The following is a 57,349-nucleotide window of genomic DNA, read 5'->3' as shown; positions in this document are numbered from 1 at the left end:
TGCCGAAGAAGGGACATTTAATGGAGTCATTGTTGTTTCTCGTGAACGAACCTCGCCTTTGCGGTGAGGTAAAGCCAATAAAATCATTGCCCTGGAAAATAAACCTGGCTGTTTTTTACGCCGTACCGCGCGCCAGATATGTAATTGAGAATCATTCAAACACGAAGAAATGTAGTAGTAAACGTTATGTAAGATAAAAAATCAGCGAAATGAATAATCAATCATTTAGCGGCGATCTGACGAGAGGGTAAGCGTTTATTTTCTTGTTTTTATTGATAATAAATTTTTTACCTGGTCATTGACGCGGAGGTGATAAAGCGTGAAGTCAGACGCGGTAATGGGGTATTGACTACTACATTCATCCACCGCATGATCAAAAGAGAATGAGATTTATTTATGTTTGAGTGCGGAACGCGCGGGCCCGACGCCACGCCGTTGCGGCGCGGGAGCGAGTTATGCCACAGCGGGTGTTGCCTGCAGAGCAGGGAATCGTCCTTGATTCCCTGTCGGCCGGATATGGCCAGACGTTAATTATCGACAATATTCATCTCACCATTCCTCACGGGAAAATGACCGTTCTGGCCGGCGCCAACGGTTCGGGTAAATCGACGCTGCTGTCGACTATCGCCCGGATGCTCAAGCCGCTGGGGGGCTGCGTACGTCTGGACGGCGAGGTGATTCACCAGATGCCGACCCGGGAGGTTTCCCGTCGGCTGGGCATTCTGCCGCAATCGCCGCTGACCCCGGAGGGGCTGACGGTTTTTGAACTGGTTTCGCGCGGGCGCTATCCGTGGCAGGGGCTGATGCGGCAATGGTCGCAAGCCGATGAACGGGCGGTGGAAGAGGCGCTACGGCTCACCGGCACCGCAGAATTCGCTCATTTACCGGTGGATAGCCTCTCCGGCGGCCAGCGCCAGCGCTGCTGGATCGCAATGGCCCTCGCTCAGCAAACGGCGACGATTCTGCTGGATGAACCCACTACCTGGCTCGATCTGCGCTATCAGGTCGATATCCTCGAACTGCTGCAAACTTTAACCCGCGAACACGGCCGCACCGTGGTGACCGTCCTGCACGACCTGAACTTTGCGGTGAACTATGCCGACCTGCTGGTATTTCTCAAAAAAGGGCAGATCGCCGGGGTGATTAATGAACAGGAAATCTGCACGCCGGAGCTGATCAAAAACGTCTTTGACGTGGACGTTCAGATGTCGCTCAACCCGCAGACCGGCAAGCCCTTTTTTATGCCGTTCCGCGCTCGTGAGGAGAAAGCTTTATGAGCGCCTCAGCGCTGCTGCTGCAGCGCCGACAATCCCGGCCCCGGCTGGCGCTGGTATTGCTGAGCCTGCTGCTGCTGGGCGGCTCGCTGGTGCATCTCGGGCTCGGCGCGCGCTGGATTGCCCCGCAAACGGTGTTGCAGGCGCTGTTCCATTACGATCCGCGCAATTTTGACCACCGAATTATCGTTGATTTACGTCTGGTACGTCTCGCGGCGGCGCTGCTCACCGGCGCGGCGCTCGGCGTGGCGGGCCTGCTGCTGCAAACCGTGATCCGCAATCCGCTGGGTGAGCCGCATATTCTCGGTCTTAACGCCGGCGCTTCGCTGGCGGTGGTGGCGACATCGGCGCTGGGGATCAGCCTCGGCGGCGTCGCGTTAGCCAGGCCGCTGACCGCCGCCTGCGGCGCGGCGCTGCTGTTTGGCGGCGTGATGCTGTTGTCGTCGTCCGGTCGCGGTGGCGTCACGCCGCTGCGCATTACCCTGTGCGGGGTGGCGCTGTCGGCCTTTGCCTCGGCGGTGACGGCGGCGATTCTGATCCTCGATGAACAAACGCTACTGGCGATGCGTACCTGGCTGGCGGGCGATCTTGCCGGGCTGAACTGGCAAACGCTGCGCGCTGCGCTACTTCCGGCGCTGGCGGGGCTGACGATCGCGCTGATCATTGCCCCGCGTCTGAACGTGCTGGCGCTGGGCGATAAGGTCGCGCTGGGGTTGGGGGTGAAAATCGTTCAGACCCGCCTGCTGGGGCTGGCCGCCATTGCGCTTTTGTGCGGCTCCGCGGTGGCGGTGGCCGGGCCGATCGGCTTTGTCGGGCTGGTGGTCCCCCACGCGGTGCGCCGGCTGATTAGCGAAGATATTCGCCTGGCGCTGCCGCTGGCCGCTCCGGTTGGCGCCCTGGTGCTGCTGCTGGCGGATATCGCCGCCCGCACGCTGGCGGCCCCCCAGGAGTTGGCGACCGGCGCAATGACCGCGCTGGTGGGGGCGCCGGTGTTTATTGTTATCGCCGCGAGGTTTTTTAAATGAAAAATGCCGTCCGTCGCGCCGGCTTTCGGCCGCTGACCTGCGGCCGCTGGCACATTCTGCTGCGGCCCGCGGCATTAAACATCGCCGCTGTTGCGCTGCTCGTCATCCTGCTGCTGGCGCTGTTTGGCCTGACCCGCGGCAGTTTCCCGATGCCCTCCGGTACCCTGTTCCATGCGCTGCTGGGTGGGGGAAACGTGGGCGAACAGCAGCGATTTATTCTGTTTGATATCCGCCTGCCGAGGCTGTTTATGGCGCTGCTGTGCGGGGCGATGCTCGGTCTGGCCGGCGCGGCGATGCAGAGCATTACCCGCAACGGTCTGGCGGATCCCGGGCTTATCGGGGTGAAGGAGGGGGCCAGCATTGTCGTCCTGGCGCTGGTGCTGTTCTTCCCGGCGGTGGGCCTGGTCTGGCGGCCGCTGGCGGGAATGCTCGGCGGCGTGCTGGTGGCGCTGCTGGTTCTGGCGCTGGCCCGCGATTGTTCGCGCCCGCGCTTTATTCTCATTGGCATCGGCGTGTCGTGGACGCTGGCGGCGGCGGTCGGTATTTTTATGACCACCGCCGACGTGCGCGATGTACAAACGGCGATGATCTGGCTGGCGGGGAGTTTGCACGCGGCGACCTGGCCGCTGTTGGTCGTTGCCTTCTGCTGGGCGCTGCCCGGGGCGATGATCCTTTTTTTGACCGCCAGGGCCGCCGATGTGGCGCTGCTCGGCGACCGCACGGCCATCGGCCTCGGCGTACGTCTGCAGCAGCTCACCCTGTTGCGCTTTTTCGCGCCGGTGCTGCTCACCTCCGCCAGCGTCTCCTGCGTCGGTAGCCTTGGCTTTGTTGGCCTGATGGCGCCGCATATGGCGCGTTTTCTGCTGCGCGGCGGCCAGGTGGCGCTGCTCTGCGGCAGCGCGTTAATTGGCGCGCTGCTGGTGTTAGTCACCGATACCATTGGCCGACTGGCGTTCGCGCCGCTGCAGATCCCCGCAGGGATCGTCATCGCTCTGGTCGGTTGCCCGTTTTTTATCGTTCTGCTCTGGCGTCGTCGTGACGCCCTGTAAATCAAAAAGGATCGCTATGCGTTGGTTCGTTTCTCTGCTGGTGCTGCTGGCGGGCGTCGCCTCGGCCGCCGATACGCAAACCTTTACCGACGACTTAGGTCGCACGGTCACCGTTCCACGACATCCGCAGCGCATTGTGTCGATGCACGATCTGGATATCACCATCCCGCTGATTGAGCTTGGCGTCCCGCCGGTGGCCAGCCATGGCCGGACGCGTCCGGACGGCAGCCACTTTTTACGCGCCAGCGCTCAGCTGACCGGCGTTGATTTTGATAACAGCGCGATTCGGTTTATCGGCACGGCGGATATCGATCTCGAGGCGGTAGCCGCGGCGAAACCGGACCTGATTATTACCGAGCCCAGCCGCCACGTTTCGGTGGAGCAGCTGGAGAAGATTGCGCCGACGGTCAGCATCGACCACCTGCAGGGCAGCGCGCCGCGCATCTATAGCAAGCTGGCGCAGCTCACCGGCACCCAGCCGCGGTTATTGATTCTCGAACGCCGCTATCAGGCGCAGATTGCCCAGCTGAAGTCGATTGTGGACACGCAAAAAATCGTGGTTTCGGTGATTCAGGCCAACAACGGCAAGGTTACCGTGCATCACTCTTATCATACGCTGGGCCGCGTGCTGCGCGATGCCGGATTTCGCTTTCCGCCGCTGATCGACAACATCCCCGATGGCCAGCGTATTGACGTCAGCGCCGAGCAGCTACCGGCGCTGGACGCCGATTTCGTATTTGCCACCTGGCGTTCCGATACCGGCGGCAGGCCGCAGGATGAGCTGCAGGCGATGGAGAGCGTGATGCCCGGCTGGTGCGACTTTATGCGCGCCTGCCGCACCGGGCGCTATATTCTGCTGCCGCGCGAGGAGGTTATCTCTAACTCCTACGCCGCGCTGTCGCTGATGGTCGCCCAGGTGCAGTCGCACATTGCCGGTCGTCCTTTGCCCGAGGGATTGCAATGAAAACGGTGGTTAAAAGAGAGAAGGGACGGGTGGACCTGTTCGGTGAGCGTTTTCGCGCTCGCGCGCATCAACTGTCGCCGCGTTTGCTGGCGGTGGTGAGCTATATCAACGAAAACCGGGAAGCGGTGCTGGAGCGCACGGCTATGGAAATCGCCGCCGCGACGAATACCTCGGACGCCACGGTGGTGCGCGCCATCCAGGCGCTCGGCTTCGCTGGCCTGCGGGAGCTGAAGCAGACCATGGAGCGCTGGTTCGGCCCGTCGGCGACCTCGTCGGAAAAAATGATCTCCACGGTGAGCGCCTTGTCCAGCGACGTCAATTCGAGCATCGATTTCGTGCTGGACGGGCATCAGCGGGCCTGCGAAGTGCTGTCGCGCCCCGCCAACCGTGCGGCGGTGGCGCAGGCGGTGGCGCTGCTCACCGACGCCCGCCAGGTGGGGATTTTCGGGATCGGCGCCTCGGGCATTCTGGCGGAATATACCGCCCGGCTGCTGAGCCGCATCGGTCTGCCTTCGTACGTGATGAACCGCACCGGGTTTAGCCTCGCCGAGCAGCTGATCGGCCTGCAGCGCGGCGACGTGCTGATTATGATGGGGCAAAAGTCGCCGCACCGGGAGGGGATGACGACCCTGCGCGAGGCCCGGCGACTGGGAATACCGACGATTTTGCTGACCCAGGCGGTGGATTCCCGCTTTAGCCAGGAGGCGCAGGTGGTGATTGAGGTGCCGCGCGGCGGCGATAACGGTCGGGTGCCGCTGCACGGTACGGTGCTGGTATGCCTGGAGATGATTGTGCTGTCGGTCGCCTCCACCGCGCCGCAAAAAACGGTGAAATCGATGAAGCGGATCAATGAATTGCATCGGGCTATTGGTAAATCCGGCGGTAAACGAAGCTAAACGACAGATAATTTACCGTCGGGAAGGTTTCCGGTTGCATGCTATGCTGACTGTGTGTATTTTTATGCAAAATTAATGCATAAAACGGAGTTGTCATGGTTAAGAACTGGATGAAAGCATGTTGCCTGGTGGCAGCAATGATCGGCACCGCTCAGGCGGCTCAGCAAACGTATGTGGTGGGCTCCGGCGGCACCTATCGCCCGTTTGAATTTGAGAACAGCCAAAAACAGCTGGAAGGTTTTGATATCGATGTTATTAAAGCGATCGCCAAAGCGGAAGGCTTTGATATCAAACTGGTCAATACGCCGTGGGAAGGGATCTTCGCCACCCTCAGTACCGGCGATCGCGACATTATTATTTCCGGGATCACCATCACCGATAAGCGTAAGCAAATGGTGGATTTCTCCGCCCCTTATTTCCCGGCTGAGCAGTCCATCGTCGTGCCGGCGGATTCGAAAGTCACCTCCCTTGAGGCGCTGAAAAATGAGAAAGTCGGCGTGGTGAACTCCAGCACCGGCGATATTGTGGTTTCCGAGGTGCTGGGTAAGAACAGCACGTCAATCAAGCGTTTTGATAATACCCCGCTGATGCTGCAGGAGCTGTTTGAAGACGGCGTAAGCGCCGCGGTCGGCGACGTCGGCGTGGTGAAATATTACATTAAGCAGCACCCCGAGAAGCAGTTCAAGCTGGTGCCGGATGCCAAATTTGAGCGCCAGTATTTCGGCATCGCGGTGGCCAAAGGCAACAGCGAGCTGCAGGCGAAAATAAACGCCGGTTTACAGAAGATCGTCGCTGACGGCACTTACGCCAAAATCTATAAAACCTGGTTCGACGAGAACGTTCCGACACTGCCAGCGCAGCAATAATTCGATTTTTGTTTTCATCACGGCTATCGACACTGGCGATAGCCGTATTTTTTAGGGAAGGGCTATGACGGGATTCCGTTGGGAGATCATTGAGGAGTACGGTCCGCTGTTTATGGACGGTGCCCTGATGACCATTAAATGTACCATTATTTGCGTGATCCTCGGCACCCTGTGGGGGCTGACTCTCGGGCTGGGGCGCATGGCGAAAGCCGAACATGGGGTATGGAAGTACGTTCTGCGTTACCTGGTGCAGTTTCCGGTGCGCTTTTACGTCAGCGCGTTTCGCGGCACGCCGCTGTTCGTGCAAATTATGGTGGTGCACTTTGCGCTGGTGCCGCTGTTTATCAATCCCCGCGACGGTTTGCTGGTGACCAGCGGCATGATGAGCGCCGATTTTGCCCGCGAGCTGCGCTCAAACTATGGCGCGTTTCTCTCCTGTATCGTGGCGATTACGCTGAACGCCGGGGCTTACGTGTCGGAGATCTTCCGCGCCGGGATCCAGTCGATCGATAAGGGGCAAATGGAAGCTTCCCGCGCGCTGGGAATGCCGTGGTGGAAAACCATGCGTCAGGTGATTCTGCCGCAGGCGTTTCGCCGCATACTCCCGCCGCTGGGCAACAACGCCATCGCCATCGTCAAGGACTCCTCGCTGGCGTCGGCTATTGGTCTGGCGGACCTGGCCTACGCCGCGCGCACCGTTTCCGGCGCTTACGCCACCTACTGGGAACCCTACCTGACCATCTCTCTGGTGTACTGGGTTATTACTTTCCTGCTGGCGCAGCTGGTTAACCGTCTGGAAAAGAGGTTTGGCAAAAGTGATTCACATTAACAATCTGCACAAGCGCTTCGGCGACAGCCACGTTCTGCGCGGCATCAGCTGCGATATTAAGCCACAGGAAGTGGTCTGTATCATTGGGCCGTCCGGTTCCGGGAAAAGCACCTTCCTGCGCTGCATGAACGCGCTGGAAACCGTTAGCGAAGGCGAAGTCGAGGTGAACGGCTATGCCGCTCACGATCGCGCGACCGACCTGAATAAGATGCGGGAAAGCGTTGGTATGGTTTTTCAGCGCTTCAATCTGTTCCCGCACAAAACGGTGCTGGAAAACCTGATTATGGCCCCGATGAGCCTGCGCGGCATGGCGCGTGCGGAGGCAACGCATCTGGCGGAAGAGCTGTTGGCGAAAGTCGGACTGAGCGATAAGCGCGACGCCTGGCCCTCCAGCCTTTCCGGCGGCCAGCAGCAGCGCGTGGCCATCGCGCGCGCGCTGGCGATGAAGCCATCGATTATGCTGTTTGATGAGCCCACTTCGGCGCTCGATCCTGAGCTGGTGGGCGACGTGCTGGAGGTGATGAAAAATCTCGCCAGCGAAGGGATGACCATGGTGATCGTAACCCACGAGATGGGCTTTGCCCGTGAAGTGGCCGACCGGGTTATCTTTATCGACCAGGGCATCATTCAGGAAGAGGGTAAACCGGCGCAGATCTTTGGCGCGCCGACTAACCCGCGCACTGCCGCGTTTTTGAGTAAAGTGCTGTAACGACTCCCGGCCCCGGCGCGCGACGGCGCTGCCGGGGAGAAGACCTTGCGCGGGCGATGAGGGCGCTTTCGTTCTGTCAAACCGTGACTGCCCTTAAGCGTTACTGCGCCGCCTCGCGAATATCATCCCTCTCTTCTTCGCGCTCACGTTCGTCCGCCAGTAGCGCTTTTTCGTTTTTGCCCAGGCACTGAATCAGCAGGAACAGCGCGCCGCTGACAAACAGCGTGATAAGCAGGCCGTCATAGCCCGAGACGCTAATCAACAAGCCGCTGACCACCGGGCCGGCCACGCTGCCCGCAGACCAAAAGAAGCCCAGCAGGGCGTTGATCATAATCAGCTTCTGCCCGGAGAAGGTTTTCCCGGCGCGGACCAGCGATAGGGTATAGAGTGCCCCCGCCGCGGCGCCGAGAATCAGGCAGCCGACAATCAGCTGGATGTACGATGCCAGCAGGAACGGCAGGGCCAGCAGGGCGAAGCAGAAGACCATTGCGCAGGTCAGATGTACGCGGCGGATGCCGAAGCGGTCGGCAATCCAGCCCAGCGGCGCCTGAAATACGGCATCGCCGGTAAGTACTACCGTAACCAGCAATACCGCCGTCACTTCATTCAGCCCTTTATCCATACCGTAAAGCGGCAGCAGCGCCAGTATGCTGGCATCAAAAAAGGCAAAGCAGAAAACGCCGGAAGCCAGCACCGGTAAAAAAGCGCCGAGGCTGCGCCAGCTGGCCCGTTCCGCCAGCCGTTCGCGGCTGCCGGTTGGCAGGTGGCGCAGCATCAGCAGGCAGGCGAGGGTCACCACGCCGACCAGCAGCAGCGTCCAGGATTGCCAGGCCTCTCCGGCGGAGATCAGCAGCGGCCCCGCCAGCTGACAGCCGGTAAAGGCGGAGGCATAAATGCCGGTCAGGGTGGCCCGATTTTTCCCCGCCGCGCCGCCGGTGATCCAGCTTTCGCCAATGACGATAATTACCCCTGACGCCAGGCCGGTCACCAGACGCGGCAGCAGGAGATGAAGCATATCAAACGACAGGCAGGAGGCGATCGTTGCCGCCGCCAGCGCCACCAGGCTGACGGAGAGCAGAAGCCCCATCTCGAAACGCCGGCACAGCGCGGGTGAGAGGAAGGAGGAGATCATCATCCCCGCTGGCGGAAGCGCGGCCAGCAGGCCGACGTAAACGGTATCAATCTGCTGCTGCGCCAGCTCCAGACTGATTAAGGGCACCGTGTATCCGGTGATAAACCCCACTAATGAAGCCGCCATGATCATCGCCAGCGTGGGGGCAAGACGATTCTGCTCTGGGTTGAACATTTTATTTTCGGTTAAGGAGGTCTGTAGAGTGAATTATTCGGCAAAACGCCAGTATAGCTGCATAATAATTAATCGCACGCCTTATGTCACCGTTGATATGACTACAAAAAAACGCAGTGCAGGCCGGATGCCGCGCAGGGGCGCGTTGGCGCTGGGTTTGGCGGAAGTTGTCAGCGAGCGGGCGAAAGGATATAACCAATAGGCTAGCGGGTTACCCGTAGCCCTAAAAAATCGCATAAAACACTCGTTCAGCGCTGAAGCTGTGCAGGAAAGGAGTATGTCATGGCTGTGTCCCCTTCACTGATCGCCGAGGCCATTCGCTGGCGACGTGATTTTCATGCTTGCCCTGAGCTGGGGTATCAGGAACAGGAAACGTCGCGCCGGGTGGCTGAACTGCTCGCTTCATTTGGCCTTCAGGTGCATCGCGGGCTGGCGGGTACGGGCGTGGTCGCGACGCTGGAGAACGGCCCCGGTCCGGTAATTGGCCTGCGGGCCGATATGGATGCGCTGCCGATAACCGAGCTGAGCGACGTCGGCTATAAATCGCGAAACCCTGGCGTGATGCACGCCTGCGGCCACGACGGCCATAGCGCGATGCTGCTGGCGACGGCGGCGCATCTGGCACAAACCCGCCGCTTTCGCGGCACCGTGCACTTTGTTTTTCAGCCTGCTGAAGAGAACCTGGGCGGCGCGCGTAAAATGGTGGAAGAGGGGCTGTTTGCGCGCTTCCCGATGGATGCCATTTACGCGCTGCACAACTGGCCGGGTATGCCGCTGGGCCAGGTGGCGATCGGCAGCGGAGCGATGATGGCCTCTCTCGATGCGTTTGAAATCACCCTGACCGGCAAGAGCTGCCATGCGGCGATGCCGGAGCGCGGGGCGGACCCGATTGTCGCCGCGGCGCAGCTGATTATGGCGCTGCAAACCATTCCGTCGCGCCGCCTGTCGCCGCAGGAATCCACGGTGGTAAGCATTACCCAGATTTCCGGCGGGGAGGCGATTAACGTGCTGCCGGATAAAGTCGTGCTGCGCGGCACCTTTCGCTGCCTGAACAACCAGGTGCGCGAGCGGGTCAGGGGGCTGATCGAGAGCTATGTCGCCGCCCAGCCGCAGGTATCAGACGTGGAAGGCAAAATCGCCTGGTATCCCGGCTATCCGGTGACCACCAACCATCCTGCTGAAGCGCAGAAAGTTCGTGAGGTGGCGAGTGCGCTTCTGGGCGAGTCGGCGGTGATCTGGAACGGTAATCCGTCCATGGCATCGGAAGATTTTGCCTGCATGCTGGAGGCCTGCCCGGGTGCTTATTTCTGGATCGGCACCGATGGCGAGACGGCGTCAAAGCCGCTGCATAATGCCGGCTATGATTTTAACGATGAACTGATTCCGCACGGCGTGGCGCTGTGGACGACGCTGGTGGAGACGCTGCTGGCGTAAGAGACCGATCCCGGAGGCGATGCTGCGCATCTGTGCGAGCTACCGGCCCGCAGACGGCACTGAACCCGTAGCCCGGGCAAGGCGCGTTGCGCGCCGCCCCCGGGATCAAAACTTGATATGGAGGGAGAAGCGCGTCTCTCCCTCCGGTGTTTTACACGTTCACGGCCGCTTTCAGGCGGGCTTTCATCTCGCTGTAGCTGTTCCATGCATACTGCTCGGCCCAGCGCTGATCCGCAATAGCCTCTACCTTCACCGCACAATATTTGGTTTCCGGCGTTTTCGAGATCGGATCGAGATTATCCTGCGTCAGCTCGTTACAGGCACCCACCCACCACTGGTAGGTCATATACACCGCGCCCTGGTTAATGCGATCGCTAATGTCGGCGCGGGTAATCACCTTACCGCGTCGCGAGCTCACCCACACCAGCTGCTGATCGGCGATGCCGAGGCGCTGCGCGTCGGCGCGATTGATTTGCACCCGGCCCGGCTCATCGGCAAGCGACTGCAGGGCCGCGCAGTTACCGGTCATCGAACGGCACGAGTAGTGGCCCACTTCGCGCACGGTACAGAGCACCAGCGGGTAGGCTTCATCCGGGGTTTCGGCCGGCGCTCGCCACGGGGCGGCAAACAGCTGGCCTTTGCCGGTCGGCGTGTCGAAGAGATTATCTTTATACAGCCACGGCGTCCCGGGGTGATCCAGCGTCGGACACGGCCACTGAACGTGGTTCATATCGCCCATTTTTTCATAAGTGACGCCGTAGAACAGGGGGCAAAGCTCGCGCATTTCGTCCCAGATTTGCTGGTTATTGTCGTAATGCATCGGGTAGCCCATTTCGCTGGCCAGCAGGCAAATGATTTCCCAGTCGCGCTTAACGTTGCCGGTGGCGATAACCGCCTGCTCGAAGCGCTGGAAACCGCGATCGGCGCAGGTGAAGACGCCGCCGTGTTCGCCCCAGGAGGTGGCGGGCAGCAGCACATCGGCGATCTCTGCGGTTTTGGTCATAAAGATATCCTGCACCACCACGAAATCGAGCGCCTCAATCCCTTTGCGCACCAGGCCCAAATCGGCTTCCGTTTGCAGCGGATCTTCCCCCATGATGTAGTAGGCTTTGATTTCGCCGGCCAGCGCTTTGTGCGGCACTTCGGTGATTCGGGTGCCGACCTGGTCGTCCATGACCGCCGGGTTAACGCCCCATGCTTTAGCAAACTTATCGCGAACGCTGGCGTCGGTGACGTCCTGGTATCCGGGGAACATATTTGGCAATACGCCCATATCGCAGGCGCCCTGAACGTTGTTTTGCCCGCGCACCGGGCCTACGCCGACGTTGGCGCGTCCGAGGTTACCGGTTAACAGCGCGAGGCTGGCCAGCCCTCTGACGACGTCCACCGCCTGGCCGAACTGGGTGACGCCCATGCCCCACATAATGGTCGCGGAGGGGGCGGCGGCAAACATGCGCATCGCCTGGCGAATTTCAGCGGCCGGCACGCCGACTATCTCCTCAACGGCTTCAGGTGAATAGTCTTTTACCGTTTCGCGATAGGCGTCGAGCCCCTCGGTAAAACGGTCGACGTAATCGTGGTTATAGAGATCCTCTTCCAGCAGGACGTGGGCGAAGGCGTTGACCAGCGCCATGTTGCTGCCGTTGTTGAGCTGCAGATGGCGATCGGCGATGCGGGCGGTTTCGATACGGCGCGGGTCGCAGACGATGATTTTCGCGCCGTTTTCCCGGGCTTTAATCACCCGGCGGGCGACGATAGGGTGGGAGTCGGCGCAGTTATAGCCGAAGACCAGCAGGCATTTTGAGTTTTCGATATCGCTGATCGAGTTGCTCATCGCGCCGTTACCCAGCGCCAGCTGAAGTCCGGCTACCGACGGGCCGTGGCAGACGCGGGCGCAGCAGTCGACGTTATTGGTGTGGAGCACGCCGCGGGCGAACTTCTGCATCACATAGTTGGTTTCATTGCCGGTACCGCGGGATGAACCGGTCGTCATAATGGCGCGCGGGCCATGCTTCTCCTTTATTTCACGCAGTTTTTTCGCCGTATAGCGGATAGCTTCATCCCAGCTTACCGGGGTGAATTTGCCGCCTTTTTGATAGCGAATCATCGGCTGCTGCAGACGCGGCGTCAGCAGCTGGGTATCGTTGAGAAAATCCCAGCCGTAATAGCCTTTAAGGCACAGCTGATTTTGGTTGGTGACGCCATCAGCGGCTTCGGCTCGGATAATTTTATTGTTTTCGACGACCAGCTTAAGTTTGCAACCGGCCCCGCAATAAGGGCAAACGCTCGTGATTTTTTTCATCAGTAACAGACCTGTTAACAGTGAATAAACAACAACGGACAGACCGGGCCCGGCCCGCCGGTGTCAGGGCGCCATAAGCCAGCGTACCGGCAAATGACGCAAGCGTTATGCACAGCGCGTGCCAAAAATTAATTCATTGAATATAAAGATAATATTTGTTCGGAAAAGAGATGGCGGCAGTGATGTCGACACTAATGACGATGACATGACGCCCGGGCGGGCGTCATGGCGGGAAAATCAGGCCAGCTTCTGCCGCAGCCGCGCGAGGGTGTCGGCGGGTAAACCGACTTCTTCGGCGGCGGCGCAAATCGCCTGCCAGCTTCCGGCGTCCAGCGGAATGCCCTCCGCCAGGCGCTGCTGGCGGTTAGCCTCTTCCCACTCGCCCGGGGCCAGAATCGGCGCGTCAGGCTCGTGCGGCGACTGTTTACACCAGTCGATAAACGCTTCGGTCTCGCGCTGCATATCCGGCGCATCGAACGCTTCCGGGCTGAGAATAATGGTGGTCATGCAGTTGAAGATAGCGTCCACGCTGCCCTGCAGCGTCTCCTGATGCGAAGTTTTACCGCCGGATACCGCGCCGCCGATAATTTCGCACAGCGTCGCCAGCGCGTAGCCTTTGTGTTCGGCAAAGGTCAGCAGCGCCCCCAGCGGCGACGTCTGCATCACCGCCGGGTCGGTCGTGGGGACGCCGCGAGCGTCGATCAGCGACCCTGCGGGGACCGGCACGCCTTTATGCCAGGCAACGCGGGTTTTACCAAAAGCGATGGCGCTGGTGGCGTAATCCAGCAGCAGCGGCGGATGGCCGGCGCGCGGAAAAACCACGCACAGCGGGTTCGTGCCGAAGCGGCTATCTTTGCCGCGGAACGGGGCGACCATCACGTTGCCAACCACGTTTACGAAATGGATAGAGATCATTCCGGCGGCGGCGCACTGTTCCGCCCAGTAGCCGATGCGGCCAATATGATGCGCATTGCGCAGCGCCACGGCGGCCATACCGTGCTGTTTCGCCTTCTCAATACCGATCTGCATGGCTTCATGGGCCACGACCTGGCCGAAGCCGCCGTTGCCGTCCAGCGTGACAACCGCACCCGCGTCCTTCATCACGCTGGCGTGGCGGTTGAGCTGCAGATAGCCCTGCGCGTGGGATCGTACGTAGCTCGGGATCATGCCTACGCCGTGGGAGTCATGTCCGGCCAGGTTGGCGGCAACCAGATGGTCGGCGATAAGCGACGCTTCGGTGGGGGAGCTTCCCATATGGGCGAAAAGGGTTTTAACAAAATGATGCAGATCCGTGGCCTGGAAGCGATGTCCTGTTTGCACTGATTCTCTCCTGTGAGTGGGTTGCGGATTATTGTTTTAGTGTGTTTGCCGTTCCATGCTGCGCTGAGCAACGGCGAAGATCAAGGTTTGCGCGCGGCTGTCGTTACGCTGGGCGATCATCTCCAGAGAACAGGGGAGAAATAAAAAATAGGGGGGAGATATTTTTCTCTGCAGTCGGGGATATTTATCCCGCCGGCTTTGGCGCTCCGTAGAATTAATGATAACGATAATAATTATCATCAGCTCTGGACAGCCAGAGGCAAATGATTGCACTCTGTATTAAGGATGCCAACCGATGGGAAAATGAAGCGCATGCGTAAAAGTAAAATTATTGTTTTAATTTTGATAGTGTTTTGTATTCTTATTTTTGCAATTGTTGTCGCCTGGTTTTTACTGTCCAAAGACAATTATGCCGTACCGGAAAATGCGGCGACAGAAAATGCGGTGCTGCAGGTGGCGGGTTTAACCGCCAACGAACCTCGCGATCCGCAGGCGCTGAAATCGCTCTATGCAAAACGGGTGATCGTCCGTCAGGTTAATCTGGATAGCGGCCAGTTTGTTGCGCCGGGAGAGGATACCGCTGGGCAAAAAGGCTGCGGTGAACCGGCAGTAGCGCAGAACCCGACGCCTATTCGCCAGCGCTGCCCGCGGGCAGTGGTTTATCTTATTCGCAATAATGATAATGAAATTCAGCAGGTTATACTGCCCTTTTACGGTAAAGGGGCAAAATCGATGATGTATGGCCTGATCGCGCTGGCTACCGATGGTCGCACGGTAAAAGACCTGCTGTATTATCAGCAAAATGAGACGCCGCTGCTGGGCGCGCGCGTGACAGATCCCGAATGGCGTCGCCAATGGCCGGGCAAAAAAATACGCGATAATAACGGCCAGCCGGCGCTGAAGGTCGTACAAAATACTCCTGGCCAGCACGATGATTACACCGTGGATGGTATCAGCGGCGCGACGTTAACCTCCGTCGGCGTCGAGAAGAGTATTAATTATTGGGTGGGTGAGCAGGGCTACGGCAATTTTCTCCGGCAGCTACAGCATAACCCTGAGATATTACGCCGTTAATATCGAACAAGCCAAAATATGCCTCATAACCGGCGCGAAGATCGCGCCGGTTTTTTTATGCGCTCACGACAGCTATTTCGCGCAAGCCAGGCGTCGCTCACGCGCTAATAACGGATAGTTATTAATAATTATTTCTTTGCAACATTTTACATAAATTGTCACAGGTTGACATTTTCATGATCCAGGTCATGTACATTGCGAGTAAAAATGACAACGATAATCATTATCATTAACTCACAAGGGATTTGTCATGACCGGCCCTCGTTCCTTCCTGCTGCTGATGCTGTTGAGCCTGTTGTTTGGCAGCGCGTGCGCGATGGCGCAGACCCAGTATGCGCCTTATATCGAAGATATCGAGCAACGTCTTGATAAAACGTCAGAACTTTATCAGCAGCAAAAAAATACCGACGCGCGGCGCGAAGTGCAAATGGCCTACTTTGAAGTGTTTGAAAACCTTGAAGGGCCAATTCGGATCAATATCTCGGCGCGTAAGAGCTACGAGATGGAGAGCACTTTCGGTGAGATCCGTCGCATGATCGGTGAGGGCAAACCGATCGGCGAGGTGCAGGCACGTATCGACGGGCTGAAGCAGGCGCTGCGTGAAGTTGAGCCGGTGCTGGACGGCGGGCATCGGCTGGTGGCGGAAGAGCAGCATACCGCGCTTACGCGCGATGACATTGCGCAGCACTGGCAGGAGAGCTTCCGCACCCTTGACGACAGGCTGGCGCAGGCGGTAACGGAGTATCAGGCCGGCAACTACGCGCAGGCCAGCCAGCAGGTGCAGCTGGCGCAGTATCAGGGATTTAAAAACTCCGGGATGGAAACCTCGGTGCGGCAAAATCGCTCGGCGAAGGAAGCGGCCGCCATTAACCAACAGTTTAGCGCGCTGCTGACTCTGACCGCCCAGCCTGACCGCCTGAACGAGGTGTCGTATCAGGTCACCACGCTATTACAGGATCTGGAAGATATTCTGCCGGGTCTGCCAACCACCCGCGACGATCGGCCGATGGGCGCTCCCTCTGGCGCCGATAACGCCGCGCTGGCTGATGAAACGACCGCCCGCGCGGACTGGGCAAGCGTCGCCCAGGGAATTAACCAGAGCATCAACGCCGCGCTAACGCGCTATCAAAATGGGGAGGGGCAGGAGGCGATCCTCGACGTACAGGACACCTATTTCGACCGCTTTGAAGCCACCGGGATGGAGAACAAAATCGGTTCTCGCGATGCGGCCTTTAAAACTTCTCTGGAGGCCCATTTTACCCGTATGGTCAGCCTGATGAAGGCCGGACAGCCGCAGGAGAGGCTGGCCGCGGAAGCCGCCGCCCTTGAGGCGGATCTGCAAAAAGCGGTCACCATGCTTGGCGAAGGCGAAGAGACCCAGTGGAGCCTGCTGCTCTATAGCATGATGATCATCGTGCGCGAAGGGCTGGAAGCGCTGCTGATTGTGGCGGCTATCGTCGCGTATCTGGTTAAAAACAACCATCACGACAAACTACCGCTGATCCGCCAGTCGGTGATGGTGGCGCTGGTCGCCAGCGTGGCGACGGCGTTTATCTTCCAGCTGCTGTTTACTCAATCCGGCGCCAGCCGCGAGCTGCTGGAGGGGATCACTATGCTGATTGCGGTAGTGATGCTGTTCCTTATGAGCTACTGGCTACTGTCCAAAGTTGAAGCCCGCCACTGGAAGGCCTGGCTTGAGGGCAAACTCTCCCATTCGCTGTCGCGCGGTTCGCTGGTGGGACTGTGGTTAACCAGCTTCCTTGCGGTCTACCGCGAGGGGGCCGAAACGGTGCTGTTTTATTACGCCCTGATTGGCGATGCCCAGGGGCTGCCGGGCCATCTTGCCATCGGCGCCGGGTTTGTTATCGGCTGTGTCGTTCTGCTGATCGCCTGGCTCGTCATGCGCTACTCGGTGGTCCGGCTACCGCTCAAACCCTTCTTCCTGTTCACCGGCGGTTTTATGTACCTGATGGCGTTTGTCTTCGCTGGAAAAGGGGTACTGGAACTGGTGGAGGGCAAACTATTTCAGCCAACGCTGATCGCCGGAATACCGGAAATCAGCTGGCTGGGAATTTACCCCTATGTGGAAACGCTATTGCCGCAGGGCATATTGCTGCTCGCGGCGCTGGCGGCGCTATGGATCATGCGCCGTCGTCAGGCACCCGCTGAAACCATAAAAACGCATTGCTAACCATTTTAAGACGAGAGGATGAGTCAGATGACCATGAAGAAGACCCTGATGATCAGCGCCACCCTGGCCAGTATCTTCACCGCGCCCGCGGCGCTGGCCTTTAAAGAGTATCCGGCCGGCGAGCCGGTCACCATGAATGAAATGGAGATCGCCGCGGTTTACCTGCAGCCTATTGATATGGAGCCGCGCGGTATGGGGCTGCCGGCAGCGAAGTCGGATATCCATCTGGAAGCGGATATTCACGCGGTAGAAGGCGGTAAAAATGGTTTTGGCGCAGGTGAATGGATCCCTTATCTGACGATCTCCTACACCCTGGTCAATAGCGATACCGGCGAAAAACAGGAAGGCACCTTTATGCCGATGGTGGCGAGCGACGGCCCGCACTACGGCGCGAACATCAAAATGATGGGCGTGGGTAACTATAAAGTCACCTACCACATTGACCCGCCGTCGAAAGCCGGGATGCACCGCCATACCGATAGCGAAACCGGCGTCGGCCGCTGGTGGAAGCCGTTTGATGTGAGCTATGAGTTTAAATATGTCGGTCTGAACTAAGCGTCTCCGGAGGCTCAGATTGTTGACAAAGCGCGCTCTGCTGCAAATCTCCGTTTCGCATCCGCGATCCTGTGGTAACGCATAACTTGCTGATATTACTTTTTTGTAAGCAGAGTGAGGCGTTAGCCGCCAGAAATGCGACGCCATCGTTAAAGCAGGGTTGTCATCAGTCTCAGCATCCTCAGATGCGAGTGTTTTCACGCAGGATGGCCGGGCGGTCATCCTGCGGCGTGTTATTCATCCGCCGTACTGAGTTAAAGTCATGAGCTATTTTTTCGTCACGACGCTACAGGCCTTTTTCTGCATTGCGCTGCTTTCCGCCGTACTCTGGGGGCGCGGCGCGCCTCCCGTCCTGCGTCCGCTGGTCTGGACGCTGCTTACTGCGCTGGGCTGCGGACTACTGGCCGGGCTGTATATTCGCCCGAGCCAGACGCTGGAGCTTCTGCTGGTCGGCGCTGAAATCCTCGTATCGCTGCTGTTTTTACTGAGCTTCAGCTGGTCTTCGCCGCGCGTTCGCTATCTGTGGCAATGGCTCCTCACTTTCGGCGCAGCCCGGCACTGGGCGCTGGACCCGAACCTGGGCGGATTGACCTCCACGCACGTTCTGAACACCGATCTGCTGCTGAATATCACCGCGCTGGCTGCGGCGTTCGCGCTGCTGTGCCTTGCCTGCGCGCTCTGCGCCATGCTGCTGCGCAGAATGCGCGGCTTCTACTGGCCGCTGGCCCTGCTGCTGTTGGTCCTGCTGTGGCTACCGCTCGGCGGTAACCTGCTGCTGCTGTTGATGAAGCTACAGGTGCTACCGCTGCTGAAACCGCTGCTGAGCTTTGTCGCCAGGGTGACCAACAACGCGGCGATGTATAACTGGGCCGCCGCCGCGATACTGCTGCTGCTGTGTCTGTGCTGGATCCCGGCGCTACGCGGCTATTATCGGGCGGTTAAAGCCGCGGAGGGCCCCATCTTCCGCCGCCTTGCGCTGGCCGAACGCCGTAAAGCCAGCCGTTTGTGGTTGACCACCGTTTGCTGCGCGCTGGCGATTATCGGCGGCCAGCTATGGTGGAATCTGGTGGCTTCGCAGCCGCCGCGCTTGTCCGAGGCGCAGGCGGTTACGCTGGCCGCCGACGGCCAGGTGCATATTCCGGTCGAGCAGGTTCGAGATGGCAAACTGCATCGCTTCGTCTGGGTGGCGGACGACGGCAAAGCGATTCGCTTTTTTATCATTAACCGCTATCCCGATAAGCTGCGCTTTGGCGTGGTGTTTGACGCCTGCCTGCTGTGCGGCGATCAGGGCTACGTTATGGAAGGCAATCAGGTGATTTGTGTCGCCTGCGGTGTGCACATTTTTATCCCCTCGATTGGCAAGCCCGGCGGCTGTAACCCGGTACCGATCGACGGCTGGCGCAACGATGACAAACAGCTGACGATACCCGGCGCGGCGCTGGCCGGCGGAGGTAACTATTTCTCTACCGTCCTGACGATTAACGTCACCGACCCGGTGGATGGCTCCACCCTGACCAACACCCGCGCCGACTACAAATACAGCTATGGCGGTAAAACCTGGTTCTTCTCCTCTGAAGCCAACTATGACCGTTTCCGCAATGCGCCAGAGCAGTTTGTGCCCGACGCGGTGAAGGAGGAGTAACCATGCTGTGGCGAATGATCTACCAGTCGTGGGGGCGCAACCTGCGGCGCAAAGCGCTGGCGGTATTGACCGTGTTTCTGGCGACCAGTCTGATCTCGGCGCTGCTGGCGGTCTCTATCGATATCGGCGACAAAATGTCCCGCGAGCTGAAATCCTACGGCGCCAATATTTTAATTGAGCCCGCCGGGCAGGCGGCGCTGCCCGCTCTGTTCAGCGAGCAAAGCAACCCGCTGGCCAGCGACGACTTTCTTGATGAATCCGAGCTGCCGAACATCAAAGATATTTTCTGGCGCAATAACATCGTTGGCTTTGCCCCGATGCTCGGCGGCGAGGTAAACGTGGCAGGACAGGATATTCGCGTGCTGGGCACTTTTTTTAGCCAGCCGGTCAGTATCCCGGATGAAGAGGGGTACGAGACCGGACAGCGGACGGTCAGCCCCTTCTGGCAGGTGACCGGCGCATGGCCGCAGGAGCCGGTCGGCGAGACGCCGCAAACGCTGGTCGGTCACGCGCTGGCGCGAAACTACGGCTGGCAGCCCGGCGATCGCCTGGTCCTCAACGTTGCGGATAGGGTGCTGAACGTCCAGGTGAGCGGTATTTTGTCCAGCGGCGGCGATGAGGATAACCAACTGGTGATGCCGCTTAGCGTCGTGCAGCAGCTGCTCGGTCTACCGGGAAAAGTGCAGGCGATCCGCGTCTCGGCGCTGACGGTACCGGAGAACGAGCTGTCGCGCCGTGCCCGTGAGGATCTCGAGGCGCTGAATGCCGAAGAGTACGATCTCTGGTACTGCACCGCCTACGTATCGTCCATCGCCCACCAGCTGGAAGAGGCCATTTCCGGCGCCGAGGTGCGTCCGGTCTGGCAGGTTGCTGCTTCGGAAGGTGTGGTTATCGACAAAATTCAGCTGCTGATGGGGGTGGTGACTCTGGCCGCGCTGGCTGCGGCGGCGATGGGCATCGCCTCGTTGATGACCAGTACGATTATGGAGCGCGCCAAAGAGATTGGTCTCATGAAAGCGCTGGGCGCCCGCCAGTGGCAAATATTGCTGCTGTTTTACCTTGAAGCGGCGCTGGGCGGCCTGGTCGGCGGCGCATTGGGCTGTATCGCCGGTTGGGGGCTGGCAAAGGCTATTGGCCTGATGCTGTTTGCTACGCCGCTGAATTTTGCCTGGGTGGTGGTGCCCTGCGTGCTGGTGATAGCGGTGCTGATTGCTTTAATCGGTACCTGGTTCCCGGCCCGCCGGATCGCTCGTCTTTACCCTGTGGAGGTGCTATATGGCCGCTAAGCGCGACATGCTGTGGCTGCTGGTGTGGCGAGCGCTGCGGCTGAGAATGCAGCGGGTCAGCGTGGTGTTTGCCGCGCTGGCGGTAGGGGCGACCATCGTGACCGCACTCTCCGCCGTGTGGTTCGATATCAATAGCAAAATGAGCGAAGAGCTGCGCACCTTCGGCGCCAATTTTTATATTGGTCCGGGCCACGGCGCCAGCATGCCGCAGCCGGAGCTTCAGGCCATTCTTGATGGCGCGCCGGCGGGCCTGATTCACGGCGCCAGTCCGTGGCTGTACGGTACGGCGCGTACTGAGCTGGAGAAAGTAGTGATGGTCGGGGTGTGGTTTGAGTCGCTGCAAAAGCTGGTGCCTTACTGGCAGGTCAACGGCAGCTGGATCGGCGTCAGCTTTGACGATCGCAACGCGATGATTGGCGTCAAACTGGCGCAGCGCCTGGCACTGAATGTTGGCGATAGCGTGACGCTGGTAGACCATAGCCGGCGTAAGACGCTGCTGATTAAAGGCATCGTAGAGGCGGGGGACGCGACCGACAATATGCTGATCGTCAGCCTCGATGTGGCGCAGTCCTGGCTGCAAAAGCCCGGCGCGATCAGTCACGGGCTGCTTAGCGTCAGCAATGACCTGGGCCAGGTGGAGCGCTATGCCAGCCAGCTGCAGCATCAGTACCCGAACCTTGAGATTCGTCCGGTGCGCAAAGTGTCGGCTTCCGAGGGGCAGGTGCTGGATAAAATTAAGGGGCTGATGGGGCTGGTGTCGATGGTGATCCTCGCGCTGTCGTCCCTGTGCGTTAACACCACCCTGATGGCGATTGTCGGTGAGCGGGCGAAAGAGTTTGCGCTGCAAAAAGCGCTGGGCGCCAGCAACGGCGATATTACCCGCCAGATGCTGCTGGAGACCAGCATTATTACCCTCGCGGCGGTAGTCTGCGGCTGGGTGGTGGGCTATCTGCTGGCGCAGCTGCTGGGATTAACGGTGTTTAACGCCAGCATCTCGCTGCGTCTGCCGGTGCTGCCGCTGACCCTGATTCTGTCTTTACTGGTCGCCCTGCTGGCGGCCATTGTTCCGGTGCGGCGCGCGGTGAGCGTCGAACCGGCGAAAGTGCTGAAAGGAGAGTAACGCCATGACCGTCACGTCTTTGCGTCAAATGGCGATTGAAACGCGTCATTTATATAAGCGGTTCGGGGAAGTTACGGCGCTGGAGGATATTAATTTGCGCATCGCACGCGGCGAGTTTGTTGCCATCATGGGCGCCTCCGGTTCCGGCAAAACGACCCTGATGAACATTCTTACCTGTCTGGATACCGCCAGTGAAGGACAGGTGATCCTGGATGGCACCGACGCCGCGGCGTTGGATGAAGAGGGGCGCCGTCGCTTTCGCGCGCAGAAAATTGGCCTCGTCTTCCAGCAGTTCCATCTCATCCCGTTTCTGACGGCGCTGGAAAACATCATGCTGGCGCAGCATTACCACAGCGTGGTGGATGAGAGCGCCGCCAGAGCGGTGCTGGCTCAGGTGGGACTTGAGCATCGCGTGACCCATTTACCGAGCCAGCTGTCGGGCGGGGAACAGCAGCGCGTCTGCATTGCCCGGGCGCTGGTTAACGAGCCGCCAGTTATTTTTGCCGATGAGCCGACCGGTAACCTTGACGAAGAGAACGAGCAGCGGGTGCTGGATCTGCTGACCGATTTACACCGCCAGGGGCGAACCATTGTGATGGTGACCCACAACCCGGCGCTGGGTCAATTCGCTGACCGCATCGTGCGTTTGCAGCACGGAAAGTATCTCGGCGAGGAGGTGAATCATCATGCGCATGCCTGAAGTGATGCTGTTTCTGACGCTGGCGCTGCTTAGCGGCTGCAAAGAAGAGAAGCTGGCTCGCGGCGAAACGGCACCTGCGCTGGCGGCATTCGATCTCCAGGAGTCGCCGGTCAGCCTCGATCGTTGGCGAGGGAAGGCGGTCTATCTTAATTTCTGGTCCGCAGGCTGCGGCGGCTGTCTGGCAGAGATGGATACCTTACAGGCGCTCAGCCAGCGCTGGCCGGATAAGCTGGTGGTGGTGGGGGTGAATACCGATCCGGATACCGTGGATATCGCGCCGCTGCTGGCGAAGCATGGGATTAGCTATCCGGTGCTGCGCGATCGGCTGAAAATAACTCAGGAGCGTTATCAGGTTATCGGTACGCCAACATCAATATTAATTGATGGCGACGGTAGAGTGCTGGACTGGCATCAGGGGATGCGTAAGCCCGATGAACTACGAACGGTTTTGCGCCAGCTGGCGCAACGGTAAATTCCCCAGCTCGTGCTGCGCTTAGCTGGGCTACAGGTTCTCGGGCCGGTAGCCCGGACAGGTGCGTCAGCACCGCCTCCGGGACAGGTGTGAAGCCAAATGCACCGGCTTAGCGTTCACCCGGCCCGCGCTGCGCTTAGCCAGGCTACGGATTCACACCGTCAGCGGTCCCGTAGCCCGGACAAGGCGTCAGCCGCGACCCGGGAGTTTTCGCTTATACATACTGACTCCGTAGCGTCGGCTATTAGCCGCTGCCATTCATGATATGGAAGTCAGCGATTTACCGCGCCCTGCGCCAACAAGTTTTATTCGTTTATTTAAAAATGCCTTATTCGGCAGGTTTAAAAACAGGAAAACTTAATCTTTTCTTAATATTTCATCACCTCAACGTTTTAGGCTTTTGCCAAATCTCAATCATCATCATTTAAATTACGTCAGCGTCACAAAAGCCGTAAAAAAACATTCCCAGGCGTTGCAAGGTTCTTACGTCACGCTATATGTTAAATTTACATTTAATAAATGATGCTTAAAGGTTGATTTTATGTATATGAAAATTAGTGGCTTAGTGATTTCACTGACGGCCATATTCTCCGGTCAGGCCTTTGCTGCGCTCCCTCAGGGCTATCCGGCGGATTATCAAAAGGTCGTGGATGCGGGGATTAAAGAAGGCAAGGTGGTGATTTACTCAACCACGGATACTAAGGCCGCAGGTCCGTTAATTAAAGGTTTTGAAGCGCAATATCCCGGCATTAAAGTTGAATATAACGATATGAACAGTACCGAATTGTACAACCGTTATATCAGCGAGCAGGCAGCGGGCGGCGGAAGCGGCGATGTGGTCTGGAGTTCTTCTATGGATACGGCGCTGAAGCTTGCCACCGATTATGCGGAGCAGTATGCCTCCCCGGAACAAGATAAGCTGCCGAAATGGGCGGTCTGGCAGCAAAAAGCCTACGGCACCACCTATGAACCGGTGGTCTTTATCTATAATAAGCGCCTGATCCCGCAAGGGGATGTTCCTGATTCGCACACCGCGCTGGCGAAGCTGATCGCCAGTCAGGCTGATAAGTTCAAGGGCAAGGTCACTACCTACGATATTGAAAAATCGGGCCTGGGTTTTATGCTGGCGGTTCAGGACAGTAAAGCCGATGCTCACTACTTTGACGACCTGGCGGGAATGGCGAAAGGCGGGCTGACCGTGCAATCGTCCACCGGGACGATGATGGAGCGCGTCTCCTCCGGGGAAAACCTGATTGGCTACAACATCCTCGGTTCATACGCGGAGGCGCGGGCGAAAAACGACCCTTCGCTGGGTATCTCGTACCCGAAAGATTATGTGCTGGTGCTCTCGCGGGTCTCGTTTATTACCGCAGAAGCCGAGCATCTGAATGCGGCGAAGCTGTGGTTTGATTACGTGCTCTCGGAAAAGGGGCAAAGCATCCTGGCGAACCAGGCCGATATTCCCTCCCTGCGCAATGATATCGAAGGTAAAAATGATATCGACGGTATGACCAAAATGCTCGGCAGCGCGTTGAAGCCCATTCCGGTCGATGAAACGCTGCTGGCGTATCTTGAGCCGAAACAACGCCTGGAATTTATCAAACAGTGGCGCACCGCCGCGGCGAAATAACCCTCCGGCGCTGCGCATCTTTTCAGGATGCGCAGCCCACATGATACCCGCCAGGTTTAAAGGGATCGCTTATGAATATCTTACGCCGAAAGTGGCAGGGGTTGCCGCGCGGAATTGTTGTCCTGATAACGGCGCTGGCCATTTATGTCCCGCTGCTATTTATCGTGGTGTAGAGCTTTCTCTCGGCACCCTTTTTTGCCCGCTCGAAGGCATTTAGCCTTGAGGCCTTCGAATTTATCTTTACCGATCCGGATTTTTATCTGGCGCTAAAATCCGGCTTTATTCTCGCCTTCGGCCTGGTGGCGATCGCCATTCCTCTCGGCGGGATCCTCGCCTTTTTAATGGTGCGCACCGATTTACCCGGCAGACGGATTATTGAGCCGCTGATTCTGGTGCCGATTTTCGTATCGCCGATGGTGCTGGCCTTTGGTTACGTGGTGGCGGCGGGACCGGTAGGCTTCTTTTCGCAGTGGGCCGAGCAGCTGATCGGTTTTGTGCCCTGGAATATCTATTCGATGTTCAGCATCGTGGCGATCGCCGGATTGACGCACGTTCCACACGCCTATCTCTATATCTCTTCCGCGCTGCGCAGCGTCGGTTCGGATGTGGAAGAAGCGGCGCGAACGGTTGGCGCATCGCCGCTGCAGGTCATGACCTCGGTGAGCCTGCCGATGGTACGGCCGTCCATACTCTATGCCTGCGTACTGCTGTTTTTTCTCGGCCTGGAAGTCTTCGGCCTGATGCTGGTGCTGGGGGACCCGGAAGGCAATATGGTGCTGGCCACCTATCTTTATAAACTGACCAACAAGCTCGGCACGCCTTCCTATCATCTGATGGCAGCGGTGGCGGTGGTGCTGATCTGCATCACCATTCCGCTGGTGATGCTCCAGCGCCGCCTGATGCGTACCGCCAACCGCTTTGTCACCATGAAGGGGAAAGCATCGCAGGCCCGGGCGCTGCCGCTGGGGAAATGGCGCTGGGTCGCCGGTATCGTCGTGGTGGTCTGGTTGACGGTTACCATCGGCGTACCGCTGATCGGCGTTGCGCTGCGGGCCTTTATTTCGAACTGGGGGGTTGGCGTTCCGCTGTGGGATGAACTCTCGCTGGCGACGTTCCGCAACATCTGGCAGCAGCCGAATTTGCTGCGCGCCATCGTTAACTCTATGGCGATTGGGGTCATCGGCGGCGCGCTGGCGGTGGTCTGCTATCTGTTCGTAGGCATCGCGATGCACCGCAAACCGGATAACGTCACGCGCTTTCTCGACTACAGCGTGCTGGTGCCGCGTGCGGTGCCGGGGCTGCTGGCCGGGCTGGCGTTTTTGTGGGTGTTTCTGTTTCTGCCGATGTGGCTGGATCAGTCGCTGAAAAACGGCTGGCTCTCGGCGCTGCCGGTGGCTGAGTGGCTGCGCGACCATCTGATTGTTCAGCTGCGCGCGCTGCGTAATACCATTTTTAGCGTCTGGCTGGCCTATACCGTGGTCTGGATGGCCTACGGCCTGCGGCTCATCTCCTCGACGCTGCTGCAGGTGGCGCCTGAGCTGGAGGAGGCGGCGCGCAGTACCGGCGCATCGCGCGGGCAGATCACCCGCCACGTCACGGTGCCGCTGTCGCGCTATGGCCTGATTGGCTCCTGGCTACTGATGTTTCTTATCTTCGAGCGCGAATATTCGACCGGGGTTTATCTGCTCTCTCCGGGAACGGAAACTATCGGTTCGATGCTGGTGTCGCTGTGGGCGGCAGGGGCTATCGATATCGTCGCCGCGCTCTCGTTTATTAATATCCTGCTGGTGGTCGTGGGTCTGGGCATCGCCCTGCGCTTTGGAGTGAAATTACATGATTGAATTATCGGTAGAAAACCTGCATCTGACCTACGGCGATAACCCGGTACTGAAGGGCGTATCTATGGAGCTGAGGCGGGGGGAGGTCGTCTCGCTGCTCGGCCCATCGGGGAGCGGAAAAACCACGCTGCTGCGGGCGGTCGCCGGGCTGGAGAAGCCCACCAGCGGCACGATCGCTATCGGTAAAACCCGCGTTTATGACGGCAACCCGCGTAGTGAAATTCCGGCGGAGGAGCGTAACCTGGGTCTGGTGTTCCAGTCCTACGCCCTGTGGCCGCATAAAACGGTATTTGAGAACGTGGCTTACCCCCTCAGGCTACGTAAGGTCGCTGCCGCGGAGATCAAACAGCGGGTGCAGAGCGTGCTCGATCAGCTGGGCCTGGGGCATCTTGGCAATCGCCATCCGCATCAGCTCTCCGGAGGACAGCAGCAGCGCGTGGCCATCGGCCGGGCGCTGGTATATAACCCGCCGGTCATTCTGCTGGATGAACCCCTGTCGAACCTCGACGCTAAGCTGCGGGAAGAGGCGCGGGTCTTTTTGCGCGAGCTGATCGTCAAGCTGGGTCTGTCGGCGCTGATGGTGACCCACGATCAGAATGAGGCGATGGCGATTTCCGATCGCATTTTGCTGCTCAATAACGGCGTCATTGAGCAGCAGGGAACGCCGCAGGAGATGTACGGCAGCCCGAGAACGCTGTTTGCCGCCGAGTTTATGGGCAGCAATAATCGGCTGCACGGCACCGTCACCGATCTGGATAACGGTCGGGCGCGCATTGAGGGCGCCAGCTGGGCACTGTGGGGAATGGCCGGGGAAGGGGTCAGCGTGGGGGCGGAAGCAACGGCGGTCATTCGTGTTGAACGCCTGCGCATAGCCTCCTCGCCTGAAGAGAACATGCTGGAATTAGCGCTGCTGACCAGTATGTATCTCGGCGACCGCTGGGAGTATCTGTTTCGCACCGAAGGCGATGATTTCGCTATTCGCGCCTACGGTAGCGCACTGCGCGATGCCGAACGTTGCCATCTTACCTTGCCCGTCAACGATCTGTGGATCTTCCCGAAAGGCTGAAAAAAATCCCCGGCGCTGAGGCCGGGGCAAACCATGTCAGAGCTTATTTATTATTAACTGAATACCATACCGCCATCGATCAGCAGCGACTGACCGGTCATGTAGTTGGAGTCCGGACCGGCCAGATAAGAGACGCAGGCCGCGACGTCTTCCGGTTCGGAAAGACGACCGAGGGTAATGCGTTTCGCAAATTCCTGGGTTCCGTAGCCCAGCGGTTTGCCCGCCGCTTCGGAAACCTGACGGTCAATTTCCGCCCACATGGGGGTTTTGACGATCCCCGGGCAGTAGCCGTTAACGGTAATTCCCAGATGCGCCAGATCGCGGGCGGCGGTTTGCGTCAGGCCGCGCACGGCAAACTTGCTTGAACTGTAGACCGCCAGTTCCGGGTTACCCACGTGGCCCGCCTGGGAGCAGGCGTTGATGATCTTGCCGCCGTGGCCCTCTTTTTTAAACGCATCTACCGCGGCCTGAATGCCCCAGATAACGCCCTTAACGTTGATATTGTAGACTTTATCGATGACGTCCTCGCGAATCTCTTCGATAGGCGTAGAGGGCGCGACCCCGGCGTTGTTAACGATCACGTCAAAACCGCCAAGGCCCTTACGCGCCTGCTCAACGGCGGCAAAAACCTGATCGCGTTTCGAGACATCGACCTTCACCGCCAGCGCCTGGCCGCCGTGCTGGTTAATTTCGTCAGCAACCGCCTGTGCGGTGGCATCGTTATAATCGGCGATGGCCACGGCAAAGCCATCTTGAACCAGGCGAAGGGCGATAGCTTTACCGATACCCTGGCCTGCGCCGGTCACGAGTGCGACTTTTTTCATTGCTGGATTCCTTCTGTAGTGACTCAAAGTAGTTGACTGAGATGAAGCTGGCCCATCAGCAGCGGGTTGTCGCTGTAATCGACGGGGATGGCGACCACGGCGGGGCCATCGACGTCCATCGCCGCCCGCAGCGTCGGCTCAAGGGCGGCGGCGCTCTCGACCGCGAACCCTCTGGCGCCGAAGGCTTCGGCATAGGCTTTAAAATCCACCGGTCCGAACTCAACGCCGGATAGCCGCTGATATTTTTTCTCTTCCTGAATTGCCACCATGTTGTAGCCGTTATCGACCCAGATGATATGCAGGACGTTAGCTTTTAGCCTTACGGCGGTCTCCAGCTCCATACTGGATTGCAGGAAACCGCCGTCGCCGGAAACCGAAACCACTTTGCGCTGCGGGTTCACCAGCCAGGCGCCAATCGCCCACGGCAGCGCCACCCCCATGGTCTGTTGACCGTTGGAAATCATGACCTGACGAGCGCGGAAGCTGTAGAGATAGCGGGCGATCCAGATATGAAAGCTCCCCATATCGACGGTCAGCGTTACGTCGCTGTTGACGATATCCTGCATGGCGCGAACGATGCGCAGCGGATGAAGCGCAAACTGGTTTAGCTGCGCGCCGCGGCGATCGAGCAGTTCCCGCTGGTGCTGGCGGTCAACAAGAATCTCCGCGGCCTGCGGCGACAGAACCAGCTGGTGGTCAATACGCCCGGAGAGTTTGTGCAGCGTGGCAGCGATATCGCCGACCAACTCGATATCCGGGGTATAGTTGCGCTCTTCATAAGCGGGCAGTACGTCGATATGCACCAGCGCGGCGTTACCGTTATTCCACATCGCCGGTTCATACTCCACCGGGCTATAGCCAATGCAGATGACCAGGTCGGCGAGATGCAATAGCCGATCCCCGGCCTGGTTATTGAACAGCCCAACCCGTCCGGCAAAGCGCGTAAAGTGGTCCTGATTTACCGCGCCGGCGGCCTGATAGGTACTGGTGACCGGGATATGGCTTTTTTTCAGCAATTCGCGGAGCGCCGCGCTGTTTTCCGTCTGGCTGGCCATCAGACCGAGCAGGAATACCGGATTTTTTGCCCCGGCAATCATCTTCGCCACTCGCTCAATGGCGTCGTCCGGGGCCGCGCCGGTCTGCGGGGCTTCGCTGGCGGGCAGCACCCTGGCGTGGACTGGCTCATCGACGACGTCCTGCGGCAGACTGACGAAGGCGCTTCCCGGCCGTCCCTGCTCGGCGGCGCGAAATGCGTTAGACACGACCTCCGCCAGCGCATCGGATGCGGTGACTTCCACCGAGTATTTGGTTACCGGGCTGAACATCGCCACCGTATCCATACTCTGGTGCACTTGTTTGGCCTTGTCGGCGCGTTTTACCGCACCGCCCAGCGCCACCACCGGATCGCCTTCGCTGTTAGCGGTGGCCATACCGGTAATCAGATTGGAGCAGCCGGGGCCGGAAGTGACCAGCGCGACGCCCGCTTTCCCTGTGATGCGGCCAACCGCAGCGGCCATAAAGGCGGCGTTGGCCTCGTGGCGTACCGGGATAATGCGAATTGAGGAGTCCAGTAGCGAATCAAATACCTTATCGATTTTTGCCCCCGGAATGCCGAAGACCTGGCGAACGCCCTGGGCCTCCAGCTGGCTGACGATCAGGTCGGCGCCATGCGCCCACTGGCGAGGTTGATGTTGATTATCCACGAGAATCTCCTTAGTTTTCGACTGAGCGAATGGCGGCATCTAGATTGTCCGGGTGCAGATCCGCCTGCAGGAAGGCGCTATCGGCAGGAAGGTCAATCATCAATTTGTGGATTTCGCCAAAGGTCAGCACGCCGTGGTCGAGCTGATAATCGAGCAGGTGACCGCCGCCCTGACGGTCATCGGTGATGAAATGTTCGTGGTAGCCGGCAACGTTAATGCCCTGCATATGCTGCGGGGTACGGAAGCCGACCAGTACCCCTTCGCGCTGGTTGAAGCGGAACACCGGCTGGTCGTCGAGCACGTCGGTCATCGCCCGGTAGGGCGGGGTCTGGCGCGGTACGGTGCGGGTATGCGCATGACGAAAATGACCGTTAATGCGCAGGGCGCAGAAGAGATTATCGGAGGGTATTTGCTGGTCGATAATGTCGTGCAGCTGCTGGCGACTCACCGGTTTATCGAACGTTTTACGATACTGCGGCTGAAACCAGGTCATCACCGCAAACGGCGTGCGCTGTTCCATTCGGGCTTTACGGGCGCTGCCGTCGGCGCGCAGCTGGTATACCTCGCTGCTAAACGCGATCAGTTCGCCGTCCAGTTCATTAAAGGTCCCCAGGCCAAAATCGCCGTGGGTGAGTAAATCAGCGATGGTGGTATTGCCTTCATAAACGCCGCTCAACAGCGCGCTCATCAGAGAGGTCTGGTAGATGACGCTATCGGGATGTTGCGCGGAAAACCCTCGTAGAGTTTCACACAGGCTCTCTTCACAAGAGCATTCAGCAGAATGGTTCATTACCCGCTTCCTCGTTCAACGAATATCAGAAAGGTTAAATAAATGTTGACGCGATTCAGCTCACAGTTCCAATATAGAATCTATGCTTGTTTGAGACGTTTTCGATATGGAACTTCGTTATCTGCGCTACTTTGTCGCCGTCGCCGAGGCGCGACATTTCACTAAAGCGGCAAAAGAACTTGGTATCTCACAGCCGCCTTTAAGCCAACAAATTCAACGGCTTGAACGGGAAATTGGCACACCGCTTTTCCGCCGTTTAACGCGCGGCGTTGAGCTAACGGAAGCGGGGGAGTCGTTCTATGAGGATGCCTGCCAGATCCTCGCCCTGAGCGATGCGGCGCTCGAAAAGACGAAAGGGATCGCCCGCGGACTGAACGGTCGGCTGGCGCTGGGCATTACCAGTTCTGATGCCTTCCATCCGCAGATCTTTAGCCTGCTGCAGCAGTTCCAACAACGTTACCCGGCGGTAACGCTGCATCAAATCGAGGGCAATATGGCGACGCTGATGGGGGCGCTTGGCGAAGCGGAGCTGGATATTGCTTTTGTACGCCTGCCTTGTGAAAGCAGTAAAGCCTTCAATCTGCGGATTATCGATCAGGAGCCGATGGTGATCGCGCTGGCGCGTTCGCATCCGCTGTCGTCATGCGACGAACTCGCGCTCGAGCAGCTTACCGACGTGGCGCCGATTCTTTTTCCGCGCGAAGTGGCCCCTGGCCTGTATGAGCTGGTGTTCAACAGCTATCTGCGCGCCGGTATTGACGTGCAGCGAGCCTATCAGTCATCGCAAATATCGTCGTCGCTCAGCATGGTGGAAGCCGGATTCGGCTTTGCGCTGGTGCCGCAGTCGATGACCTGCATCACGCTACCTGGCGTCAGCTACCACCCTTTGGCGGGCGCGCCGCTAAAAACCGATATTGCTATCGCCTGGCGACGCTACGAGCGTTCGCGCACGGTGAAGCATTTCCTGGCCATGTTTTAACCGGCGAGGTGACTTATTCAGCAGCTATTGACGTTTTATACTGTGTTTTAAGAAAGATAAACATTGGCGGCGGTCGGGCCACGCAGTCCGTTGACTCGACAAAATTCGACGCGGATGCCGGGGCTGATTGTGGTTGGCTCGCCGGGCGATAGTGCGGAAATATGAACCTGTACGTCTTTGCGACCATCGGAGGGGATAATCAGGCCTTTGCCTGTTTTATTATCAAATGTTTTGACAATACCTGTCATTTTTTGGAACAAATAAATACCTTTTAAATATGAAAACCGGCACGACTATACAGTAAGTGAGTGGGAAGTCTATGCAAATCGAAATAAAACCCGCGCTTGCGGGCTTTTACTTTGCCAAAAAAAACGCCATCAGCGCTGGCTGATTATTGTGCAATCATGCGCAATAATCGGCTTCTGACAAGGGATAATTAAGCAGCGGTTTTTGCAGAGGACTGGAAAAATTTATGGCAGTAGGGGCAGATGAGTTGAGCACCTTTTTGTACTCGGCTGAAGCTGTGTTCTGAGTCCTGAGAGCAGTTAGGGCAGGAACATTTTACGAGATAATTACGGCGAGTTTTAGCGTCTTTGCGTTCTGACATATGATATTTCCTGAGTTAAGGGCTTACGACCATACAGCATTGCGCCGCAAATAGCTCTAACTCATTCTGCATAGCGCGTAAATGAGGGAACTCAGGAACCCTATCGCTGGCACCAGTATGAGAAAAATCGTTTCGTGGCCGCAGGCGGTTAAAGAGTAAGTTTTCCCCCATATTTTTGTGATTAACATCACCATTTAAAATCAATGTATTATTTATCAATAAGTTAATGGTAGATGATTTTTTCGCGCAGAGAACAATTTTCTCCATTATTCGCGGATTAGAGGGAAAATAGGTAAGATTTTCTTCCGCGCCTAATATACATTTTAATGGTGGTCGAAGAACGCAAATCACGATGTTGATGATTATATGACCGTTTATTTTTTTGGCTATTAAACGGAGTTTTGGCGGAAGTCTTACGTGCCAACTTCGCTGACCACGTAAATAAAAAATCACGATATTTTATGACTAATAATAGTTTGAGTATATCCTATGAAAACCAGAACTAAAGATATTGCTACCCTGGCCGTTCATGCTGGAAGCCAATCCGATCCGGTAACCAACGCTATATTTACCCCGATTGTCACAGCCAGCTCTTTTATCCAGCCTAACCTTTATGAAGGCGGCGATTTTTGTTATTCCCGGGTTTCCAATCCAACGCGTAAAGCTTATGAATCCGCACTTGCCGAGCTGGAGGGGGGGATATATGCCACCGCTACCGCATCGGGAATGGCGGCCACCAATATCGTGATGGAACTATTGCCCAAAGACGCACACATTATTGCGATGAAGGGCGTCTACGGCGGAACCTGGCGGCTGTTTGAGAAATTAAAAACGCACACCACCGGCGCCACAATTTCCTATATCGATCTGAACGATGAGCAGAGCCTGATGGCGAATATTCAGGGAAACACCGCCTTAATCTGGATTGAAACGCCGACCAATCCATTACTTGAACTGGTCGATATCGCGAAAGTGTGTCGTATTGCTAAAGAACACGCCATTACCACCTGCGTTGATAATACCTTTGCCAGCGCCTGGAACCATAAACCGCTTGAAATGGGGGCGGACATGGTCATGCTCTCCACCAGTAAATATGTTGGCGGACATTCTGATTTAATAGGCGGCGCGGTTATTACCAATAATGAAGCGCTCGCCTCGAGGCTCGATTTTATTAAAACAACGATCGGCTCTATTGCCTCGCCCTTTGATGCCTACCTTGCCCTGCGCGGTATGAAAACGCTGGATTTGCGCATGGAGCGTCAGTGCAGTAATGCCCTGCGCGTGGCGGAATATCTGGAAAACCATCCGGCGATTGCCAGCGTCTATTATCCGGGGCTGCCGTCGCACCCTCAGCATCAGCTATGCAAGAAGCAAATGCGTTCGGGCGGCGCGGTAGTGACCGCGACCCTGAAGGGAGACATGCAGAGCCTGAAACGCTTTATCGGCGGTCTGCACTATTTTGTGCTGGCGGAATCGCTGGGCGGGGTAGAGAGCATGATTAACCATTCGGCCTCAATGTCCCACGGTTCGATGTCAAAAGAGGAGCGGGAAGCGATCGGCGTTTATGACACGACTCTGCGCTTCTCCGTCGGCATTGAACATATCGATAACTTACTCCAGGACCTGGATATTGCCTTCGCCGCTATGGACCTCAAACAGGATAACCATCATGCATGATTATGGCATCTGGACGATAATTACTCCGCTGGTCACCATTATTCTGGCGATTCTGACCCGCCAGGTGATCCTCTCTCTGCTTACCGGTATTTTTGTCGGCTATGCGGTGATTCACCACAGCATTATCCAGGGCGTTGGCGGCACGCTGAACGGAATTATTGAAACCTTTGCCTCCGCCGGTAATGCGCGAACGATTATTTTTATGGTGATGATCGGCGGCATTATGCGGCTGATTGTGGTCACCGGCGGCGTGCGAAAGCTGGTGCAGTTTCTTTCGGAGAAAAATGATTTCGTCACCAATAAAAAGTCGGTCCAGCTACTGGCGATGGTGGTGACATCGTTAATCTTTATCGAGAGTTCGATAAACCAGCTGATTGCCGGCGCATCAACGAAAAACCTTGCCCGGCGCTATAAAGTCTCGCCGGAAAAGATGTCCTATATTATCCAGACTTCCTGCGTGTCCGTTTGCTCGTCGGTGATGATCAACGGCTGGGGAGCGGCGATGATGGGGGTTATCGGCGTCCAGATTGCGCAAGGCTACCTGACCGGCGAGCCATTTGAAGTGCTGGCAAGCTCGATGGTCTGGAATACGATGGCCTGGTTTTCATTAGCCTCAGTGCTTTTTTATATCCTCTCCGGCTGTAGCTGGGGGCCGATGAAAAAGGCGGAGGTTAAGTTTGAAACGGTCCAGACGGAAATAGAACAAGAGCATGGCGAAGAGGAAGCGGACCCGGTGATTGACCATCCGGCCTGCAACTCATTGCTCAACTTCTTTATTCCAATCCTTTCCACCGTACTTATGGTGCCGGTAGTGCTATATATCACCGGCGAGGGACAATTCTCCAAAGGCAGCGGCTCCATGTCGGTCTACTCCGGCGTTATGTTTGGCACCGTCGTCTCTTTTATCTGGTTTCGCCTGCGCGGTATTCTGAACGTAGAAAACTTTTTTAAAGAGCTGTATATCGGCTACGCCAGTATGGTGAAAATCAGCTCAATCATGATTCTGGCCTTCCTGATGGGGCATATTTCGGCGGAACTGAATACCGGACAGTATATTGCTTCGATAACCTCCGGCGTTATTCCATCCGGCTTTTCGATCGGCTTTATCTTCCTGATTGCCGCGGTGATGTCGCTGGCCACCGGTACCTCCTGGGGAACCTTCGCCATCATGATTCCAATTGGCGTCCAGCTCGGCGTGTCCTTAGGCATCGATCCGCACTTTATGATCGGCGCGGCGATTTCCGGCTCAATCTTTGGTGATATGACTTCGCCTATCTCCAGTGATGCCATCGTGGCATCGATGGCGACCAACTGTGACCATATTGAACATATTCGCACCCAGCTGCCTTATGCGCTGGTGACGGGCGGGCTGGCGCTCATTGTTTATTTAATTGTCGGCTTCACTCTTTAACTCAATATTCTCAAAGGATTTGCTATGACTAAGGCTATCGCGACAGAAAATGCGCCGCAGGCAATTGGCCCCTATATCCAGGGCGTGCGCAGCGGAAATTTTATTTTTACATCTGGTCAGCTACCCATCGATCCGCAAACGGGCACTATTCCCGAGTGCGCCGAAGGCCAGACCCGACAGAGCCTCGAGAATATTCAGGCAATCATTGAGGCCGGCGGCCTGACGGTCGCCAATATTTGTAAGATGACTATCTTCGTCAAGGATCTGAACGAGTTCGCTGCCATTAATGATGCCTACGCGGCGTTCTTCACCCAGCGTAACGCTTCTTTCCCGGCGCGCTCTTGCGTAGAGGTCGCCCGGCTGCCAAAGGACGTTAAAGTAGAAATTGAAGCTATCGCCTGGCAGGGATAACTCACGCGAAAGACGGCTTAACGGCGGCTTATTAGCCGCCGTTTTTATATCAAGGAGAGGGCTATGTCGGTAAAACATTATCTCAACAGCTTAGCGCGCGTCGCGCTGGTTGGTGGCGTCACTCCCGTTCAGCATCTGCAGCGGCTGTCGGAATATTTGCAGCGCGATATCTCTATAAAACGTGACGATATTTCGCATCCTGGCATGGGCGGTAATAAGCTCAGAAAGTTAGAGTTTCTGGCGGCAGATGCCATCAATAAAGGCCAGCGATACGCTGGTGACCGCCGGCGGTAGCCGCGCATTTGGGTCTGAAGTGCGCAGCGCTGCTGGAGAATCCCATTCAAACCGTGGAGCCTAACTATCTCTGCAACGGCAACCATCTGCTGTTTAGCCTGATGGGCTGCGAGTCAGAAAGGGTTGCAGAACTTTACGATTCGGATGCGCAGCTGCAGCAGTTCAGCGAGCGGCTTTCGGCAGAAGGGGCGAAACCCTATATTGTTCCCGTCGGCGGCTCAAACGCGCTGGGGTCGCTGGGCTACGTTGAGTGCGCGCTGGAGATAGCGGATCAGTGCGAGCAGATGTGTGCAGTCCGTGGTGGTGTCCTCCGACAGCGCGGAGACGCATGCCGAATACCGCAGGGATGGAGGCGGTGGCGTTGCTGGCGCAGCTGGAGGGGATCGTGCTTGATCCGGTCTATACCGGCAAGGCGATGGCGGGCCTGAACGATGGCGTGAAAACGACGCGTTTCACCGGCAGCGGGCCGGTGATGTTTGTCCATACCGGCGGCGCGCCGGCGCTCTTTGCTTACTATCCTCGCGTCTGAACAACGACGTTAACCAAAAATCGAACCACGCCCGCGCGTGCATGCCGGCGTGGTTTTTTTACATGCTGCGGCGGAGGGGCAGTAGACGCTTTACCGCCGGACAACGCCCGGCATCCATTCGTCCAGCGCCGCGTCAAACCTAATAACGCTTGTGCGCCATGATTTCGATAATTTGTCGGTCGGTATGCTGCATGGCCCGACCGGCGATGGCGCAAAGATTACGAATGGAGTTTTCCACATCGCGATCGACGATACCGTCGTTGCCGGAAACAACCGAATTATCCAGCGCCAGCAGAACCGCTTTCCAGGCGGAAGAGATGCTGGTGGACACTTTCATTGCGCAACTACCGGAAGCGCCATCGCATATGATGCCGCTGACGTCGCCAATCATGTTATTAACCGCCATGGCGATGGTGTCAAAGCTGCCGTTCATCAGCCAGATAATCCCCGCCGCGGCACCCATTCCGGCGGTGGTGGTGGCGCAGAGGGCCGATAGCCGCGGAAGTTTACAGTGAATATAAATAGCGACCAGATGTGATAGCGCCAGCGCGCGGGCCAGCTGCTGCTGGCTGGCGTGAAGACGCTCTGCGGCCACGACCACCGGCATGGTGGCGGTGATGCCCTGGTTGCCGGAGCCGGAGTTGGTCATCGCCGGCAGCGATGCACCGCCCATGCGGGCATCCGACGCGGCGCTGGTGCGGTAGAGGATCTCGTTAAACATATCATCGGAAACCAGTCCTTTGTCGACCTGGCGCTTTAGCGTCGGGCCGATATGCAATCCCCACTCTTTGCTCAGCCCTTTCTTTGAAAGGGCGTTGTTCATTGCGCCAGCCTCGAGCATAAATTCCAGCGTCTGCGCAGGCGCTTCGCTAACGAAATCATAGATCTCGCGCAGCGAACTGTGGGCGACCTGCGCCAGCGGATCGCAGGCGGGAGCAGCGTTCGCGCTTGCGTCCTTAACAAACAGAGGCTCACCCATTTTCTCAACCGCCACCACGTTGGTGTGGTCGCCGGTGATGGTGACCGTCGCATGCTGGTCGCCCGCGTAGACTTTGGCGCGAACGTACAGAATCTCGTCGCAGGGTTCCTGTAGCACCACGCGCACGGCGCCAACCTCAAGTAGCGCCCTGGCGGCATCAATTTCCCGACGGGTGGCCTTGTTAAGCACTTCCAGATTCGCCTGCGGGTCGCCGGCGATAGCGCCGAGAGCCGCGGCGATAGGCAAGCCGGTCATCCCCGTACCCGGGATGGTGACGCCCATACCATTTTTCATCAGATTCGGCGAGACCGCAGCTTCGAACCGCACAATCGCGCCAGAGAGCTGCTGCGCCGCCACGGCGCAGGCGAGGGCGACAGATACCGGTTCGGTACAGCCTAAAGCGGGTTTCACTTCCTGTTTTAATGCCTGAATAAACAGGTTCCATTTAGCACGATTTTCCCGGTGTGACATGACTGAGCCTCTGGAGCGGTGCAGAAAAATGGCCATCGAGGGGATGACTTTCTCCTCGACATTGATTTGCGCCTGCGGGCCAGAAAACGGCGCGGCTCGCAGGAACGATAATCAAAATATTACCGCACTCAGCAGAGAAAAAAGTTGCACGTTCAATTTGTAAAATAGCGCTTTGGGAGAAAATTTTTCTTTAAAAAGCGCGTTGCAAACGGCTTTATGGCGAGGGCTGCGCTGGCGGGATAAAAAAACCGGCAGAGTAGCCGGTTTGGTCGTTAGATCTTACAGGCGTCGCCGCAGTCATCATCGGCCACAATGGCCTGCGCTTTTTTATCGGCATCTTCAAGTCGTTCAGCGTTGCGCTCTTGCGCTTCTTCCAGTCCGCTAAAAACCAGGTTATCGAGAGCAATTTCCATGCGTTACCCATTTAAGTTCAGTGTTGACCGTGTGCAAGTATAGGCAAAACGGCAGGCGGATGCACCCGGCCTGAGCCCCGGTAGCACATAGCGGTAAGCGCGGATGTTTTATTGCGCAAGGCGAGACGAGAAAAGGCGTGGGCGGCGACAAACAATAGTTGAGCGAATATTTCATTTTTAGCCATCAAATTGTTGAATGTTTATCACGCTATTTGTTAAACAAATCGACAACGAGCGCCACACTGGCCATTGACTTGTAAAGATTATGCTAATATTGCCGTGCTTATGGATGTATCTATGGATTATGGTCAATGGTATCGACAACCGCAGTAGCCGCCGTCAAAGAATGGCGGAAACATAATAAATTTATTTGTCAGGTTAAACTCAGCTATAAAAAGGTACTGCGTAAATGCAGAGAAATATCTTTAACCGGAGGGAAATACAAAGAATATCAGACATTATGCGCCAGCTATGCTTGCGCGAAATTAACGGGAGCCACCGAGGGGTTGGTTAACTTTGAAGATAAACCCTTTAAAGCCTATTTAAATAAAAAGATGTCAAAAAGAGCGAAACTCGATATCGCTCATGGCTCTTTGAATTTTATAGAAAAAAGCTTTCGTCCCGAGGCCTTGCCGCAGCTGTATGATATGGCGAACTTTGGCCGTACGCTTATCGCCATTCCGCTGAAAAACGGTAGCAGTATTGATGTGAAGCTCCTGGCATCGCCTTTTCAGGAGGAAGGGGAGCTCATGTTGTTAATGTTCCTTGGCGATAAACGCGTCTACAGTATCTGTTTTTCCTGCACTGACGATGGCCGCGCCTGGATTGGCGGTATTCAGGGAGGGAAAGATATCGATAATGAAGAGGTGAAGGCGCTGACGAAAGAGCTTTACGGCACCCGTCCTAAAAACTTAATTATCACTCTGCTGTACGGTTTTTTAGCCTTTTTCAATATCAAGGAGATCTATGCTATCGACAGTGATTTTCATGTTAAAAGCGACAGAGTAAAAACCCGTTATTCTGAGCTTTGGCTGGAAATCGGCGGCGAGAAGCATCGACGCGGCTGGTATAAATTACCGCCAACCGAGATTAAGAAAAGCCTGGAAGAGGTTAAAAGTAAGCACCGTAGCCAGTTTATCAAGCGTGAAGGTCTGAAGGAGCTGGCGCAGTTGGATCTTGCCGCCGCGCTAGGCGACATCTGCCTCTGCCGTAACGCCGGATAAGCATAAAGTGAAGATTGTCGACCCGCAGGGGGCTGCGGGTCGACAATCGTTTTGCCCTTCATCTTTCCTCGCCTCAACTCCGCGAGTTCAGCCTTACAACCGCTTCATCTGATAAATTAGTTTTATAAATTAAAAAATTTTAAACATTTCATGCGTGATAGTTTTACATTATTTTTACAAATACATATAATTCCTTACGTTCTTCGCTCTGCCTGAGAGCGTCCAACCAACATGATATGCGGTCTGTGTCCTTATCGGTCTGATAAGGCGCTGTTTATATAAGATGTTTTGGTTTTTTCGACTGACGTCGTATGGGATGAAATATGGACGAACGACAAGGTAGCGGAAGGGGAATTTTCTTCACCGTCTACCGATTACTCTTTGTATTACTGAGCTTTGGCATTGGGCTCTTTTTCACCATCTGGGGGGGCAAACTCCTCTCGCTGGGCGGCAGCGCCTGGTATCTGCTCGCCGGTATTGCTTATCTGCTTATCGCCGTCGGCTATCTCGCCCGCAGTCGATATGTCCTGCCTTTTGCCATTCTGACTTTTCTGTTGACCCTTGCCTGGGCGCTGTATGAAGTGCAGCTCAGTTATTGGGGACTGATCCCACGACTGGTGGTGCCTGCGCTGATGCTGATGCTGGCGCTGTGGCTGTCGGCGACGCTGCCGATGCCGCGTACGCGGGTACGCTACGCCAACTGGAGCGCTTCGGCGATTTTCCTCGTGCTGCTGGCGACGCTGGTCTCGGCCTTTTACCCGCACGGCGGTATTCATAACGGCGTGGTGAAAGCGAGCGACGACAAAACGCCGACCCTGGCTGCCAAAAGCGATAACTGGGCGTTCTTCGGTCGCGATGCCTCCGGCACCCGTTTTGCGCCGTACGAGGACATTACGCCGCAAAACGTCAAAAACCTGAAAGTCGCCTGGACGTACCATACCGGCCGGCGGCTTACCGGCGCCGGAATTGGCGTCGATGAAAATACCCCGCTGCAAATTGGCGATACGCTGTACTCCTGTACGCCGCTGAACGTGGTCACCGCGCTGGATGCGGATACCGGTAAAGCGCGCTGGCGTTTTGACCCGCACGCGCAAACCGCCGAGCACGTCACCTGCCGCGGGGTTGGCTATTGGGATGCGCAGAGCGATGATTCTCTGAGCGCAGAGGAGAAGGCCAGCCCGTCGCTGCAGCAGTGTCCGCAGCGTATCCTGGTGTCTACGGTCGACGCCCGCTTGATCGCCCTGAACGCCAAAACCGGCGAGCTGTGCGATGACTTCGGCGACCACGGTAGCGTTGATCTGAAACAGGGTATGGACAATACCGAAAACAGCAAACGCTACCATCCGACCTCAACGCCGGTGATTATGGGGCATATTGCGGTGCTCGGCGGCTGGGTGCGCGATATCGTGCACGGTGAACCCTCCGGCGTGGTGCGCGCGTTTGACGTCCGTACCGGCAAAGTGGTGTGGGCGTGGGACGTCGGCCAGCCGGAAAACGTGACCGATCCGGTAAAAGGGCGCGTCTACACTCTCGAAACGCCGAACGTCTGGACGGTGCCGGGCTTTGACAAAGAGCTGAATCTGATTTATCTGCCGACCGGTAACGGTCCGCCGGACTACTGGGGCGGCGATCGCAACGCGGCCAAAGAGAAATATGGCTCGTCCGTGGTGGCGGTGGATGCCAGCACCGGGGAGACGAAGTGGGTCTTCCAGACCGTGCATCATGATATCTGGGACTATGACCTGCCGTCGCAGCCGGTACTGTTCCATATGAAAAACGACCGGGGTGAAGAGGTTCCGGTCCTGATCCAGACCACCAAAACCGGGCAGATTTACGTGCTCGACCGGCGTACCGGCAAGCCAGTGACTCGCGTAGAAGAGCGACCTGTGGCCCACGACGGCGCGGAAGGCGAGCATCTCTCCGCCACCCAGCCGTTCTCCACCGGCATGCCGCAATTGGGCGTCGAGCCGCTCACCGAGAAGTCGATGTGGGGCGTGACGCCGTTCGATCAGCTGATGTGCCGTATCGACTTCAAAGCGTCGACTTATCTGGGTATGTACACGCCGCCGTCAGAGAAGCCGTACATCGAATGGCCGAGCCTGCTGGGCGGCATGAACTGGGGCGGTATCACTATCGATGAGCGCACAGGAACGCTGTTCGTCAATGATATGCGGATGCCGCTGAGAATGTCGCTGGTGCGCAAAGAGGATATGGCGAAATACAAAGTCTCCACCGACGAGGTGCCCGGCTTTATGGGGACCGTGCGTCCGCAAATTGCCGGGCCATACGGCGGCGTGCGGATTGATATCTTGCAGTCGGCGCTGGGCGTTCCCTGTAATACGCCGCCGTTTGGCACCATGAGCGCCATCGACCTCAATACCCGCCAGCTAGGGTGGCAGGTACCGATGGGATCGGTAGAGGATACCGGTCCGCTGGGGCTGAAAACGCACATGCATATCCCGCTGGGTATGCCGACGCTGGGCGGCCCAACGTCCACGGCTTCCGGACTGGTCTTCTTCGCCGGTACCCAGGATAACTACCTGCGCGCGCTGGATTCCGCTACCGGTAAAGAGCTATGGCGCGCTCGTCTGCCGGTAGGGGCAGTGGCGGCTCCGCTGATCTATAAATCACCGAAAAGCGGTAAAGAGTACGTGGTGATCTCCGCCGGGGGCGCCAGCCACTCGCCGGACGTGGGCGATGATATTATTGCCTTCGCGCTGGAAGAGTAGCCGCAGCCGGTTCGCTCTTACGCAACTAACCGCCCCTGCGTGTGGGCGGTTTTTTTATGCTCTGAAGATTACCCGGCGCTAAACCGCGTGACAGGCGACGAGGTGGCCGTCGGCAACCTCCCTTAGAAGCGGAATATCACGGCGGCAGCGGTCGCTGGCCTGCGGGCAGCGCGAGGAAAAACGACAGCCGGAAGGGGGCCGGGACGGGTCGGGAATTTCACCTTGTAGCGCCGCGACCGGCTCGCTGTCCGGATCGAGGGTCGGTACCGCCGCCAGCAGCGCCCGGGTGTAGGGATGCAGGGGGCTGCTGAATAGCGCATCGCGGCTGGCGGTCTCTACCAGCTGACCGAGATACATTACCGCTACGTCATCGCACAGATGCTCTACTACCCCCAGATCGTGGGAGATAAACAAAAACGTCACCCCATGGTCGTCTCGCAGGTCGGAAAACAGATTGATAATCTGCGCCTGAATCGACACATCGAGGGCTGAAATCGGTTCATCGGCAATAATAAAATCCGGGTTTAAGATCAGCGCACGGGCAATGCCGATGCGCTGACGCTGGCCGCCGGAAAATTCGTGCGGGAAGCGGTTGTAATGCTGCGGAGACAGCCCGCAGATGCGCATCACCTCAAGGGTTTTGTCATACAGCTCCGCCCGGCGACAGAGTTTATGTTCCAGCATCGCCTCGCCGATGGCGACGCCAATGCGTATGCGCGGGTTTAATGAACTGTAGGGGTCCTGAAAAACCAGCTGGATTTTAGGCCGCAGCGCGCGCATCGCCTGCGGCGACAGTTCGGCAAGCTCCTGGCCGCGAAACTTCACGCTGCCGGCGGTCTTCTCGTATAGCCCCAGCAGCGTGCGGCCAACGGTGGTTTTCCCGCTGCCGGATTCGCCTACCAGGCCAAAAATCGTGCCCCGGCGAATCTTAAAGCTCACACCATCCACGGCCCGCAGCACGCCGGTCTGCTGGCCGAATAGCCCATCGCGTAGCGGGAAGTGTTTTTTTAGCCCATCCACTTCAATCACGTATTCATGATTCATGCCACGGACTCCGAAAGTTCACTGTAAAAGCAGGCGGCCTGCCGGTTATGCCCCGATAGCGGCGGAATGCTCTGTCGGCAGCGCGCGGTGGCTTTTGCGCAGCGCTCGGCGAAGGCGCATCCGGCGGGAAGGGCGGCGAGGTCCGGTACCTGACCGGGGATTGAGTAGAGGCGTCGCCGCCGCTCCCCCGGCACAGGGCGCGAGGCGATCAGCCCCTGGGTATAGGGATGCTGCGGGTTACGCAAAATGGCGGCTGTCGCACCTTGCTCAACGATACGCCCGGCGTACATCACCACCACGTGTTCGGCCATCTGCGCGATAACCCCGAGATCGTGAGTAATCAGCATCATCGCCATCCGGTTGGCTCGCGCCTGGTCGCGCAGCAGTCGCAGGATCTGCGCCTGCACGGTGACGTCCAGCGCGGTCGTCGGCTCATCGGCAATCAGCAGCTTCGGCTGGCAGCTCAGCGCCATGGCGATCATCACCCGCTGCAGCATGCCGCCGGAAAGCTGGTGTGGATAGCTGGCCATCAGGCTATCCGCGCGCGCCAGTCCAACATCAGCCAGAAGCTGGATAGCGTGCTGCCATGCGATCTTCGGCGACTCGCCGCGGTGGCGAATAAGCGGCTCGCACAGCTGCTCGCCGACGGTGAGTACTGGATTAAGGGCGCTCATCGGTTCCTGAAAAATCATCGCCAGCTGATTGCCGCGTAGATCGGCCATATGGGCATTTTTCAGCCGCAGCAGATCCTGATCCTCGAAAAGTATCTCCCCACCGTCAATGCGCGCCGCCTGCGGCGGCAGCAGGCCCATTAATGACATGGCGGTAACGCTTTTACCGCAGCCGGATTCGCCGACGACGCCAACGGTCTGCCCGGCGCGGATAGTGAACGACACCTCCTGCACCGCGCGTACCCGGCCTTTGTCGGCGGCAAAAGAGACCGAAAGTTGATTAAAGGTAATTAATGCGCGACTCATTTCAGCCTCTGTTTCATTTTGGGGTCCATGGCGTCGCGCAGGCCATCGCCCAGCACGTTGATGGCAATGACGGTGATAAAAATGGCGATCCCCGGCGGCATCCATAGCCAGGGGCGGCGCTGAAAATCGATCAGGCTGTTAGCGGCGTCCATCATATTGCCCCACGACGGCGTCGGCGGCACAACGCCAAGCCCGAGGTAGCTAAGTGCAGACTCGCTGAGAATAGCGTTAGCCACCGCCATCGTCGCCATCACCACCAGAATCGGTACCGTATTCGGCAGCAGATGACCAAACAGACGGCGCCGCGCCGACAAGCCCAGCACCTGGGTCGCCAGCATAAAGTCGCGCTCGCGCAGGGAGAGGCACTGCCCTCGTACCAGCCGGGCAAGCTTCGGCCACTCCAGCAGGCTCAGCATAACTACCACCATATAGATGCGTGAATCCGGCGAGAAATCGAGCTCGGAGAGCATCGCTCCCGCGACAATCAGCAGCGGCAGGCCGGGGATGGTCATCACCAGATCGGCAAAACGCATGATGAGTTTATCGGTCAGGCCGCCGGCGTAGCCCGACAGCGCGCCGAGCAGATAGCCAAGGGTGACCGACAGCAGCATGGTCAGCAGGCCGATGATCAGCGAAATGCGTCCGGCCAGTAGCAGGCGGGTGTAAATATCGCGACCGAGAAAATCGGTACCCAGCCAGTGCTGCGCGCCGGGTGGCTTGTTGATCATCAGCGCGTCGGTAGCATCGTCCTTCCACGGCGACCACAGCGGCCCCAGCGTGCACCAGAGGGCCATGATGACCAGCAGCAGCAGGCACAGCATCGCCAGACGATTGTGACGCAGCGCCTGCCAGGCCTGACGCCAGGGGGACGGCGTAACCTGCGCCAGCGCCGGAATTTCCGCGTCGCGCAGGCGTCGGTTGGAAGAGAACAGGGAGCTGAGCATCAGGACCTCACGCGAATGCGCGGGTCGACCCACGCGTAAAGCACATCGGCAAGCAGATTGCCAAGAATGGTGAGCACCGCCAGAAACAGGGTGAATCCCATTAACACCGGGTAGTCGCGGGCGGCCAGCGAATCAATATGAATATGTCCAGCCCCGGGCCAGTTAAATACTTTTTCGGTGATGATCGCCCCGGAAAACAGCCCCGGCAGCTCGAAGCCGAGCAGGGTAATGATCGGCAGCAGGGCGTTCCGCAAGGCGTGCTTCAGGATAACCGTGCGTTCGCGTAGCCCTTTAGCGCGGGCGGTGCGGATAAAATCCATTTTCACCACCTCGAGCATGCTGGCGCGAAAATAGCGGGTCAGGCTACCTGCCTGGAGCATCACCAGCGCCAGCACCGGCAGCACCAGATGGGCGGCAACCTGTAGCACATAGCCCCAGCCGCTGTCGTCACTACCGGTACGGGTCATGCCGCCAACCGGCAGCCAGTGCAGGTCGACGGCGAACCACTTGATCAGCAGCAGACAGAGGAAAAAGGTCGGGAACGACATGGCGGCGAAGACCGCGACGCTCACCAGATGATCGAACAGCGAGTTGGGCTTCAGCGCCGAGATTGCGCCGACCGTCAGACCAATCCCCCAGTAGAACACCAGCGCCACGCTGGCCAGCAGGAAGGAGTTCCAGATGTACTGGTTAAGCAGCTGGCTGACCGGAATCTGGTACTGCAGCGAGAACCCAAGATCGCCGCGCAGCAGCTGGCCAAGCCAATGGATATAGCGGGTGAGTAACGGCTGGTCCAGACCGTAAATCGCCTTCAGTTCGGCGGCGCGGGCGGCGGTGAGGGTGATATTGCCGTCGATAAAATCGCCCGGCGTTTTGGCAAACAGCATAAAGATAATGAATGAAGCCAGCAGCAGCATCGGCAGCGTTTGCAGCAGCCGTCTCAGGATGAAATTTCTCATGACATTCTCACGTCAGCCGCCGGACATCCCGGCGGCTGGGGATTTACTTAACGATTTTGACATCCGGCAGGCTGCCGGTCAGGCCGTTGTAGATATCCGGTTTGAAGCCGGTGACCCGGGCGCTGCTCGCCGAGAGAATTTCGCGGTAGCCGAGAAGGATCACCGGCGGGTCCTGCGCCAGTACCTGATACAGCTGGTGGTAGATAGGCTTGCGTTTCTCAACGTCGAGCACCGAGTTACCTTCGGTAATCAGCTTATCGACCTGCGGATTGTTATAGCCGGACTCTTTCGCTTCCGCGCTGTAAAAATCCCACACGCCATCATGCGGGTCGTTAAGGGTGCTGGTGCTGAACGACGCCAGATCGTAATTACCCGACTTACGCTGCGCCATCAGGGCGTTGAAATCGACGACCTGCGGTTTTAACAGGACGCCAATCTGCTGCCAGTTCTCTTTGGCGATGGGGATCAGCGCATCGTTAAGCACTTTCTTACTCACCAGCAGGGTTAACTCCAGGCGTTTGCCCTCTTTGACGCGGATACCGTCCGGTCCCGGTTTCCAGCCGGCATCGTCCAGCAGCTTCTTCGCCTGCGCCGGGTCATAGTGATACGGGTTCACTCCGTCGGCGTTCCAGGCCCAGGAGATTGGCGCGATAGGCTCAATCGCTACTTTACCGTAGCCCTGGTAGACCACATCAATCAGCTTCTGGCGATCGAGGCCGTAAATCAGCGCCTGGCGTACCTTGATGTCCTTCAGCGCCGGGCGGCGGACGTTAAACTCCACCTGGCTGTAGTCGCTGGAGCCGTAAAGGTTGATGTTGGCAAAGCCGAGCATTTTCAGCTGTTCGATATCGTCCGGACGCGAGGTAAAGGCGTCGTAGTCGGTTTCGCCCGTCTGGAAGAGCTGAAAGTTGGTCGCCGGGTTGGTCACGCGATAGATAAAGCGCGGGGTGGGGGGCGTACCGCGATAAAAATGGCTGTTGGCGTGGAAACGAATCTCCTGGCCGGGGATATATTTGTCATAAACGTAAGGACCGTTGCCCAGCGGTTTGCCGTGCAGGGTGCGCAGATAATCGAGATTGCCGCGCTGGTAGCCTTTGCCGTAATACGCTCTGGAGAGTACCGGACCGCCAATTTTTGCCAACGTCGTCGCGCCCGGCTGGGTGGTGGTCACCTGGAGCGTCAAGGGATCCAGCACTTTCAGACCGCTGACGCTATCGGCTTTCGCCGCTTTGTACTCCGCGCCGCCGGCGATATTGGCGAGCGTAATATCGGTATCGCCGTCGTATTTCGGGTCCAGCAGCACGGTGAGGGTAAAGGCGACATCGTCAGCCGTCAGCGGCGAGCCGTCGCTAAAGGTCAGATTGGGTCGCAGCTTGATGGTGTAGACCTTGTTGTCCGGACTGACCGTCCAGCTTTCGGCGAGACCCGGCACCAGTTTGCCGTGGCTGTCCCAGTCGATCAGGCGGGAGAAGATCACGTTGGTGACGTTTTCATCCCAGCCGTTGACGAAGAAGTAGGGGTTAAAAATGCCCTGTGGCTCGGAAATGCCGGCCACGACGGTATCTTTACGCAGCTTTGCCGCTGCGGGGATCTGGCTGGCATCGCTGGCCGGGGTGATCCCTTCTTTTAAGATCTCGTCGGCGATGGCGACAGAAGAAAATGCCACCGCGCCGCCGAGCAACGCGATTTTCAGAGCAAGCGCGAACCGCGTCTGTTTGGTTTTTAACCCGTGCAGTAGTCTGGACAAAAGTGCTCCCTCATCAAAGAATTGCGTAGTGTATTTACAAATCATGACGAAAGATAAGAGGCGCTTAGCGCCCTGTCTAACACCGAAAGGCTATGGCTTATAGCAATTTAGCATTAGCAATAATTCAGTATTAATCTGCCACTTTTGCGCTAAACGCCAGCATTCTCCGCTGCCGTATCGCCGGAAAGGGTTAAGCGGTCAGCCACCCAGCCGGCATGCTGCTGTAAATGAGGATTGGCCAGCGGCTTCGCCAGGCGTATCCGCAGCTGGCCAATCACCCGTCCCTGAATCTGCTCGCAGCTGCCGTATAACAGGCGGGCATCGGCGCCCAGCAGCGCGGCGATGCGCTGTAAATCCGGTTCCTGCCCGCTGCTGCCGTCAAAATGCAGCGTGACCAGCTGCTGGTTTTCGCTCAGCGAGAGTCGTTCTTCCGCACGGTCATGATGGAGCGTGCCGAGCAGGCTTTGCGTGACAGCATGTCCGGGATGACCAAATACTCGCCACACCTCGCCCTGTTCGATAATTTCTCCGAGCTCAAGCACCGCGACCCGGTCGCAGAGGGTGCGAATGACGTCCATCTCATGGGTGATCAGCACGATGGTCAAACCAAGGCGCTGGTTGATCTCTTTAAGGAGTTTTAGTACTGCAAGGGTATTTTCCGGATCGAGGGCCGAGGTGGCTTCGTCACACAGCAGGATCTCCGGCTGCGTGACCAGCGCACGGGCGATACCGGTGCGCTGCTTCTGGCCACCGGAAAGCTTAGCCGGCCAGCTGTCGCGCAGATCGCTGAGGCCGACAAGCGCCAGGATCTCCGCAACCCGTTTCTGCCTTTCCGCCCGCGGTACCCCGGCCATTTTCAGCGGCAGCTCAACGTTCTGCGCCACCGTTTTGGTCGCCATTAAATTAAAGTGCTGAAAGATCATCGCGACCCGCCGGCGCAGGTCGCGCAGCTGGCTGCGGGAGTAGTGCCGAGTATGTTCGCCGTGAATGGTAATCTCACCGCTGTCGGCGTTTTCCAGGCGGTTGAACAGGCGCAGCAGGGTTGATTTTCCGGCGCCGCTGCGGCCAATAATGCCGAAGATTTCTCCCTGAGCGATCTGCAGATTAATATCCCGCAGCGCCTGCACGCCGTTGGGGTAGGCTTTACTTATCTGGCTCAACTGAATATGCGTTGTGGCGTTGGGTTTTTGCGTCACGATGGCGGCTCTGTTAACGAAATTAAACGGCAGCCTGCAGGCTGCCGATGAACATCCGGCGATTAAAAACCGGGCAGGATTTTGCCTTTATAGCGGGTGAGAATGAAGCTGCGCACGCGGTCTGAGTTCAGGGCTTTCGCCAGCTTCTGAATGCCGGGATCGTTGATGTTGTCGGGACGCGCCACCAGATACTCGACGTACAGATCGCTACCTTTTTCCACCAGCAGCGCCTTATCGGTATCAATTCCGGCCTCCAGCGCATAGTTGGCGAAGATAAACGCCAGATCGACCTGATTCACCGCCCGCGCCAGCATCGCGCCTTCCAGCTCGCGAATTTTAAAACGGTGCGGATTAGCGGTGATATCTTTGGTCGCCGACTGCGGATCCTGCGGGTTTTTCAGGGTAATCAGCCCGGCATTGCTGAGCATCACCAGCGCGCGACCGGTATTCACCGGATCGTTCGGAATGGCAACGGTGGCGCCATCCGGTACCTCTTTGAGCGTTTTATATTTACTCGAATAAGCGCCAAAGGGTTCAATATGCACGCCGACCACCGGAAGCAGATGGGTATGGCGGGTCTGATTGTAGTTATCAAGGAAAGGGCGGTACTGGTAGTAGTTGGCGTCGAGATTTTTCTCCGCCAGCTGCTGGTTAGGCTGGATAAAGTCGTTAAAGACTTTAATTTTCAGATCGACCCCCTGTTTCGCCAGCTCGGGCTTCACGAACTCGAGAATTTCGGCATGGGGGACCGGCGTTGCGCCCACGGTCAGCGTCTCATTGGCGCTGGCGGACAGGGAGAAAAGGGCCAGAAGCCCCGCTGCGAGGATTGTTTTTTTCATTGTCTTATTCCTGAAGCTATTGTTATTTGCGGCTCATCGCCTTCACCAGGCGATCGCCGCTCATTTGTACTATCTGCACCAGCGCAATCAGCAGCAGAACGGTGATCGCCATGACGTCCGTCTGGAAGCGCTGATAGCCAAAGCGGATGGCCAGGTCGCCCAGCCCGCCGCCGCCGATGACCCCCGCCATGGAGGTATAATCGACCAGTAAAATCGCGGTCACGGTCACGGCGGCAATAAGCCCGGCGCGCGACTCCGGCAGCAGGGTGTGCCAGATTAGCTGCCAGGTGTTGCCGCCCATCGACCAACTGGCCTCCACCAGACCGTGCTCCACCTCGCGCAGCGCGGTCTCAACCAGCCGGGCAAAGAAAGGCGCGCAGCCGACAACCAGCGGCGGAATGGTGCCTTCAACGCCCAGCGAGGTGCCGGTAATCAGCGTCGTCACCGGGATCATCACAATCAATAAAATGATGAAGGGCAGCGAGCGCAGAACGTTGACCCCCAGCGACAGCAGGCGATAGAGGCGCGGAGCATGGAGCAGGCGAGGCTGGCCGCTGAGATAGAGCACAATTCCCAGCGGTAGGCCAATCAGCACGGTAAACCCCAGCGACCAGCCCAGCATGGTCAAGGTATCGAGACTGGCCTGCGCCACGTCGCTCCAGTCGATATCAGCAAAAAAAGCCAGAGCGCCGTTCATCTCAGTTCCAGTCATGGCGTTGTGGAGGAATGCCGTTCAGCACCCAGTTGCCCAGCAGCTGATATTTCCAGCGCACCGGATCGTGCAGGGTGTGGACGCGGCCGTTGCGCCAGTGGCGATCAAGATTGAGGGCGATGCTGGTTGAGCGGGTGCCGCTAAGCTCAAACAGGCGGCTGGCGGCTTCCAGCGCCGCTTCGGTGGTAAAGACCTTGGCGCGCGCCACGGCGATAGACGCCTGAGCAACGTTATCCTCGCTCAGTGCGTATTTATAGCGATCGAGCACTTTGCCGGCCCGCTCCAGCAGCGCATCGGCGGCGGCCAGCCGGCTGTCAAGCTGGCCAATATGGTAGATAGTCAGCGGGTCTTCGCTGGCCCGCTCAACGCCGGCATCGATCCACGGGCGAGCGAACTGGCTGACAAAGTTCACCGTGTCGTTAAGCGCCGCGCGGGCAATCCCCAGGTCGATAGCGGCGGTGGTGAGCTGGGCAAACGGCCCGGCAAGGGTTGGCGTCGCGTAGGATTTCCAGGTCGGGAACAGGTGGAAAGGCTCGACGACAAGATTCTCCGCCAGGACCGTTCCGCTGGCGGTGGTACGCTGGCCGAGGCAGGCCCAGTCGTCGATGACCGTCAGCCCAGCCGATTCGCGCGGCACAAACGCCAGCTGCGCGTTATTCTCTGCATCGAGCGCCAGAATGCCGATCCAGTGGGCGTAGAGCGAACCGGTGCAGTAGCCTTTTCGGCCGGTGATGCTCAGACCGCGTTCGCTGGCCTCCAGGCGAGTGCGGATATCGAGTACCGTCTTGCCGCCGGTTTCAGAAAGCGCGTTGGCAAAGCGATAGCCTTGCAGCGCCTGAGCGAAGAAAAATGCCTGCTGCTCTTCGCTGCCCTGCAGACGGATATCCTCCAGAAGACAGTAATGGTTCTGGGGAATTTGCCCCAGCGACGGGTCGGCGGCGGAAATAATCGCTATCACCTGGGCCAGCGTGGCGGCGGATACCTCGGCTCCGCCCCATTGCCGCGGAACGGTGATACCCCACAGGCCGCTATTGGAGTAGGTATCGATAATCTCCGGCGGCACGCTGCCGCTGCGATCGCGTTGCGCCGCGCCGGGCTGCAGTACCGCCGCGATTTCATGGGCGATGGCGATGGCTTCGTCATCGCTGCGGATAACGTATGCCTTTGGCGTCTGGCGGCAATAGTGAAGGGTCTGTTTTTCGTCGGGCATAGTCACTCTCATGGTTAACAAACGGCATATGCTAAAAATAGCTAAGTAAATGCCTGATAATTCCAGTGGGTTATATAACTGTTAAAGCAAAGGCTATGCCAGAACGCGTTTCTTATTTAATGTTTATTAAACAGTAAGTTAGTTTTTTGGTACGCGCTCGTACTGCTGCAATTGCAACGCAGAATGAATCAGCGTGTTGGATTTGCGACAGTGGGCAGAGTGAACAGGCTTTGAGTCACGCAGGCGTTTCGGCCCCGGCTTACCGGGGCTCGAGTGTCGTTGAGGGATGGCGGGGAATTATCGCGCCTGCCAGAGGATCTCCGGTTGAGCAAAATTTTCTTCGACGCGGGCAAAAAAACGGCTGGCGTGCAGGCCGTCGACAAAGGCGTGATTGAATTTGCCCGCGACCGGAATAATACCGTTTTTCAGCTTGCCCCAGGTGAGGGCGGGCACCGACGCGCCAACGTAATACTCAGCGTGAGTCATAGCGCTGAAATGCAGCCACGGCAGGCAGCTGGCGCAGAAGAAATTTTCGCCGTTGACGATAAGCGGCGCCGGCGCGGTGTGTTTTGCCGCCTCGATATTTGGCGTGGCGGCCTGGCTGAAGGCGGCAAAATCGGCGGCATTCTCGCACCAGACCTGGCGGAAACCTTCCTGGGCGGTCATCACTGGCGTCATCACCGCCAGCTGGTCATATTCGATAATATCGTCGCCCAACAGCCGCTGTTTAAGCTGCGGCACCTCGTTCGCCGCGCGCACAAGGGCGAAGAGGGCCAGCTGGAAAAACGAGACGCCGCGATCTTTCGCGCACTCATATAGCCGCTGCGCCTCGACAGGAACGCAGAGATTAAAGCTGGGATTGGCAAAACCGCGATAAAAATCAAAATGATCTTTTCGCGGCCAGGTTTGTTTGTCTATGACGTGATAGTTGGCCACGGGCGTCTCCTGTTGAATCAATGTCTGACACTATGCGACGATTTCAATCAGGTTGCCATCGGGGTCTTTAATTACCGCTTCATAATAGCCATCACCGGTGGTCCGAGGCGCAGAAACCAGAATATCCTGCTCAGCGGCGCGTTTTGCCAGCCTGTCGACGTTCTCCGCGCCGCCAACGGTTATCGCCAGGTGCACCCAGCCGGTGTGGTTATTATCCGCCGTCAGCGCAGTCAATCCCGGCTTGGTCATCAGCTCAATGGCAATATCATCGCCGATCCTGACAAAAAAGGATTCAAACCCCGGGTTGGTCTGACTGCAGTACTTCTCATTTATCTCACCGTCGAAGAAGGCTACCCAGAAGCGGGCCTGTTGCTCAAGCTGACGGGTCCAAAGGGCGATATGGGCAATTTTCATGGCAAACCTCGGTATAGGGTGTGTTGACAGTCAGGGTACGAATGCACGATTATGCGCTTTATTGCTCGATGAACAATCTTTCAGGAGTTATTTTTTGCTCGATTATGCTGCTTTTCCTAAACAACGACAAGCGCTTATTTGCCAGATCCTCCAGGAGAACGGCAGAGTGGTTTGCGCCGAACTGGCCAGCCGTCTGAACGTCTCCGAGCATACTATTCGCCGTGATTTACATGAGCTTAGCCGCGAGGGATACTGCAAAAAGGTCTACGGCGGCGCGGTGATGACCCTGCCTGAAGCCGGTGACTACAGCGCGCGCAAAGAGAAAAATACGGCGACAAAAAGCAGAATCGCGCAGAAATGCGCAAAGCTGGTGAAGCCCGGCGGCTGCATATTCATTGATACCGGCACCACCAATCTGGCGATGGCGGAGGCGCTACCGGCGGAGCTGGCGCTAACGGTGGTCACCAACTCCCCCGAGATCGCTGCCGTATTGCTCAAAAAACCGCTGTATGACGTCGTGATGCTTGGCGGGCAGATCCAACGCGCCACCGGCGGCTGCGTGGGGGCCTCCGCCGTGGCGCAGATTCAGGGTATGCTTTTCGATCAGGGGTTTATCGGCGGCTGCGCCATGGCGCCTGAGTCGGGCCTGACAGGCTTTGACTATTCCGACTGCGAATTTAAAAAAGCGGTCATTAAACAGTGCAGCGAAATTATTGTCGGCCTGACCTCCGATAAGATCCCGGCGGTGGCGCGCTTCGTGGTGGTCGAGAGCAGCGCCATTGACGTACTGGTCGTGGAGGAAAATATCAGCCGGGAATATCGCGACGCGTTCAGCGAGCACGACATCCGTATTTATACCGTTTAAACGGTATGTTGGCCTACTTTGACAGCGAAGTGGCAATCAGGCGCAGGCCGAGCGCGCCCAGTACCGTGGCGGTGACGATATCAATCTTACGCTTCATGCGCAGATAGACGCTGCGCGGGCGGGCGGAAGAGAGCACCAGCGCCACCAGCGAATACCAGCTGACGTCGATCAGGAAGCTCATCAGCGGCACGATATAGTAAAAGGCCAACGGGATGCGTTCCGGCAGCAGGGCGGTAAAGATAGAGGCGAATACCAGCGCCGTTTTCGGGTTGCTGAGCTGGGTATAAAGGCCATCGCGGAAGGTTTTCAATAGTGAATGTTCCGCCGCCATGCCGCCTGCGGCAAAATCCATCGGCTGCGCCGCGCCGCGGTAAATTTTATAACCCAGCCACAGCAGATACAGGCCACCCGCAACCTTCAGGCCGATGAACATTTCCGGCACCGCCGTCAGCACTTTTTGCAGCCCCATCATGGCCATTATCGAAAAGATAGCCGCGCCCGCGCCGGTTCCCAGCGCGGTGACCAGACCGTGCACCCGCGAGCGCGCAACGGCGTTGCGGGCCACGTAAATAAAGCTTGGACCGGGGCTGATAACGCCCATAATGAGAACCGCGGCAATGGCCATCAGGCTGGATAAGAACATAAGCGCTCCTGGTTGATGTTGAGCGCTAAAGTCGCATGGGGCTCCGGCTCATCAATGTTTTCTCTGTCAAAAAATAAACAATCTTTACCGCGCTGTCACCAGGCTTTGCGGGACGATGTTTTATCTCATCCTCGAATAACGATTCCCATTTCGCGCGTCAGTGATAAACTGGCTAAATGTGATCTTTGTCATATCGTCATTAAAACAGAGAAAAGAGACACTGCTATGCAACATATCATTGAGGGCTTCCTCAACTTCCAGAAAGAGATCTTCCCGCAACGTAAAGAGCTCTTCCGCAGCCTGGCATCCAGCCAGAATCCCAAAGCGCTGTTTATCTCCTGTTCCGATAGCCGTCTGGTCCCGGAGCTGGTGACTCAGCAGGAGCCGGGTCAGCTGTTTGTGATCCGTAACGCCGGGAATATCGTCCCCTCATTTGGCCCTGAACCGGGCGGGGTTTCCGCGACAATCGAGTACGCCGTCGTCGCGCTGGGCGTGACCGATATCGTCATCTGCGGCCACTCTAACTGCGGCGCGATGAAAGCCATCGCCACCTGCCAGTGTCTGGAGCCGATGCCTGCCGTGTCCCACTGGCTGCGCTACTCCGACGCGGCGAAGGCCGTCGTGGAGAAGAAAACCTGGGCTAACGAGACCGATAAAGTCAACGGTATGGTGCAGGAAAACGTCATCGCCCAGCTGAACAATATTAAAACCCACCCCTCCGTTGCCGTCGGCCTGCGCGACAGCACGTTGCGTCTGCACGGCTGGTTCTACGATATTGAAAGCGGCGACATTCGCGCGCTGGATAAAAACAGCAAAACCTTCGTTTCGCTGTCGGAAAACCCTGACGTCTATTTCGAATAAATTCCTCTCAGGGCACGGAAGCCCTGCGAAGCCCGCCTTCCTGCCATAAATTTCCCTTCTGCCATACTCATTACGACTTCCTGAATGATTCTGAAGGAGATGTGATGATTACGCTGTGCGCAACCTGCGGTACGTCTTACGACGATCGCGGCAATACCCTGAACCATTGTCGTATCTGTGAGGATGAACGCCAGTACGTCCCGGCCAGCGGACAGGCCTGGATTAAACCTGACGATCTGATCGCGACGCATATGAATAAATGGCAGCAGCATAATGAACGGCTGTTGAGTTTCAGGACGGTACCGAAATTTGCTATCGATCAGCGCGCTTTTCTGCTGCTCACGCCGCAGGGGAATATTCTGTGGGACTGCATCGCTAATCTTGATGCCGCCAGCAAAACGCTGATCACCGCGCTTGGCGGGATAAAAGCGATCGCCATTTCTCATCCTCACTACTACACCACGATGCAGGACTGGGCAGCAGCCTTTGATGCGCGCATTTATCTTCATGCCAGCGATCGCGAATGGATCATGCGCGATAGCCCTGCCATCACATTATGGGAAGGGGATGCGCTGGAGATCCTTCCGTCGGTACGGTTGCTGCGCCTGGGTGGGCATTTCGCCGGGGGAACCGTTCTGCACTGGGCAAAAGAGGGAGGTATTATGCTGGCGGGAGATATTATCCAGGTCACGCCGGGGGCACGCGCCGTTTCTTTTATGTGGAGCTATCCTAATCTGCTGCCTTTGGCGGCCCCCAGCGTCGAGAATATCGTTGAGCGTTTGGGCGATGCGCCCTTCGGTGCGCTGTACGGCGCCTTCGAAGGGCAGAACATCACCAAAAATGCCCGTCAGATCGTACTGGATTCAGCGCAGAAGTATCTCGACTGTCTGCGCACGACGGCGGGCCGCTGAGAGGTCCGCCGCCGCAACGGGTTACAGCACGCCGTCGCCGCCGTCGGAGCACCACACCTGGCCGGAGGTGAAGGAGCAGGCATCAGAGGCAAGGGTAACGTACAGCGGCGCGATCTCCACCGGTTGCCCTGGACGGCCCAGCGGCGTATCGGCGCCGAACTGACGCACTTTTTCATCCGGCTGGCCGCCGCTTGACTGCAGCACCGTCCAGTAAGGGCCGGGCGCGACCGCGTTCACCCGGATACCTTTCGGCCCCAGCTGTTTAGCCAGCGACTTCGTGAATGCCACCAGGCAGGCTTTGGTTTGCGCGTAGTCCAGCAGGATGGGGCTCGGCTTAAAGGCCTGCACGGATGAGGTGTTAATAATTACGCTGTGTTCTTTAAGATGACGCAGGGCGGCTTTGGTGATCCAGAAGGCCGCATAAACGTTGGTTTTAAAGGTGGCGTCAAAGTCGGCGGTGGTTAACTCTTCCAGCGACTCGCAATATTGCTGGCGTCCGGCGT

50 protein-coding genes and 3 pseudogenes (1 of these 53 cut by a window edge) are annotated in these 57,349 nt (G+C 57.6%); 30 read left to right on the top strand and 23 right to left on the bottom strand.

Annotated features, from left to right (window positions below; genetic code table 11):
- Positions 1-455 precede the first annotated feature (455 nt).
- From IAE27_RS21025 to IAE27_RS20990, 8 genes and pseudogenes are all read left to right on the top strand, one after another.
- Positions 456-1,277, top strand: a complete 822-nt coding sequence (locus IAE27_RS21025; RefSeq protein ID WP_004102842.1) for an ABC transporter ATP-binding protein — start codon at positions 456-458, stop codon at positions 1,275-1,277.
- Entirely contained in the window at positions 1,274-2,299 is a 1,026-nt protein-coding gene (locus IAE27_RS21020) for a FecCD family ABC transporter permease (RefSeq protein WP_004102841.1), read from the top strand. The genes IAE27_RS21025 and IAE27_RS21020 overlap by 4 nt, the downstream gene beginning before the upstream one ends.
- Positions 2,296-3,348 (top strand): FecCD family ABC transporter permease, encoded by a 1,053-nt coding sequence (locus IAE27_RS21015; protein WP_049121755.1) that lies wholly within the window; start codon positions 2,296-2,298, stop codon positions 3,346-3,348. The genes IAE27_RS21020 and IAE27_RS21015 overlap by 4 nt, the downstream gene beginning before the upstream one ends.
- Positions 3,339-4,312 (top strand): annotated as a pseudogene (locus IAE27_RS21010) (ABC transporter substrate-binding protein); the annotation flags it as partial. The gene IAE27_RS21015 and the pseudogene IAE27_RS21010, both read left to right, overlap by 10 nt.
- Complete coding sequence (locus IAE27_RS21005) at positions 4,309-5,208, top strand: MurR/RpiR family transcriptional regulator (RefSeq protein ID WP_004102837.1); 900 nt, start codon at positions 4,309-4,311, stop codon at positions 5,206-5,208. The pseudogene IAE27_RS21010 and the gene IAE27_RS21005, both read left to right, overlap by 4 nt.
- Positions 5,209-5,303: 95 nt before the next feature.
- Entirely contained in the window at positions 5,304-6,074 is a 771-nt protein-coding gene (locus IAE27_RS21000; RefSeq protein WP_070556838.1) for a basic amino acid ABC transporter substrate-binding protein, read from the top strand.
- Between the two features lie 64 nt (positions 6,075-6,138).
- Positions 6,139-6,903 (top strand): amino acid ABC transporter permease, encoded by a 765-nt coding sequence (locus IAE27_RS20995; RefSeq protein WP_004113535.1) that lies wholly within the window; start codon positions 6,139-6,141, stop codon positions 6,901-6,903.
- Positions 6,890-7,612: an amino acid ABC transporter ATP-binding protein gene (locus IAE27_RS20990; protein WP_004113533.1), complete on the top strand. Its 723-nt coding sequence runs from the start codon at positions 6,890-6,892 to the stop codon at positions 7,610-7,612. The genes IAE27_RS20995 and IAE27_RS20990 overlap by 14 nt, the downstream gene beginning before the upstream one ends.
- 100 nt (positions 7,613-7,712) lie before the next feature.
- Here the strand turns inward: IAE27_RS20990 and IAE27_RS20985 are convergent, their stop codons facing one another.
- Positions 7,713-8,918: an MFS transporter gene (locus tag IAE27_RS20985; protein WP_108704959.1), complete on the bottom strand. Its 1,206-nt coding sequence runs from the start codon at positions 8,916-8,918 to the stop codon at positions 7,713-7,715.
- A 282-nt stretch (positions 8,919-9,200) separates the two neighbouring features.
- On the opposite strand from IAE27_RS20985, the gene IAE27_RS20980 reads away from it, so the two are divergent.
- Complete coding sequence (locus IAE27_RS20980; RefSeq protein ID WP_224261524.1) at positions 9,201-10,352, top strand: M20 aminoacylase family protein; 1,152 nt, start codon at positions 9,201-9,203, stop codon at positions 10,350-10,352.
- Between the two features lie 151 nt (positions 10,353-10,503).
- Here the strand turns inward: IAE27_RS20980 and fdhF are convergent, their stop codons facing one another.
- Both fdhF and IAE27_RS20970 read right to left on the bottom strand, forming a co-directional pair.
- On the bottom strand, positions 10,504-12,654 hold the full coding sequence (fdhF, locus tag IAE27_RS20975) for a formate dehydrogenase subunit alpha (RefSeq protein ID WP_016809484.1): 2,151 nt from the start codon (positions 12,652-12,654) through the stop codon (positions 10,504-10,506).
- 237 nt (positions 12,655-12,891) lie between these two features.
- Positions 12,892-13,974 carry a malate/lactate/ureidoglycolate dehydrogenase gene (locus IAE27_RS20970; RefSeq protein ID WP_004102825.1) on the bottom strand — a complete coding sequence of 361 codons (1,083 nt, stop codon included), beginning with the start codon at positions 13,972-13,974 and terminating at the stop codon, positions 12,892-12,894.
- A 303-nt stretch (positions 13,975-14,277) separates the two neighbouring features.
- On the opposite strand from IAE27_RS20970, the gene nqrC reads away from it, so the two are divergent.
- The 11 genes and pseudogenes from nqrC (at position 14,278) to IAE27_RS20915 (ending at position 27,548) form a co-directional block, all read left to right on the top strand.
- The gene (nqrC, locus tag IAE27_RS20965; RefSeq protein WP_154022413.1) at positions 14,278-15,048 is read left to right on the top strand and encodes an NADH:ubiquinone reductase (Na(+)-transporting) subunit C; all 771 of its coding nucleotides are present in this window, start codon (positions 14,278-14,280) and stop codon (positions 15,046-15,048) included.
- Positions 15,049-15,298: 250 nt separating this feature from the next.
- Positions 15,299-17,239, top strand: a complete 1,941-nt coding sequence (locus tag IAE27_RS20960; protein WP_154022414.1) for an FTR1 family iron permease — start codon at positions 15,299-15,301, stop codon at positions 17,237-17,239.
- Between the two features lie 27 nt (positions 17,240-17,266).
- Complete coding sequence (locus IAE27_RS20955) at positions 17,267-17,794, top strand: iron transporter (RefSeq protein ID WP_004102822.1); 528 nt, start codon at positions 17,267-17,269, stop codon at positions 17,792-17,794.
- A 262-nt stretch (positions 17,795-18,056) separates the two neighbouring features.
- The gene (locus IAE27_RS20950; RefSeq protein ID WP_070555910.1) at positions 18,057-19,436 is read left to right on the top strand and encodes a Fe-S-containing protein; all 1,380 of its coding nucleotides are present in this window, start codon (positions 18,057-18,059) and stop codon (positions 19,434-19,436) included.
- Positions 19,437-19,438: 2 nt separating this feature from the next.
- Positions 19,439-20,722 carry an ABC transporter permease gene (locus IAE27_RS20945; RefSeq protein ID WP_004102819.1) on the top strand — a complete coding sequence of 428 codons (1,284 nt, stop codon included), beginning with the start codon at positions 19,439-19,441 and terminating at the stop codon, positions 20,720-20,722.
- Positions 20,712-21,842: an ABC transporter permease gene (locus IAE27_RS20940; protein ID WP_070555912.1), complete on the top strand. Its 1,131-nt coding sequence runs from the start codon at positions 20,712-20,714 to the stop codon at positions 21,840-21,842. Before IAE27_RS20945 ends, IAE27_RS20940 begins: the two co-directional genes overlap by 11 nt.
- A gap of 4 nt (positions 21,843-21,846) precedes the next feature.
- Positions 21,847-22,542 carry an ABC transporter ATP-binding protein gene (locus IAE27_RS20935; RefSeq protein ID WP_004102812.1) on the top strand — a complete coding sequence of 232 codons (696 nt, stop codon included), beginning with the start codon at positions 21,847-21,849 and terminating at the stop codon, positions 22,540-22,542.
- Positions 22,529-23,014 carry a TlpA family protein disulfide reductase gene (locus IAE27_RS20930; RefSeq protein ID WP_004102810.1) on the top strand — a complete coding sequence of 162 codons (486 nt, stop codon included), beginning with the start codon at positions 22,529-22,531 and terminating at the stop codon, positions 23,012-23,014. The genes IAE27_RS20935 and IAE27_RS20930 overlap by 14 nt, the downstream gene beginning before the upstream one ends.
- A 541-nt stretch (positions 23,015-23,555) precedes the next feature.
- The gene (locus IAE27_RS20925; protein ID WP_024274300.1) at positions 23,556-24,644 is read left to right on the top strand and encodes an ABC transporter substrate-binding protein; all 1,089 of its coding nucleotides are present in this window, start codon (positions 23,556-23,558) and stop codon (positions 24,642-24,644) included.
- Positions 24,645-24,715: 71 nt separating this feature from the next.
- A pseudogene (locus IAE27_RS20920) lies at positions 24,716-26,485 on the top strand (ABC transporter permease).
- Positions 26,478-27,548 (top strand): ABC transporter ATP-binding protein, encoded by a 1,071-nt coding sequence (locus tag IAE27_RS20915; protein WP_004102806.1) that lies wholly within the window; start codon positions 26,478-26,480, stop codon positions 27,546-27,548. Before IAE27_RS20920 ends, IAE27_RS20915 begins: the two are co-directional and overlap by 8 nt.
- Positions 27,549-27,601: 53 nt before the next feature.
- On the opposite strand, the gene IAE27_RS20910 is transcribed toward IAE27_RS20915, so the two are convergent.
- The 3 genes from IAE27_RS20910 to budA are packed head-to-tail and all read right to left on the bottom strand — an operon-like array spanning position 27,602 to position 30,865.
- Complete coding sequence (locus IAE27_RS20910; protein ID WP_004102805.1) at positions 27,602-28,372, bottom strand: (S)-acetoin forming diacetyl reductase; 771 nt, start codon at positions 28,370-28,372, stop codon at positions 27,602-27,604.
- A gap of 23 nt (positions 28,373-28,395) precedes the next feature.
- The gene (gene alsS / locus IAE27_RS20905; protein ID WP_202406650.1) at positions 28,396-30,114 is read right to left on the bottom strand and encodes an acetolactate synthase AlsS; all 1,719 of its coding nucleotides are present in this window, start codon (positions 30,112-30,114) and stop codon (positions 28,396-28,398) included.
- Entirely contained in the window at positions 30,086-30,865 is a 780-nt protein-coding gene (gene budA, locus IAE27_RS20900; RefSeq protein WP_004102800.1) for an acetolactate decarboxylase, read from the bottom strand. The genes alsS and budA overlap by 29 nt, the downstream gene beginning before the upstream one ends.
- A 106-nt stretch (positions 30,866-30,971) precedes the next feature.
- On the opposite strand from budA, the gene IAE27_RS20895 reads away from it, so the two are divergent.
- Positions 30,972-31,844 (top strand): LysR substrate-binding domain-containing protein, encoded by an 873-nt coding sequence (locus IAE27_RS20895; RefSeq protein ID WP_004102798.1) that lies wholly within the window; start codon positions 30,972-30,974, stop codon positions 31,842-31,844.
- 47 nt (positions 31,845-31,891) lie between these two features.
- Here IAE27_RS20895 and cspF read toward each other — a convergent pair whose 3' ends face one another.
- Together cspF and IAE27_RS29665 are read right to left on the bottom strand one after the other, a co-directional pair.
- On the bottom strand, positions 31,892-32,104 hold the full coding sequence (cspF, locus tag IAE27_RS20890) for a cold shock-like protein CspF (protein ID WP_016810065.1): 213 nt from the start codon (positions 32,102-32,104) through the stop codon (positions 31,892-31,894).
- 176 nt (positions 32,105-32,280) lie between these two features.
- Positions 32,281-32,451, bottom strand: a complete 171-nt coding sequence (locus IAE27_RS29665) for a YnfU family zinc-binding protein (protein WP_213799282.1) — start codon at positions 32,449-32,451, stop codon at positions 32,281-32,283.
- Between the two features lie 489 nt (positions 32,452-32,940).
- Between IAE27_RS29665 and IAE27_RS20885 the strand changes: the two genes are divergently transcribed.
- The 4 genes and pseudogenes from IAE27_RS20885 (at position 32,941) to IAE27_RS20870 (ending at position 36,773) form a co-directional block, all read left to right on the top strand.
- On the top strand, positions 32,941-34,128 hold the full coding sequence (locus IAE27_RS20885) for a trans-sulfuration enzyme family protein (RefSeq protein ID WP_154022417.1): 1,188 nt from the start codon (positions 32,941-32,943) through the stop codon (positions 34,126-34,128).
- Positions 34,121-35,539: a Na+/H+ antiporter NhaC family protein gene (locus IAE27_RS20880; protein WP_004102794.1), complete on the top strand. Its 1,419-nt coding sequence runs from the start codon at positions 34,121-34,123 to the stop codon at positions 35,537-35,539. Before IAE27_RS20885 ends, IAE27_RS20880 begins: the two co-directional genes overlap by 8 nt.
- A 24-nt stretch (positions 35,540-35,563) precedes the next feature.
- A complete protein-coding gene (locus IAE27_RS20875) occupies positions 35,564-35,950 on the top strand; it encodes a RidA family protein (protein WP_004102792.1) in 387 nt (128 codons plus the stop codon).
- A gap of 63 nt (positions 35,951-36,013) precedes the next feature.
- A pseudogene (locus IAE27_RS20870) lies at positions 36,014-36,773 on the top strand (pyridoxal-phosphate dependent enzyme).
- 139 nt (positions 36,774-36,912) lie between these two features.
- Here the strand turns inward: IAE27_RS20870 and IAE27_RS20865 are convergent.
- Together IAE27_RS20865 and IAE27_RS20860 are read right to left on the bottom strand one after the other, a co-directional pair.
- Positions 36,913-38,223 carry a serine dehydratase subunit alpha family protein gene (locus IAE27_RS20865; RefSeq protein WP_200092836.1) on the bottom strand — a complete coding sequence of 437 codons (1,311 nt, stop codon included), beginning with the start codon at positions 38,221-38,223 and terminating at the stop codon, positions 36,913-36,915.
- 272 nt (positions 38,224-38,495) lie between these two features.
- Positions 38,496-38,636 carry a hypothetical protein gene (locus IAE27_RS20860; protein ID WP_154022418.1) on the bottom strand — a complete coding sequence of 47 codons (141 nt, stop codon included), beginning with the start codon at positions 38,634-38,636 and terminating at the stop codon, positions 38,496-38,498.
- A 311-nt stretch (positions 38,637-38,947) separates the two neighbouring features.
- Here IAE27_RS20860 and IAE27_RS20855 point away from each other — a divergent pair, with 311 nt between their 5' ends.
- Together IAE27_RS20855 and IAE27_RS20850 are read left to right on the top strand one after the other, a co-directional pair.
- Positions 38,948-39,859 carry a DUF535 family protein gene (locus tag IAE27_RS20855; protein ID WP_032728369.1) on the top strand — a complete coding sequence of 304 codons (912 nt, stop codon included), beginning with the start codon at positions 38,948-38,950 and terminating at the stop codon, positions 39,857-39,859.
- Between the two features lie 323 nt (positions 39,860-40,182).
- Complete coding sequence (locus IAE27_RS20850) at positions 40,183-42,588, top strand: membrane-bound PQQ-dependent dehydrogenase, glucose/quinate/shikimate family (RefSeq protein ID WP_200092834.1); 2,406 nt, start codon at positions 40,183-40,185, stop codon at positions 42,586-42,588.
- Positions 42,589-42,666: 78 nt separating this feature from the next.
- On the opposite strand, the gene IAE27_RS20845 is transcribed toward IAE27_RS20850, so the two are convergent.
- The 11 genes from IAE27_RS20845 to IAE27_RS20795 form a co-directional block, all read right to left on the bottom strand.
- The gene (locus tag IAE27_RS20845) at positions 42,667-43,632 is read right to left on the bottom strand and encodes an ABC transporter ATP-binding protein (RefSeq protein WP_023321139.1); all 966 of its coding nucleotides are present in this window, start codon (positions 43,630-43,632) and stop codon (positions 42,667-42,669) included.
- A complete protein-coding gene (locus tag IAE27_RS20840; protein WP_004113486.1) occupies positions 43,629-44,609 on the bottom strand; it encodes an ABC transporter ATP-binding protein in 981 nt (326 codons plus the stop codon). The genes IAE27_RS20845 and IAE27_RS20840 overlap by 4 nt, the downstream gene beginning before the upstream one ends.
- On the bottom strand, positions 44,606-45,553 hold the full coding sequence (gene opp4C, locus IAE27_RS20835) for an oligopeptide ABC transporter permease (RefSeq protein WP_049128661.1): 948 nt from the start codon (positions 45,551-45,553) through the stop codon (positions 44,606-44,608). The genes IAE27_RS20840 and opp4C overlap by 4 nt, the downstream gene beginning before the upstream one ends.
- Positions 45,553-46,512, bottom strand: coding sequence for an ABC transporter permease (locus IAE27_RS20830; protein ID WP_004102780.1), 960 nt, complete (start codon positions 46,510-46,512; stop codon positions 45,553-45,555). Before IAE27_RS20830 ends, opp4C begins: the two co-directional genes overlap by 1 nt.
- 43 nt (positions 46,513-46,555) lie before the next feature.
- A complete protein-coding gene (locus IAE27_RS20825) occupies positions 46,556-48,259 on the bottom strand; it encodes an ABC transporter substrate-binding protein (protein WP_070555927.1) in 1,704 nt (567 codons plus the stop codon).
- A 149-nt stretch (positions 48,260-48,408) separates the two neighbouring features.
- A complete protein-coding gene (locus tag IAE27_RS20820) occupies positions 48,409-49,455 on the bottom strand; it encodes a methionine ABC transporter ATP-binding protein (protein WP_154022419.1) in 1,047 nt (348 codons plus the stop codon).
- Between the two features lie 62 nt (positions 49,456-49,517).
- Positions 49,518-50,294 (bottom strand): MetQ/NlpA family ABC transporter substrate-binding protein, encoded by a 777-nt coding sequence (locus IAE27_RS20815; RefSeq protein WP_023321136.1) that lies wholly within the window; start codon positions 50,292-50,294, stop codon positions 49,518-49,520.
- A gap of 22 nt (positions 50,295-50,316) precedes the next feature.
- Entirely contained in the window at positions 50,317-50,991 is a 675-nt protein-coding gene (locus IAE27_RS20810; protein ID WP_070555929.1) for a methionine ABC transporter permease, read from the bottom strand.
- 1 nt (position 50,992) lies between these two features.
- Positions 50,993-52,216 carry an SfnB family sulfur acquisition oxidoreductase gene (locus IAE27_RS20805; protein ID WP_064373828.1) on the bottom strand — a complete coding sequence of 408 codons (1,224 nt, stop codon included), beginning with the start codon at positions 52,214-52,216 and terminating at the stop codon, positions 50,993-50,995.
- 297 nt (positions 52,217-52,513) lie between these two features.
- Positions 52,514-53,152, bottom strand: a complete 639-nt coding sequence (locus IAE27_RS20800; protein ID WP_016810075.1) for a CatA-like O-acetyltransferase, family 1 — start codon at positions 53,150-53,152, stop codon at positions 52,514-52,516.
- 30 nt (positions 53,153-53,182) lie between these two features.
- Positions 53,183-53,566 carry a VOC family protein gene (locus tag IAE27_RS20795; RefSeq protein WP_004102759.1) on the bottom strand — a complete coding sequence of 128 codons (384 nt, stop codon included), beginning with the start codon at positions 53,564-53,566 and terminating at the stop codon, positions 53,183-53,185.
- Between the two features lie 94 nt (positions 53,567-53,660).
- Between IAE27_RS20795 and IAE27_RS20790 the strand changes: the two genes are divergently transcribed.
- Positions 53,661-54,431: a DeoR/GlpR family DNA-binding transcription regulator gene (locus tag IAE27_RS20790; RefSeq protein ID WP_004113471.1), complete on the top strand. Its 771-nt coding sequence runs from the start codon at positions 53,661-53,663 to the stop codon at positions 54,429-54,431.
- A 13-nt stretch (positions 54,432-54,444) separates the two neighbouring features.
- Here the strand turns inward: IAE27_RS20790 and IAE27_RS20785 are convergent, their stop codons facing one another.
- Positions 54,445-55,074, bottom strand: coding sequence for a LysE family translocator (locus IAE27_RS20785; protein ID WP_004102757.1), 630 nt, complete (start codon positions 55,072-55,074; stop codon positions 54,445-54,447).
- Positions 55,075-55,299: 225 nt separating this feature from the next.
- Here IAE27_RS20785 and IAE27_RS20780 point away from each other — a divergent pair, with 225 nt between their 5' ends.
- Together IAE27_RS20780 and IAE27_RS20775 are read left to right on the top strand one after the other, a co-directional pair.
- Positions 55,300-55,935 (top strand): carbonic anhydrase, encoded by a 636-nt coding sequence (locus IAE27_RS20780; RefSeq protein WP_004102756.1) that lies wholly within the window; start codon positions 55,300-55,302, stop codon positions 55,933-55,935.
- A 104-nt stretch (positions 55,936-56,039) separates the two neighbouring features.
- Complete coding sequence (locus IAE27_RS20775) at positions 56,040-56,846, top strand: MBL fold metallo-hydrolase (RefSeq protein ID WP_004102755.1); 807 nt, start codon at positions 56,040-56,042, stop codon at positions 56,844-56,846.
- 21 nt (positions 56,847-56,867) lie between these two features.
- On the opposite strand, the gene IAE27_RS20770 is transcribed toward IAE27_RS20775, so the two are convergent.
- Positions 56,868-57,349: the 3' portion of an SDR family oxidoreductase gene (locus tag IAE27_RS20770; protein ID WP_004113469.1), read on the bottom strand. The gene runs 403 nt beyond the window's last position; the window shows 482 of its 885 coding nt (coding positions 404-885); its start codon lies beyond the right edge, outside the window; it ends in the stop codon at positions 56,868-56,870.

Source organism: Klebsiella sp. S69, assembly GCF_016516145.1.
Taxonomy (GTDB): Bacteria; Pseudomonadota; Gammaproteobacteria; order Enterobacterales; family Enterobacteriaceae; genus Klebsiella; species Klebsiella oxytoca.
This window is presented reverse-complemented; position numbering and strand designations above follow the sequence as displayed.

What these genes read in the sequence shown, in the direction of transcription:
- IAE27_RS20855 (WP_032728369.1), top strand. Translation starts at nt 38,948, where the DNA reads ATGGTATCGACAACCGCAGTAGCCGCCGTCAAAGAATGGCGGAAACAT.
- opp4C (WP_049128661.1), bottom strand. Translation starts at nt 45,553, where the DNA reads ATGCTCAGCTCCCTGTTCTCTTCCAACCGACGCCTGCGCGACGCGGAA.
- IAE27_RS20940 (WP_070555912.1), top strand. Translation starts at nt 20,712, where the DNA reads ATGGCCGCTAAGCGCGACATGCTGTGGCTGCTGGTGTGGCGAGCGCTG.
- IAE27_RS20995 (WP_004113535.1), top strand. Translation starts at nt 6,139, where the DNA reads ATGACGGGATTCCGTTGGGAGATCATTGAGGAGTACGGTCCGCTGTTT.
- IAE27_RS20930 (WP_004102810.1), top strand. Translation starts at nt 22,529, where the DNA reads ATGCGCATGCCTGAAGTGATGCTGTTTCTGACGCTGGCGCTGCTTAGC.
- IAE27_RS20935 (WP_004102812.1), top strand. Translation starts at nt 21,847, where the DNA reads ATGACCGTCACGTCTTTGCGTCAAATGGCGATTGAAACGCGTCATTTA.
- IAE27_RS29665 (WP_213799282.1), bottom strand. Translation starts at nt 32,451, where the DNA reads ATGTCAGAACGCAAAGACGCTAAAACTCGCCGTAATTATCTCGTAAAA.
- IAE27_RS20985 (WP_108704959.1), bottom strand. Translation starts at nt 8,918, where the DNA reads ATGTTCAACCCAGAGCAGAATCGTCTTGCCCCCACGCTGGCGATGATC.
- alsS (WP_202406650.1), bottom strand. Translation starts at nt 30,114, where the DNA reads ATGCCGCCATTCGCTCAGTCGAAAACTAAGGAGATTCTCGTGGATAAT.
- nqrC (WP_154022413.1), top strand. Translation starts at nt 14,278, where the DNA reads ATGAAGCGCATGCGTAAAAGTAAAATTATTGTTTTAATTTTGATAGTG.
- IAE27_RS21000 (WP_070556838.1), top strand. Translation starts at nt 5,304, where the DNA reads ATGGTTAAGAACTGGATGAAAGCATGTTGCCTGGTGGCAGCAATGATC.
- IAE27_RS20950 (WP_070555910.1), top strand. Translation starts at nt 18,057, where the DNA reads ATGAGCTATTTTTTCGTCACGACGCTACAGGCCTTTTTCTGCATTGCG.
- IAE27_RS20955 (WP_004102822.1), top strand. Translation starts at nt 17,267, where the DNA reads ATGACCATGAAGAAGACCCTGATGATCAGCGCCACCCTGGCCAGTATC.
- IAE27_RS20850 (WP_200092834.1), top strand. Translation starts at nt 40,183, where the DNA reads ATGGACGAACGACAAGGTAGCGGAAGGGGAATTTTCTTCACCGTCTAC.
- IAE27_RS20840 (WP_004113486.1), bottom strand. Translation starts at nt 44,609, where the DNA reads ATGAGTCGCGCATTAATTACCTTTAATCAACTTTCGGTCTCTTTTGCC.
- IAE27_RS20860 (WP_154022418.1), bottom strand. Translation starts at nt 38,636, where the DNA reads ATGGAAATTGCTCTCGATAACCTGGTTTTTAGCGGACTGGAAGAAGCG.
- IAE27_RS21015 (WP_049121755.1), top strand. Translation starts at nt 2,296, where the DNA reads ATGAAAAATGCCGTCCGTCGCGCCGGCTTTCGGCCGCTGACCTGCGGC.
- IAE27_RS21005 (WP_004102837.1), top strand. Translation starts at nt 4,309, where the DNA reads ATGAAAACGGTGGTTAAAAGAGAGAAGGGACGGGTGGACCTGTTCGGT.
- IAE27_RS20945 (WP_004102819.1), top strand. Translation starts at nt 19,439, where the DNA reads ATGCTGTGGCGAATGATCTACCAGTCGTGGGGGCGCAACCTGCGGCGC.
- IAE27_RS20960 (WP_154022414.1), top strand. Translation starts at nt 15,299, where the DNA reads ATGACCGGCCCTCGTTCCTTCCTGCTGCTGATGCTGTTGAGCCTGTTG.
- IAE27_RS20780 (WP_004102756.1), top strand. Translation starts at nt 55,300, where the DNA reads ATGCAACATATCATTGAGGGCTTCCTCAACTTCCAGAAAGAGATCTTC.
- IAE27_RS20805 (WP_064373828.1), bottom strand. Translation starts at nt 52,216, where the DNA reads ATGCCCGACGAAAAACAGACCCTTCACTATTGCCGCCAGACGCCAAAG.
- IAE27_RS21025 (WP_004102842.1), top strand. Translation starts at nt 456, where the DNA reads ATGCCACAGCGGGTGTTGCCTGCAGAGCAGGGAATCGTCCTTGATTCC.
- IAE27_RS20875 (WP_004102792.1), top strand. Translation starts at nt 35,564, where the DNA reads ATGACTAAGGCTATCGCGACAGAAAATGCGCCGCAGGCAATTGGCCCC.
- IAE27_RS20830 (WP_004102780.1), bottom strand. Translation starts at nt 46,512, where the DNA reads ATGAGAAATTTCATCCTGAGACGGCTGCTGCAAACGCTGCCGATGCTG.
- IAE27_RS20915 (WP_004102806.1), top strand. Translation starts at nt 26,478, where the DNA reads ATGATTGAATTATCGGTAGAAAACCTGCATCTGACCTACGGCGATAAC.
- IAE27_RS20775 (WP_004102755.1), top strand. Translation starts at nt 56,040, where the DNA reads ATGATTACGCTGTGCGCAACCTGCGGTACGTCTTACGACGATCGCGGC.
- IAE27_RS20785 (WP_004102757.1), bottom strand. Translation starts at nt 55,074, where the DNA reads ATGTTCTTATCCAGCCTGATGGCCATTGCCGCGGTTCTCATTATGGGC.
- IAE27_RS20815 (WP_023321136.1), bottom strand. Translation starts at nt 50,294, where the DNA reads ATGAAAAAAACAATCCTCGCAGCGGGGCTTCTGGCCCTTTTCTCCCTG.
- IAE27_RS20845 (WP_023321139.1), bottom strand. Translation starts at nt 43,632, where the DNA reads ATGAATCATGAATACGTGATTGAAGTGGATGGGCTAAAAAAACACTTC.
- IAE27_RS20885 (WP_154022417.1), top strand. Translation starts at nt 32,941, where the DNA reads ATGAAAACCAGAACTAAAGATATTGCTACCCTGGCCGTTCATGCTGGA.
- IAE27_RS20925 (WP_024274300.1), top strand. Translation starts at nt 23,556, where the DNA reads ATGTATATGAAAATTAGTGGCTTAGTGATTTCACTGACGGCCATATTC.
- IAE27_RS20910 (WP_004102805.1), bottom strand. Translation starts at nt 28,372, where the DNA reads ATGAAAAAAGTCGCACTCGTGACCGGCGCAGGCCAGGGTATCGGTAAA.
- IAE27_RS21020 (WP_004102841.1), top strand. Translation starts at nt 1,274, where the DNA reads ATGAGCGCCTCAGCGCTGCTGCTGCAGCGCCGACAATCCCGGCCCCGG.
- IAE27_RS20810 (WP_070555929.1), bottom strand. Translation starts at nt 50,991, where the DNA reads ATGAACGGCGCTCTGGCTTTTTTTGCTGATATCGACTGGAGCGACGTG.
- IAE27_RS20795 (WP_004102759.1), bottom strand. Translation starts at nt 53,566, where the DNA reads ATGAAAATTGCCCATATCGCCCTTTGGACCCGTCAGCTTGAGCAACAG.
- IAE27_RS20880 (WP_004102794.1), top strand. Translation starts at nt 34,121, where the DNA reads ATGCATGATTATGGCATCTGGACGATAATTACTCCGCTGGTCACCATT.
- IAE27_RS20865 (WP_200092836.1), bottom strand. Translation starts at nt 38,223, where the DNA reads ATGTCACACCGGGAAAATCGTGCTAAATGGAACCTGTTTATTCAGGCA.
- budA (WP_004102800.1), bottom strand. Translation starts at nt 30,865, where the DNA reads ATGAACCATTCTGCTGAATGCTCTTGTGAAGAGAGCCTGTGTGAAACT.
- IAE27_RS20980 (WP_224261524.1), top strand. Translation starts at nt 9,201, where the DNA reads ATGGCTGTGTCCCCTTCACTGATCGCCGAGGCCATTCGCTGGCGACGT.
- IAE27_RS20895 (WP_004102798.1), top strand. Translation starts at nt 30,972, where the DNA reads ATGGAACTTCGTTATCTGCGCTACTTTGTCGCCGTCGCCGAGGCGCGA.
- fdhF (WP_016809484.1), bottom strand. Translation starts at nt 12,654, where the DNA reads ATGAAAAAAATCACGAGCGTTTGCCCTTATTGCGGGGCCGGTTGCAAA.